This window comes from Bradyrhizobium sp. ARR65, from assembly GCF_000472385.1.
GTDB lineage: Bacteria > Pseudomonadota > Alphaproteobacteria > Rhizobiales > Xanthobacteraceae > Bradyrhizobium.
Map to the genome: position 1 here is coordinate 1 of NZ_AWZU01000053.1, position 57,463 is coordinate 57,463.

51 protein-coding genes, 1 tRNA gene and 2 pseudogenes (1 of these 54 cut by a window edge) are annotated in these 57,463 nt (G+C 63.8%); 31 read left to right on the forward strand and 23 right to left on the reverse strand.

Translation table 11 applies throughout. From position 1 onward, the window contains the following. On the reverse strand, positions 1-185 hold a 185-nt coding region (locus F758_RS48580), incomplete at its 3' end, for a transposase (RefSeq protein ID WP_245286695.1). Positions 186-337: 152 nt separating this feature from the next. Further along, on the reverse strand, positions 338-508 hold the full coding sequence (locus F758_RS50225; protein ID WP_157450328.1) for a hypothetical protein: 171 nt from the start codon (positions 506-508) through the stop codon (positions 338-340). Between the two features lie 400 nt (positions 509-908). Between F758_RS50225 and F758_RS51175 the strand changes: the two genes are divergently transcribed. Continuing rightward, positions 909-1,073: a hypothetical protein gene (locus F758_RS51175; protein ID WP_198026645.1), complete on the forward strand. Its 165-nt coding sequence runs from the start codon at positions 909-911 to the stop codon at positions 1,071-1,073. A 65-nt stretch (positions 1,074-1,138) separates the two neighbouring features. On the opposite strand, the gene F758_RS0135960 is transcribed toward F758_RS51175, so the two are convergent. Beyond that, positions 1,139-2,026 (reverse strand): aldo/keto reductase family oxidoreductase, encoded by an 888-nt coding sequence (locus F758_RS0135960; protein WP_024512392.1) that lies wholly within the window; start codon positions 2,024-2,026, stop codon positions 1,139-1,141. A 318-nt stretch (positions 2,027-2,344) separates the two neighbouring features. Beyond that, positions 2,345-3,265, reverse strand: a complete 921-nt coding sequence (locus tag F758_RS0135965) for a DMT family transporter (RefSeq protein ID WP_024512393.1) — start codon at positions 3,263-3,265, stop codon at positions 2,345-2,347. Positions 3,266-3,558: 293 nt separating this feature from the next. On the opposite strand from F758_RS0135965, the gene F758_RS0135970 reads away from it, so the two are divergent. The 3 genes from F758_RS0135970 (at position 3,559) to F758_RS45345 (ending at position 4,829) form a co-directional block, all read left to right on the forward strand. Continuing rightward, the gene (locus F758_RS0135970; RefSeq protein WP_024512394.1) at positions 3,559-4,029 is read left to right on the forward strand and encodes a VOC family protein; all 471 of its coding nucleotides are present in this window, start codon (positions 3,559-3,561) and stop codon (positions 4,027-4,029) included. Then, positions 4,026-4,355 (forward strand): ArsR/SmtB family transcription factor, encoded by a 330-nt coding sequence (locus tag F758_RS0135975; protein ID WP_024512395.1) that lies wholly within the window; start codon positions 4,026-4,028, stop codon positions 4,353-4,355. Before F758_RS0135970 ends, F758_RS0135975 begins: the two co-directional genes overlap by 4 nt. A 153-nt stretch (positions 4,356-4,508) precedes the next feature. Continuing rightward, the gene (locus F758_RS45345; RefSeq protein ID WP_084305931.1) at positions 4,509-4,829 is read left to right on the forward strand and encodes an SRPBCC domain-containing protein; all 321 of its coding nucleotides are present in this window, start codon (positions 4,509-4,511) and stop codon (positions 4,827-4,829) included. A 92-nt stretch (positions 4,830-4,921) separates the two neighbouring features. On the opposite strand, the gene F758_RS0135985 is transcribed toward F758_RS45345, so the two are convergent. Beyond that, the gene (locus tag F758_RS0135985) at positions 4,922-5,485 is read right to left on the reverse strand and encodes a TetR/AcrR family transcriptional regulator (RefSeq protein WP_035724297.1); all 564 of its coding nucleotides are present in this window, start codon (positions 5,483-5,485) and stop codon (positions 4,922-4,924) included. Positions 5,486-5,686: 201 nt separating this feature from the next. Here F758_RS0135985 and F758_RS0135990 point away from each other — a divergent pair, with 201 nt between their 5' ends. The 4 genes from F758_RS0135990 to F758_RS46840 all read left to right on the forward strand — a co-directional run bounded on the left by F758_RS0135990 (position 5,687) and on the right by F758_RS46840 (position 10,375). Further along, a complete protein-coding gene (locus F758_RS0135990) occupies positions 5,687-6,865 on the forward strand; it encodes an MFS transporter (protein ID WP_502689204.1) in 1,179 nt (392 codons plus the stop codon). A gap of 523 nt (positions 6,866-7,388) precedes the next feature. Continuing rightward, positions 7,389-8,777, forward strand: coding sequence for an ammonium transporter (locus tag F758_RS0135995; RefSeq protein ID WP_024512398.1), 1,389 nt, complete (start codon positions 7,389-7,391; stop codon positions 8,775-8,777). 142 nt (positions 8,778-8,919) lie between these two features. Further along, on the forward strand, positions 8,920-9,264 hold the full coding sequence (locus F758_RS0136000; RefSeq protein WP_051387139.1) for a DUF8820 family protein: 345 nt from the start codon (positions 8,920-8,922) through the stop codon (positions 9,262-9,264). Further along, positions 9,242-10,375: a DUF6745 domain-containing protein gene (locus tag F758_RS46840; RefSeq protein ID WP_024512400.1), complete on the forward strand. Its 1,134-nt coding sequence runs from the start codon at positions 9,242-9,244 to the stop codon at positions 10,373-10,375. Before F758_RS0136000 ends, F758_RS46840 begins: the two co-directional genes overlap by 23 nt. Before the next feature lie 61 nt (positions 10,376-10,436). Here the strand turns inward: F758_RS46840 and F758_RS0136010 are convergent, their stop codons facing one another. From F758_RS0136010 to topA, 7 genes are all read right to left on the reverse strand, one after another. Continuing rightward, positions 10,437-10,967, reverse strand: a complete 531-nt coding sequence (locus F758_RS0136010) for a hypothetical protein (protein WP_024512401.1) — start codon at positions 10,965-10,967, stop codon at positions 10,437-10,439. Positions 10,968-11,123: 156 nt separating this feature from the next. Beyond that, entirely contained in the window at positions 11,124-11,291 is a 168-nt protein-coding gene (rpmG, locus tag F758_RS0136020; protein ID WP_024512402.1) for a 50S ribosomal protein L33, read from the reverse strand. Between the two features lie 134 nt (positions 11,292-11,425). Continuing rightward, complete coding sequence (locus tag F758_RS0136025; protein WP_024512403.1) at positions 11,426-12,751, reverse strand: LLM class flavin-dependent oxidoreductase; 1,326 nt, start codon at positions 12,749-12,751, stop codon at positions 11,426-11,428. Positions 12,752-12,959: 208 nt separating this feature from the next. Beyond that, complete coding sequence (locus F758_RS0136030) at positions 12,960-13,709, reverse strand: NUDIX hydrolase (protein WP_024512404.1); 750 nt, start codon at positions 13,707-13,709, stop codon at positions 12,960-12,962. Between the two features lie 213 nt (positions 13,710-13,922). Beyond that, positions 13,923-14,375 carry a DUF983 domain-containing protein gene (locus tag F758_RS0136035; RefSeq protein WP_024512405.1) on the reverse strand — a complete coding sequence of 151 codons (453 nt, stop codon included), beginning with the start codon at positions 14,373-14,375 and terminating at the stop codon, positions 13,923-13,925. After that, complete coding sequence (gene rnr, locus F758_RS0136040; RefSeq protein WP_024512406.1) at positions 14,375-16,693, reverse strand: ribonuclease R; 2,319 nt, start codon at positions 16,691-16,693, stop codon at positions 14,375-14,377. The genes F758_RS0136035 and rnr overlap by 1 nt, the downstream gene beginning before the upstream one ends. Positions 16,694-16,698: 5 nt before the next feature. After that, entirely contained in the window at positions 16,699-19,446 is a 2,748-nt protein-coding gene (topA, locus tag F758_RS0136045; RefSeq protein ID WP_024512407.1) for a type I DNA topoisomerase, read from the reverse strand. A 227-nt stretch (positions 19,447-19,673) separates the two neighbouring features. On the opposite strand from topA, the gene F758_RS51460 reads away from it, so the two are divergent. Continuing rightward, a complete protein-coding gene (locus tag F758_RS51460) occupies positions 19,674-19,910 on the forward strand; it encodes a hypothetical protein (protein ID WP_024512408.1) in 237 nt (78 codons plus the stop codon). Between the two features lie 9 nt (positions 19,911-19,919). Here F758_RS51460 and F758_RS0136055 read toward each other — a convergent pair whose 3' ends face one another. Continuing rightward, entirely contained in the window at positions 19,920-20,393 is a 474-nt protein-coding gene (locus tag F758_RS0136055) for a winged helix-turn-helix transcriptional regulator (RefSeq protein ID WP_024512409.1), read from the reverse strand. A gap of 127 nt (positions 20,394-20,520) precedes the next feature. On the opposite strand from F758_RS0136055, the gene F758_RS0136060 reads away from it, so the two are divergent. Next, on the forward strand, positions 20,521-21,294 hold the full coding sequence (locus tag F758_RS0136060) for an SDR family NAD(P)-dependent oxidoreductase (protein ID WP_024512410.1): 774 nt from the start codon (positions 20,521-20,523) through the stop codon (positions 21,292-21,294). Positions 21,295-21,468: 174 nt separating this feature from the next. Then, complete coding sequence (locus tag F758_RS0136065; protein WP_024512411.1) at positions 21,469-21,690, forward strand: hypothetical protein; 222 nt, start codon at positions 21,469-21,471, stop codon at positions 21,688-21,690. Positions 21,691-21,753: 63 nt separating this feature from the next. Here F758_RS0136065 and F758_RS0136070 read toward each other — a convergent pair whose 3' ends face one another. Beyond that, positions 21,754-22,368: an FMN-dependent NADH-azoreductase gene (locus F758_RS0136070; protein ID WP_024512412.1), complete on the reverse strand. Its 615-nt coding sequence runs from the start codon at positions 22,366-22,368 to the stop codon at positions 21,754-21,756. A 97-nt stretch (positions 22,369-22,465) separates the two neighbouring features. On the opposite strand from F758_RS0136070, the gene F758_RS0136075 reads away from it, so the two are divergent. Further along, complete coding sequence (locus F758_RS0136075) at positions 22,466-22,867, forward strand: winged helix-turn-helix transcriptional regulator (protein WP_024512413.1); 402 nt, start codon at positions 22,466-22,468, stop codon at positions 22,865-22,867. On the opposite strand, the gene dprA is transcribed toward F758_RS0136075, so the two are convergent. After that, complete coding sequence (gene dprA, locus F758_RS0136080; protein ID WP_024512414.1) at positions 22,868-23,983, reverse strand: DNA-processing protein DprA; 1,116 nt, start codon at positions 23,981-23,983, stop codon at positions 22,868-22,870. Between the two features lie 199 nt (positions 23,984-24,182). Between dprA and F758_RS0136085 the strand changes: the two genes are divergently transcribed. Further along, positions 24,183-25,421: an amidase gene (locus F758_RS0136085; protein ID WP_024512415.1), complete on the forward strand. Its 1,239-nt coding sequence runs from the start codon at positions 24,183-24,185 to the stop codon at positions 25,419-25,421. Here the strand turns inward: F758_RS0136085 and F758_RS0136090 are convergent. The 4 genes from F758_RS0136090 to F758_RS0136105 all read right to left on the reverse strand — a co-directional run bounded on the left by F758_RS0136090 (position 25,418) and on the right by F758_RS0136105 (position 29,928). Continuing rightward, complete coding sequence (locus F758_RS0136090) at positions 25,418-26,779, reverse strand: patatin-like phospholipase family protein (RefSeq protein ID WP_084305935.1); 1,362 nt, start codon at positions 26,777-26,779, stop codon at positions 25,418-25,420. The two genes, F758_RS0136085 and F758_RS0136090, sit on opposite strands and share 4 nt — an antisense overlap. A gap of 236 nt (positions 26,780-27,015) precedes the next feature. Continuing rightward, positions 27,016-27,612, reverse strand: a complete 597-nt coding sequence (plsY, locus tag F758_RS0136095) for a glycerol-3-phosphate 1-O-acyltransferase PlsY (protein ID WP_024512417.1) — start codon at positions 27,610-27,612, stop codon at positions 27,016-27,018. A 32-nt stretch (positions 27,613-27,644) separates the two neighbouring features. Continuing rightward, the gene (locus F758_RS0136100) at positions 27,645-28,952 is read right to left on the reverse strand and encodes a dihydroorotase (RefSeq protein ID WP_157450331.1); all 1,308 of its coding nucleotides are present in this window, start codon (positions 28,950-28,952) and stop codon (positions 27,645-27,647) included. Positions 28,953-28,974: 22 nt separating this feature from the next. Further along, complete coding sequence (locus tag F758_RS0136105; protein WP_024512419.1) at positions 28,975-29,928, reverse strand: aspartate carbamoyltransferase catalytic subunit; 954 nt, start codon at positions 29,926-29,928, stop codon at positions 28,975-28,977. Between the two features lie 233 nt (positions 29,929-30,161). Here F758_RS0136105 and F758_RS50235 point away from each other — a divergent pair. The 3 genes and pseudogenes from F758_RS50235 to F758_RS0136115 form a co-directional block, all read left to right on the forward strand. Continuing rightward, positions 30,162-30,269: pseudogene (locus F758_RS50235) on the forward strand (M15 family metallopeptidase); the annotation flags it as partial. A 21-nt stretch (positions 30,270-30,290) separates the two neighbouring features. Next, the gene (locus tag F758_RS0136110) at positions 30,291-31,934 is read left to right on the forward strand and encodes an acyl-CoA dehydrogenase family protein (protein ID WP_024512420.1); all 1,644 of its coding nucleotides are present in this window, start codon (positions 30,291-30,293) and stop codon (positions 31,932-31,934) included. Positions 31,935-31,944: 10 nt separating this feature from the next. Beyond that, positions 31,945-32,721, forward strand: coding sequence for a CPBP family intramembrane glutamic endopeptidase (locus tag F758_RS0136115; protein WP_024512421.1), 777 nt, complete (start codon positions 31,945-31,947; stop codon positions 32,719-32,721). A gap of 58 nt (positions 32,722-32,779) precedes the next feature. On the opposite strand, the gene ruvX is transcribed toward F758_RS0136115, so the two are convergent. Further along, complete coding sequence (gene ruvX, locus F758_RS0136120; RefSeq protein WP_024512422.1) at positions 32,780-33,259, reverse strand: Holliday junction resolvase RuvX; 480 nt, start codon at positions 33,257-33,259, stop codon at positions 32,780-32,782. A 162-nt stretch (positions 33,260-33,421) separates the two neighbouring features. Here ruvX and F758_RS0136125 point away from each other — a divergent pair, with 162 nt between their 5' ends. The 11 genes and pseudogenes from F758_RS0136125 to F758_RS48585 all read left to right on the forward strand — a co-directional run. Continuing rightward, positions 33,422-34,498: an NAD(P)H-dependent flavin oxidoreductase gene (locus tag F758_RS0136125; protein WP_024512423.1), complete on the forward strand. Its 1,077-nt coding sequence runs from the start codon at positions 33,422-33,424 to the stop codon at positions 34,496-34,498. 448 nt (positions 34,499-34,946) lie between these two features. Continuing rightward, a complete protein-coding gene (locus F758_RS0136135) occupies positions 34,947-35,180 on the forward strand; it encodes a hypothetical protein (protein ID WP_502689205.1) in 234 nt (77 codons plus the stop codon). 128 nt (positions 35,181-35,308) lie between these two features. Further along, entirely contained in the window at positions 35,309-35,596 is a 288-nt protein-coding gene (gatC, locus tag F758_RS0136140; protein ID WP_024512425.1) for an Asp-tRNA(Asn)/Glu-tRNA(Gln) amidotransferase subunit GatC, read from the forward strand. A gap of 53 nt (positions 35,597-35,649) precedes the next feature. Further along, entirely contained in the window at positions 35,650-35,868 is a 219-nt protein-coding gene (locus tag F758_RS0136145) for a hypothetical protein (RefSeq protein ID WP_024512426.1), read from the forward strand. Further along, positions 35,865-37,340, forward strand: a complete 1,476-nt coding sequence (gene gatA, locus F758_RS0136150) for an Asp-tRNA(Asn)/Glu-tRNA(Gln) amidotransferase subunit GatA (protein ID WP_024512427.1) — start codon at positions 35,865-35,867, stop codon at positions 37,338-37,340. The genes F758_RS0136145 and gatA overlap by 4 nt, the downstream gene beginning before the upstream one ends. Next, the gene (locus F758_RS0136155; RefSeq protein ID WP_024512428.1) at positions 37,331-37,636 is read left to right on the forward strand and encodes a hypothetical protein; all 306 of its coding nucleotides are present in this window, start codon (positions 37,331-37,333) and stop codon (positions 37,634-37,636) included. Before gatA ends, F758_RS0136155 begins: the two co-directional genes overlap by 10 nt. After that, entirely contained in the window at positions 37,633-39,111 is a 1,479-nt protein-coding gene (gatB, locus tag F758_RS0136160) for an Asp-tRNA(Asn)/Glu-tRNA(Gln) amidotransferase subunit GatB (protein WP_024512429.1), read from the forward strand. Before F758_RS0136155 ends, gatB begins: the two co-directional genes overlap by 4 nt. 1,781 nt (positions 39,112-40,892) lie before the next feature. Next, a complete protein-coding gene (locus tag F758_RS0136180) occupies positions 40,893-41,159 on the forward strand; it encodes a hypothetical protein (RefSeq protein ID WP_024512431.1) in 267 nt (88 codons plus the stop codon). 1,196 nt (positions 41,160-42,355) lie between these two features. Next, entirely contained in the window at positions 42,356-42,829 is a 474-nt protein-coding gene (locus tag F758_RS50240; protein WP_157450333.1) for an STN domain-containing protein, read from the forward strand. Between the two features lie 551 nt (positions 42,830-43,380). Further along, positions 43,381-49,584, forward strand: coding sequence for a filamentous hemagglutinin family protein (locus tag F758_RS0136190; RefSeq protein WP_024512433.1), 6,204 nt, complete (start codon positions 43,381-43,383; stop codon positions 49,582-49,584). A gap of 339 nt (positions 49,585-49,923) precedes the next feature. After that, positions 49,924-50,051: pseudogene (locus tag F758_RS48585) on the forward strand (IS5/IS1182 family transposase); the annotation flags it as partial. 266 nt (positions 50,052-50,317) lie between these two features. Here the strand turns inward: F758_RS48585 and F758_RS0136200 are convergent. Beyond that, positions 50,318-50,411, reverse strand: a tRNA-Ser gene (locus tag F758_RS0136200). A gap of 689 nt (positions 50,412-51,100) precedes the next feature. Between F758_RS0136200 and F758_RS0136205 the strand changes: the two genes are divergently transcribed. After that, a complete protein-coding gene (locus F758_RS0136205) occupies positions 51,101-52,687 on the forward strand; it encodes a porin (RefSeq protein ID WP_024512435.1) in 1,587 nt (528 codons plus the stop codon). A gap of 293 nt (positions 52,688-52,980) precedes the next feature. Here F758_RS0136205 and F758_RS45360 read toward each other — a convergent pair whose 3' ends face one another. Together F758_RS45360 and F758_RS0136215 are read right to left on the reverse strand one after the other, a co-directional pair. Then, the gene (locus F758_RS45360) at positions 52,981-53,328 is read right to left on the reverse strand and encodes a helix-turn-helix domain-containing protein (protein ID WP_024512436.1); all 348 of its coding nucleotides are present in this window, start codon (positions 53,326-53,328) and stop codon (positions 52,981-52,983) included. Between the two features lie 155 nt (positions 53,329-53,483). Then, the gene (locus tag F758_RS0136215; protein ID WP_084305939.1) at positions 53,484-55,673 is read right to left on the reverse strand and encodes a lytic transglycosylase domain-containing protein; all 2,190 of its coding nucleotides are present in this window, start codon (positions 55,671-55,673) and stop codon (positions 53,484-53,486) included. Positions 55,674-56,014: 341 nt separating this feature from the next. Between F758_RS0136215 and dapA the strand changes: the two genes are divergently transcribed. The 3 genes in view from dapA to smpB are tightly spaced (at most 40 nt apart) and all read left to right on the forward strand, a layout consistent with a single transcriptional unit that may run on beyond the window. Then, the gene (gene dapA, locus F758_RS0136220; protein WP_024512438.1) at positions 56,015-56,905 is read left to right on the forward strand and encodes a 4-hydroxy-tetrahydrodipicolinate synthase; all 891 of its coding nucleotides are present in this window, start codon (positions 56,015-56,017) and stop codon (positions 56,903-56,905) included. A 40-nt stretch (positions 56,906-56,945) separates the two neighbouring features. Further along, complete coding sequence (gene mscL / locus F758_RS0136225; protein WP_024512439.1) at positions 56,946-57,362, forward strand: large conductance mechanosensitive channel protein MscL; 417 nt, start codon at positions 56,946-56,948, stop codon at positions 57,360-57,362. Between the two features lies 1 nt (position 57,363). Then, on the forward strand, positions 57,364-57,463 hold the 5' portion of the coding sequence (smpB, locus tag F758_RS0136230; protein ID WP_024512440.1) for an SsrA-binding protein SmpB. 374 nt of this gene lie beyond the right edge of the window; 100 of the gene's 474 nt are visible here — the first part of the coding sequence; its start codon is at positions 57,364-57,366; the stop codon falls past the right edge of the window.

Below are 57,463 nucleotides of genomic sequence, written 5' to 3' on the forward strand. Positions count from 1 at the left end.
CGATCCGGCGCAACGGAGACTGCCGCAAAACGGACTTCGTCATCCTGCCCCGGCTTCGGCTCAAGCCCGCAAGCGAGCACGCCTGTGCGCGCCTGCCGCCGCCAAACCGTAACCAGATTGCGGTGAACATCATGGCGTCGCGCAACCTCGACAACACTGGCCCCAGGCGCCCGACTCTCCTCCACGATCCGAAGCTTCTCGGCAGNGGTCCACCGCCGACGCCGCTCCGGACCGGANAGAACCGTAACCGTCGTCACGTTTGCTCATTTGCTTGCAAATTAATCAGCAAACCATCTCACGCCAAAACGCGATCCGGAAGGCGGTGCTCGGCGGAAGCTTACAGAGCACCACCGGCCGCGTACAGCGCAGCGATGCCTGCGCCGTCCTGCTTGTTGAAGTTTTCCGCGACTGCAGAGCCGATCTTTTCCACCTCCTGCTTGAGATCGGTAGCCGCCGCAGGCGCTGAAAACGCTGCGAGCAAGAAGCACAAAACGTAGGACATTCGCATTGTGTGTCCTCCCCGAATAAATTTGCTGTATCGAAAAGATGCTGCCCACATCGTGGGAGCAGTGATGAACTATAGCACGCAATCGTACATTGATTAGAAATGCCAGCTAGGTACGCTGATGCCGCCAAGGCGTAAGAACTCCACTCGGTGCGCTCGTGCACCAATCAGTTCAGCAATGAAACTTTTGCGCTAGTCGGATTGCACCCTCGCGCTAAGGAAACGTGCCGGTCGTTTCCCGTCGCAGAATTTAACTGGCCCTTTCCACTCGACGCCACGGTATTCAATTTCCCAAGGGTTCCTTCACCTTGATCTAGGAATACACCCGAATTGGCTATAGCCGGGGATCGTTTCGCGTTGAACAGTCAGACCGCCGCTGCTGGGGGCCAAACGGAGATGTCCGATGGGTGTGGCAGGCTGGCGCTTCGCGCATATGAAAAGAACACTCCGCGTCCGGGCGGTGGTTGTCGGCGTGCTGGAAGAGTTGCCGTTTATCTGCCCGGTGGCGGTCGCAATCGGCGCGCTGATCATGATCGGAATCACGCTCTGCAAGGATTGGCCGCAGTAAGGAAGATCGCTCAGTCTTGAAGCCTCTCGCAGCGCGCCGCGCTGATCGATATTCCGAGCTTGCCGCTAACCAGACATCGGACCAGCACGCGCTGCGACCTCGTCGAGCGCCTTGATTGCATCATCCGGCAAATCGAGTTCGGCCGCGGCGAGATTCTCGCGCAGGTGCGCGATAGAGGAGGTGCCGGGGATCAGGAGAATGTTGGGCGCGCGACGAAGCAACCAGGCGAGCGCGACCTGCATGGGCGTGGCACCAAGGCGGGCTGCGACATTAGACAAGCTGGACGACTGCAGCCGGTTGAACCCGCCGAGCGGAAAGTATGGCACATAGGCGATGCCATCGCGGGTGAGATCGTCGATCAAGCCGTCGTCGGCCCGATGAGCCAGATTATAGTGGTTCTGCACGCAGACGATCCGGCAGATTCGGCGGCCTTCGGCGATTTGGGCGGGCGTCACGTTGCTCAGCCCGATGTGATGCACCAGACCCTGACGCTGGAGCTCGGCGAGGACGGTGAGCGGCGCCTCGATCGAGCCCTCGGCTGGGCCATGCGCGTCGAACATGGCGCGGAGATTGACCACATCAAGCACATCGAGGCCGAGATTGCGGAGATTGTCGTGCACCGCCTGGGTGAGTTCCTCGCGCGAAAAGGCGGGATTCCACGATCCATCCGCACCGCGCCGGGCGCCGAGCTTGGTGGCAATGACGAGATGGTCCGGATAAGGATGCAGCGCCTCGCGGATGAGTTGGTTGGTGATGTGCGGGCCGTAGAAGTCACTTGTATCGATATGATTGACGCCGGAGGTGACGGCCTCGCGCAGCACGGCCAGTGCCGCATCACGATCCCTGGGCGGGCCGAATACACCGGGCCCAGCGAGCTGCATCGCGCCGTAGCCAAGCCGCTTCACGCTACGGTCGCCGAGGATGAACGTGCCGGACCGGTCGATGCTGGACATGATTGATCTCCCTTCAAGACGGCGCATGGATAGCCGTTGCCCACTTGCTCGATAATAGGGTGAAAACTGAACGGCTTGTTCGGCGGATCGAACAGTGAAGGCCGGCTTGGGTGAGCACGCCGATTTCACGACTTCGGCGGCATATCCCGCGAAAGCGGGGTATCCAGTAAGCCGAGCTCTCTCGATTTGATCGCTGACGTCGCTGGAATACTGGATCATCTGCTTTTCGCGGATGTTGACAAGTGAGAGCGTGGACAGACATAGCTCTGCATTTTCGCGACGCCATTCGCCCGCGTCTTGCCGACGCGTTTCGCCAAATCAAGCAGCTCTGGGCTCTGCGGCTTTGCGCGGCGGAATAGTCATCGCGCCGACCCCCAGCACCACGCAGGCAAGGCCAACCCAGGCCGTCGCGGTAAGCTTTTCGCCGAGCAGGAGCGCACCGATCGCGACCCCGACCGGTACCCGCAGATAGGCCTGTGCCGTCGTGCCGACGGATCCCAGGGTCTGGATCAGGCGGAAATAGATCACAAAGGCGAGCGCGGTGGAAAAGATGGCGAGCGCGAGCAGAGCCAGCAGAGATGCTGTGGACGGGTTCAGCCTCCAGGGCTGCTCGGTCACGAGACCTAACGGAAGAAGGATCGCCGCGCCCGCGATCAGCGATCCGGCCGCCGGGGCAAGCGGATCGAGGCCCGCAAAGTTACGGCCGAAGATCGCCGCGCAGGCATAGCAGACGGTCGCCGCAACAATCGCGAGCTCGGCGACCAGCGCGCGGCCGAGGTCCTGAAATGCTTGCACGCCGACGATCAGGCAAATCCCGGCCATGCCGGCCGCGATGCCGAACAGCTTGCGGGGAGTTGCGGCCTCGTGCCGGGTGATTGCCATGGTGAGCAGGAACGCGAAAATCGGTGAAGCCGAGTTGAGGATGGTGGCAAGGCCCGCATCGACAAACCGTTCGCTCCAGGCGATCAGCGTCCAGGGGATCACACTGTTAAGGAAAGCCTGGAAGACAAAGCGCCGCCAGCTCTCGACATCCGATGGCAGCGACATGCGGCGCGAGCGCATGACGCCGAGTAGCACCAGTGCCGCAATCGAGGTGCGCGCCGCGATCAGCGTGATCGGTGGAATCGTCTCGACGCCGATCTTGATGAAGGAATAGGAAGCACCCCAAAGCGTGGCGAGCACGACCAGCAGGGCGAGCTCGAGCACGATGTTTGGGGTTTGGAAGGCGTGTCGTTCCATGGCAGAGCGTTGCTCTCGGGCACCGATCGAAAGATGCAAGCTACCTCGAATGGCAGCGCAAATATTTCGATGAAGGACGAATTGTATTAGTCGCGCTCGCCGATCTCGAGTCCTGGCGGCCCTTTCGGTCTCGCACGCTTGCGCAGCTCGCCGCCGCCGGCGCGGCACCTTCACCCAAGCGCATCACAGCAAGCGGCGCAGCAATGCTGCAACGGCCCACATAATTTCAATATTTGACAAATATTTCATGTTTGGCTAACTAACAGCATCGCTGCTGCTTGAGGAGGCCTCACATGACTGACCCGTACCGGCCCAAGGGACTTTCAAGCGCCGTCTGCTACCAGGATGCGAAGTCCGCCTATCGCTGGCTCGAAGAGGCTTTCGGGTTCGAGCCGCTCTTTGTCATTCTCGACGCCAAGGGCAATCTCGGTCATTCAGAGATGACCTTCGGAAATTCCGTCGTCATGGTCGGCAATGAGTGGAGCGCCGATCACAAGAGCCCAAAATCCATCGGCGGCAAAAACACGCAGACTGTCCACGTCCAGCTCGCAGAAGGCGAGGACATCGACGCGCATTGCGAGCGCGCGCGTGGAGCGGGCGCGGAGATCGTCCAGGAGCCTGCGAGTCAGTTCTATGGCGACCGCACCTATCGCGCTCGCGACCCGGAAGGCCATATCTGGACCTTCGGCGTCACCGAGAGAAGGATGACGCCGGACGAGTGGGACCGGGCAAGCGGCCTCACCACGAAGAAGCGGCTCGATTGAGCTCCCGTATCGACAAGACTTTCGCGGCGCTCGCCGACCCCCATCGCCGCCGCGCGGTGGAGCTGGTTGGCGAGCGGCCGCGCCGGGCGGGCGAGCTTGCGGACGCGCTGGGCCTGCCGGCGCCGGCGATGAGCCGGCATTTGCGTCAATTGAAGCAGAGTGGGCTGGTCGCGGAGACCCATCCAGAATTTGACGCGCGCGTTCGCATCTATGCGCTGAAAGATGGCGCCATGGCGGAGCTGAAGCGCTGGCTCGCCGACACCGAAGCGATGTGGGCCGCGCAGCTTTCGGGCTTCAAGGCGCATGTCGAGAAGAAGCGAAAATGACCGCGGCAGTCATCGTTTCGATCCGGGTTAGCGCCAGTCCGCTGCGGGCGTTTGAAGCCTTCACCGAAGAAATCGGGGAGTGGTGGCGGCCCAACGTCCTGTTCGCCCTGACGCCGCGCGGCGACGGCCGTCTTCGCTTCGAGCAGGGCGAGGGTGGGCGGCTCGTCGCAACACTGGCGAACGGGAAAGAGTTCGAGGTCGGCCATCACCATTTGGAAGCCCGGCGAACGGCTTGCACTCACATGGCGTCAGGCGACATTCGCGCCGGGCCAGTCGACACAGCTTGACGTGCGCTTCGAGGCGATAGGCGATCAGACCCGGGTGACGGTCGAGCATCGCGGCTGGGACGACATCCCGCAGGAACATGTCGCGCGTCATGGCTTTGAGCTCATGCTGTTCCAGCGGCGGCTGGCTGAACACTGGCGCGTGCTGCTCGCCTCTCTTGACGCGAAGGCGTGTCGCGATGATGCATGACGGGAGGGCGCTGACGCCAATGGAACGCCGGATCATCCGCTCTCGCGAATGATGACAGCTCGAAATGTGGAAGCTGGCTGCTGCGAAACGCTTCACGGTGCTTCCGCGGCACCGCCGATCTCGCCCACATCCACCCCCGCGTTCTTTAGCAACACCTTCGCCGCCGCCTTCGCCGCCCGCGCCATTGCGGGGTCGTCGCGTACGAGATCCTGAGCGATCGAGCCATCGACCAGGAGCACAAGCTGCGTCGCCAAGCCTTCCGCATCGGCGACGCCAAGCTGCGCCAGAAGATCACGAAACCAGACCCTGCGGCTTTCCTTGAAGGCGATCGCGATCTTTTTCACGGCGCGGTCCTCTGGGCCGAGCTCGGCGACTGCGTTGACGAAGGGACAGCCGCGGAAATCCTTAGCTGAGAAGCGGCGCTCGAGCGCATCGAAATAGCCGAGGATCTGCGAGAGCGGAGATTTCTCGGATGGCTTTGCCACTACGAAGCGCCGCTTGAGATAGGCCGAGATCAGCTCGTCCTTCGATGGAAAGTGGTTGTAGAGCGTGCGCTTGCTGATGCCGATCTCGGCGGCGATGGTGTCGACGCCGATAGCGCGAATGCCTTTCAGATAGAACAACCGGTCCGCGGTCTGCAGGATCCGCTCTTTCATGTCTGGTTTGGCGGCGGCGGGCATGTACACAGATCTGTTTACTTTTTGCCTTGACAAGCGGCAGCGCTTCGCATGTTAATTACACAGACCTGTGTAATCAAGCCGCGCTTAAGACAGCGGCCGGAAGAAGGGGAGAAGACAACCGTGACCCTCGCCAAGACCCTGCGTCCCGCGCTTCCGATCCTGATCGGCACCTCGGCGATGTTGAGCTTAAGCATGGGGCTGCGCCAGTCGCTCGGGATCTTTCTGCAACCGCTGACGCACGACATCGGCATTTCGGTCTCGGAGTTCACGCTCGCGATTGCGGTGCAAAATCTCGCCTGGGGATTTTTGCAGCCGCTCGCCGGCGCGCTGACCGTGCGCCACGGTTTTCGGCCCATCATGATCGCGGGCGCGCTGTTCTATATCGCGGGGCTGGTGCTGATGGCGAGCGCGCATGGCTTTGTTGCTGTCATGATCGGTGCGGGCGTCCTGATCGGGATGTCGCTGGCCTGCACGGCGGCGGCGATTGCGATGTCGGTTGCGACGCGCGCGGTGCCTGAAAGCGTGCGCAGCGCCGTGCTGGGTATCGTTTCGGGGGCGGGCTCGCTGGGAGCGCTGTTATCGGCGCCGATCGGGCAGGTGCTCAATGAGAGCTATGGCTGGCGCTTCGGCCTTGGCGGCTTTGTCGTGCTCGCGCTGTTCCTGCTTCCCGCCGCCTGGTTTGCCGGCCGCGCCGACAAGCTACCGCTGCCCGAGCGGTCGTCCGGCCAGATCGGCGGCAACATCTCCGCCGGCGCCGCGGCGAGCATGGCCTTTGCCAACGCGTCCTTCGTGGTGATGACGTTGGCCTATTTCGTCTGCGGCATGCAGCTCGTCTTCATCACCACGCATTTGCCGTCTTATCTCTTGATCTGCGGCATGGACCCGATGCTGAGCGCACAGACGCTTGGTGTGATCGGCGGCTTCAACGTGCTCGGCAGCCTGTTCTTCGGCTGGGCTGGTGGGCGCTGGAACAAGCTCGCGCTGCTCGGCGGCATCTATGTTTGCCGCTCGCTGGTGCTCGCCTGGTACTTCATGCTGCCACCGACGCCGACCACGACGCTGGTGTTCGGGGCGCTGATGGGATTTTTGTGGCTCGGCGTCGGGCCGCTGGTTGCCGGCGCGGTCGCGGAAATGTTCGGACTGCAATGGCAGGCGATGATCCAGGGCCTTGCCTTTATGAGCCATCAGATCGGCAGCTTTGTCGGCGCGTATGGCGGCGGGCTGATCTACGACGCGCTTGGCTCGTACGGCCTGGCCTGGCGGATCGCAGTAGCCGTGGGACTGGCGGCCGGTATTATCCAGGTTGCGTTCGCGCTGCTGCGGCCAACGGCTCCGCCGATGCTGCGTCCCGCCTGAACTGCCGCCTATTCTTTGGGCTGATATTTGCCGAGTAAAGCGGCAGGAGAAAACTGTTCTCCGCCGCAAAGGCGCAAAATCCGCAGGAAGTCAGGTGGTTGCGCCGTTATCGTGAATGGCACGAATCTTGACTGAGGCTGGCTAAGAATTGGAGTCGGGAAACGTCGCTGACGTTTTCCCGACCTTGGGCTTGCCAAGGACAAGGCCGGTCAGCCATGAGGCTCGTCGCCGCCAATCTCCAGCCGGTACGGCTCGACGGCCCCACAGCGGCGCCGGGCAAGGTTTCTGCGCCCGACATTCGGATCGATCCGCCTGCAGCCTCTGCAGGTCGCCCGTCGGGCGATCGCACTTCATTCCAAGCAACGCCAGGACGGCGAAAAGGCGTGCGCAGCACTTCGCGTCGCCTGCCGTTCACCTGCGCCCAGACACCAGGAGCTCCAAGAAGCCTGCACTGCAACACGCCGACAACACTTGCGACAAGCAACACTTGGGACAAGCAACACTTGGGACAAGGAGGACGACAATGGAATCGGGGAAATTCGCGCGCCGGAGGCTCGCGACATTCTTAGTGGCGCTGGCGGGGGTTGCGCTCCTCTGGCTCGCGCTGGGTGACCTTGCGTTTGCCGACGACGCGCCGCCGGCCTGCGGCGGGAAGATATTGGAGAAGTGCACACCGAACTCCGGCGACACCGCCTGGATGCTGACCTCGGTGGCGCTGGTCCTGATGATGACCATTCCGGGCCTGGGCCTGTTCTATGGCGGCATGGTGCGCAAGAAGAACGTCGGCGACACTGTCATGACCAGCTTCGCGGTCACCTGCCTCGTCACCATCCTGTTCGCGATCCTGACCTACAGCATGGCGTTCCGGGCCGGCTCGCCGTTCGTGGGCGGGCTCGACCGCATGTTTCTGAAGGACATCCTGAGCGATATCGGCGCCGGCGGCATCGGCAATCCCAATCCGCTGGCCCCAACGATCCCTGAGAGCGTCTACATCTGCTTCCAGATGACGTTCGCGATCATCACGCCCGCGCTGATCGCCGGCGCGTTTGCCGAGCGCATGAAATTCTCGGCGATGCTCTGGTTCATCGGCCTGTGGGCGATCTTCGTCTACGCACCGATCGCGCACTGGGTCTGGGGTCCCGACGGGATCTTCGCCGCAGGCAACGACGATGCCTGGGTCAAGGTGCTCGACTTCGCCGGCGGGACGGTGGTGCATATCAATGCGGGCGTCGCGGGGCTGATGTGTGCCATCATGCTCGGCAAGCGCGTCGAGACCGGACCGGCGCACAACATGGTGCTCACCTTTATCGGCGCCTCGCTCTTGTGGGTCGGCTGGTTCGGTTTCAACGCTGGCTCCGCGGTGACCGCAGGCATGCAGGCCGGCATGGCCATGCTGGTGACGCAGATCGCGACCGCGGTGGCTGCTTTCACCTGGATGCTGGTGGAATGGGCGCTGAAGGGCAAGCCGACCGTGGTCGGCATCTGCTCCGGTGCGGTGGCGGGCCTCGTCGCCATCACGCCGGCCTCCGGCTTTGTCGGCCCGGTCGGCGCCTTTGCCATCGGCATCGCCGCCGGCGTCGTCTGCTATTGGGGCTGCACCGGGCTGAAACGGATGTTTGCCTATGACGACGCGCTGGATTGTTTCGGCGTCCACGCGCTGGGCGGCATCGTGGGTGCCCTGCTGACGGGCGTCTTCGCGGTGAAGCAATATGGCGGTACCGCCGGCGTGTTGGAAGGCAACCCCGGCCAGTTCGTCAACCAGTGCATCGGCGTGGCGACGGTGTTCATCTATGACGCCGTTGTCAGCCTGATCATCCTGTTCGTCGTCAAGATGTTCGTGGGCTTGCGGGTCTCCGAGGATGCGGAGCGCGATGGGCTCGATCTCGCACTGCACGGAGAAGTCGTGCACTGATCGTGCTATACTGGCCAACATAAAAGATCCTCATGCGGCGCGAACCTCCGCGCCGGATGAGGCTTAAAGACATTAAGACATCGGGTGGAACGAAAGAGCACCCAGCACGCCGCCGGGTGCTCGAAAGCACAAGGAGACGGCGATGAGGGAGATCTTTGCGCAAGGAGACCTGCTGCTTGAGCGCGTTGCCGATACGGCTCCGTCGGGCACGGTGACCGAAAATCTCGACGGCGTGGCCATGGTGCTGGCGGAAGGCGAGGAGAGCGGCCATCGCCACGCGATCGCCGAGCGCGTGACGTTATTCCGGGACGAGAAGCTCGCGGCCGATATCCCCCCAGGCCTCTATCTCGGCCATGTCCAGGTCACGTCCCCTTACGCGCGGGTGACGCATGAGGAACATGCGCCGATCACGCTGCTGCGCGGAACTTACCGCGTCCGCCGGCAGCGCGAGCTCGGGCCCAGGGATGCGCGCGTCCTCGCCGATTGAGGCGCTGACGGCTGAGCAGACGGCCGCGCTCGATCGCTATCGGGTGCGCTGGCTGGCGATCCGCCGCTCGACCGCTCCATGCGATCGCGTGGCGGCTGAACAGGGCGTTCGGCTTGCCTACCAGACCGCGGAGCTGAATCCGCCGAGCCGCATGATCTGGTGCGACAGTCCGGTCGACCTGTCCGATCGCGCGCGCCGGGCATCGCGCACCGAGGGTCCGAACGTGAAATCGGCCGTTATCGACCGGCCGCGCCGGCAGGCCGCAGCGCGCGTGCGGGCACGCCTGCGCGCGCGGATCCGGGCGCAGGTCGAGCGGGCGGTCAATCCCGCCGATGCGCTGATCGCCTCTGTCGTGGACGCCGTCGTGCAGGGGACGGGAGCGGCGCATGACGGCAGATCCTTGCTCGGTCGCCTCCAGGGCTCGCGTCCGCTCTCGTGGCGGGGCACGCTCAATGTGCTGCTGGGGCGCGACGGCTTTCGCTACAGCGCTGCGGGGCCAGCCGAACTGTCCTGGCTCGGGCCTTACGAATATGTCCGCGATGTCCTCGACCTGAGGGAGGAGACCGAGCCGCTGCTCGGGCTTTGGCAGGTGGCGATGAATGTGGGCTGGCTGCAGCCGCACGAGCACACCTGCTGGCTTTCGGAGCGGCCGAACGTGCTGCGCGGCGACGCGGAGGCGCGTCTGCATCATGCGAGCGGCCCGGCGCTGCGCTTTGCCGATGGCTGGTCGGTCTTCGCCTGGAAGGGCGTGGAGGTGCCGCGCTGGATGATCGAACATCCGGGAACGATCACGCTCGCCGCGATCGACGCCGAGACCAACGTCCAGCTCCGCCGCTGCATGATCGAGATCATGACGCCGCAGCGTTTTGTGGCGCTTGGCGGTGCGAGAAAAATAGCCGCGGACGAAACGGGCGTGCTCTGGCGCAGGATCTGGTTCAACTATGACATCTGGTCCGCCGTCGAGGTGATCAACGCGACGCCGGAGCCGGACGGCACGCATAAGCACTTCTTCCTGCAGGTGCCCGCAAATATCCAGACCGCGCGCGAGGCGGTTGCCTGGACCTACGGGATGCGGGCGGATGAGTACGCGAACGTCGTGGTGAGGACGTGAGGAGAGGTCATACTCTCGAGCCGTGATCCTTCGAGACGCCTGCTTGGCAGCCTCTCAGGAACTAACTCCGATAATAGCGCCACATGCGCAGGAACGTGCGGTGGATCGCGTCCGGCGGCTGGTCGAACGGCTCGATATCGATCCGCACCATGTTGCTGTGATTCATCCGCCAGGGCAGGCGCATGAAGCGGCGGTGGAATGGCTGCTTGCGCCAATCGGCGACAAGGGCACTCGAGAGCGGGACGTTGAGCACGATCTGCAATTCATGGACCGTCATGGCGCGCTCGGCGATCTCGACGAGGTCGATGCGTTCGATGGCGCGCCAGCGGATCAGCCCGAAGGCCTGGATGAAGATGCCGTATTGATTGGCGCCGATCGTGGGGCGGCCGGTCTCCAGCAGCGGCATGTTGTAGTAGGTGAAGGCGGCGGCCGCCGCGGCAGGCAGCAACCAATAGAGCGCGCCGGTGATCCAGGTGGCGGTGAGAAAGATCGCCGCGAGCGCAGCCGTGATGTAGACTGGAAAGTAGCTCTCGTCGCGTTCGTAGGTGACCGAATAGCCGCCAACATTGCCTTCGTCCAAGGTTGCGATCATGGCGAACCTTTTGTCCGGACCGGATGAGAGCATGATCCGGCGACAGCGCGAGGCAAGGATCATGCCCGAAGGCTTGAACGGCGAAAGCGTGGCCTTCCGCCGCAAATAAAAACGGGGCCCAAGGCCCCGTCGGAAGTCAGCAGCATTCCCGCGATGTTACTTGATTTTTGCTTCGCGGAACTCGACGTGCTTGCGCGCGACCGGGTCATACTTCTTCTTGACCAGCTTCTCGGTCATGGTGCGCGAGTTTTTCTTGGCGACGTAGTAGTAGCCGGTGTCCGCCGAGGACACGAGCTTGACCTTTATGGTGACCGCTTTGGCCATGTCTTGAAACCTTCGATTCTGGGAGCCTGGGCAGGGCGCCGGCCAAAACCGGACCGCTTGAATTGCCGGCAACCTAGCGAGATACGGCCCAAAGTCAAGGATTTCGGGCCGAAAAAGGCGCCGATTCCGCGCGATTAACCCTCAAAGAACCGGTTTTTCGGCCGCGGCAGGCCCAGATTCTCGCGCAGCGTCTTGCCCTCATATTCCGTGCGGAAGATGCCCCGCCGCTGCAGTTCCGGAATGACCTTGTCGACGAAGTCGGTCAGCCCCTGCGGCAGGTAGGGAAACATGATGTTGAAGCCGTCGCTGCCGCGGCTCTCCAGCCATTCCTGCATCTGATCGGCGATGGTCTGGGGCGTGCCCACGAAGGACAGCCCGCCATAACCGCCGACGCGCTGCGCCAACTGGCGCACGGTCAGCTTTTCGCGGGCGGCGAGGTCGATCAGCCGCTGCCGCCCGCTCTTGGAGGCATTGGTCTCGGGGATTTCCGGCAGCGGCCCGTCGGGATCGAAGCCGGAGGCGTCGGTGCCCAGGATCACCGAGAGCGAGGCGATGGCGCTGTCGTAATGCACCCTGCTGTCGAGCAGTGCGCGCTTCTCCTTGGCTTCTTCCACGCTGTCGCCGACCACGACAAAGGCGCCCGGCAGGATCTTCAGATGCTCTGGATTGCGCCCGATCTTTTCCATGCGGCCCTTGATGTCGGCATAGAGCTTCTGCCCGTCGGGAAGACTCCCGCCGCCGGTGAACACCGCTTCCGCGGTTTCCGCCGCAAGCTGCCTGCCGTCTTCGGATGCGCCGGCCTGCACGATCACCGGCCAGCCCTGCACAGGCCGGGCGATGTTGAGCGGACCGCGTACTTTCAGATATTTGCCCTTGTGGTCGAGCACATGCATTTTTGCGGGATCGAAGTAGAGGCCTTGCTCGACATCGCGGACGAAGGCGTCGTCGGCGAAGGAGTCCCACAATCCCGTCACCACGTCGTAGAACTCGCGCGCGCGGCGATAGCGCTCGGCGTGCTCCATGTGATCGTCGAGGCCGAAGTTCAGGGCGGCATCGGGATTGGAGGTGGTGACGATATTCCATCCGGCACGGCCGCCGGAGATGTGATCGAGCGAGGCGAAACGGCGGGCGATGTGATAGGGCTCGTCAAACGTGGTCGAGCCGGTCGCGATCAGGCCGATATTTTCGGTGACGCTCGAGAGCGCCGAGAGCAGCGTGAACGGCTCGAACGAGGTCACGGTGTGGCTGCGCTTCAAGGCATTGATCGGCATGTTCAGCACGGCCAGGTGATCGGCCATGAAGAAGGCGTCGAATTTGCCCGCCTCCAATTTCCGGATCAGGTCCTTCAGGTGCGGGAAATTGAAGTTGGCGTCAGGCCAGGCGCCGGGATAGCGCCACGCGCCGGTGTGGATTGAGACCGGGCGCATGAAAGCGCCGAGCTTGAGTTGACGTTGTGTCATCGCCCGCTTTCCGCTGATGGGATCGTTGAAAAGAGATAGGGAGGGCGCGGGACGGCGCCAGCGCCGGACGACGGAAGATTATTTTGTTTTTGGATTGCCTTATGGCACGCCCGTCATTCCGGGGTTCGCGAAGCGCGAACCCGTCCCCGATGCGCAATTGCGCATGTGAGATTCGCGACTTCGTTGCGCCCGGAACGACGTCAAGGGGCTACGCCCCCAACACATCCTTCTGCATCTTGCCGCCGTAGAAATGGAAAAACGGCACTGGCGCGTCGTGTCGGAGCGGTCCGGCGGCAAGCCGTCTCTCCAGTTCGCCGAGGACGTTCTTGGTCATCGGGTGCAGGTCGGCCAGCGGCTTCGAGCCGAGCTCGACCCAGACGAGTTCGACCAATTCGGCGTCCGCATGCACCACGCCCTCCACGCGATGAGTGATGGCGGAGGCGTCCGCGGTGAAGAAGCGCGTATCAAAACGGCGCACGCGGCCGGGCGGCGTGATGGCGCGGGCAATCAGGAACAGCCCGGACGGATCCGGCAGCAGGCCTGCTTGCGCGAATGGCGCCCAGGGACCGTCGAGACCTGCGGAGCGATCGGTCTTGCGTCCCAGGCAGAGGCCGGTCTCCTCGCAGGCTTCGCGGATCGCGGCGATCGCAAGCGATTTGGCACGGGAGGCAGTGATCTTCGGCCTGCCTTTCAGGAGATTGGCTTCGAGCTCTTTCGGAATGGGCGCCGCGACCGGCACGCGATGATCCGTCTTATCGACACGGCCGCCCGGGAAGACGAATTTGCCGGGCATGAACACGACCTTGTCGTGGCGCCGGCCGACCAGAACCTTTGGAATGGGACCGGCGCGATCGACCAGGATCAGGGTCGCGGCATCCTTCGGCCGGTAATAGGGATGGTGGTCGGCCTCTTTTTCTTCCCGCTTTTCTTCTTTGGCCGCTGTCGCTGCTTCCGTCATCTCCACCCCGGCGATCTCGTTGTTCCTTTTTCCAAGACTTATCCACCGTCATTGCGAGGAGCGCAAGCGACGACCCACCGTCGCTCGCTGCGCGAGCTATGGCGAGGCGTGAAGTCCCGCCGAAGCGCCTTTGCGCGTAGGCGGAAACAATCCAGGCTGCATCCGCTGAGGATTGCTCCGCTTTGCTGGCGATGACGGCGGTCGAGGATCGGTCTACAGCGGCGGGTCGTCGCTATAGCCGTTTTCGTCGTCAAAGCCATGCATGCGCAGCGCCCATTGCAGGCCGACCACGGTGCCTTTCACCGGCTGCAGCAGGAGCAACGACAGGATCAACGTCAAAGGAAGATAGATCGCAAGCTGCAATGCGATCGGCGGCGCATATTCGGTTTCGATCATCAGCGCGAGCGGCACGACGACATGCCCGACAATGACGATGACAAGGTAGGCCGGCAGGTCGTCGGCGCGATGCGGCGTGAAGTCCAGGCCGCAGACCGAGCAGTTGTTGTCCACCTTCAGGAAGGCGCGAAAGAGCTTGCCTTCGCCGCAGCGCGGGCATCTGCCGCGAAAGCCGCGCTTCATCGCAAGCCAGAGATCGCGCTTTTCACGCGCGGTGGTGTCGCCCGTCTCGCGGGTCCACACCTTGGTGACCGGATTTGCACTGTCCATCACTTGCCTCGCTTGGTCTTGCCCGCCTTTGCCTTGCGGGCCTTTGTCCGGTCCTGCTTGCGGCCCTTCTCACGTGTGGCGCGCCGCAATTGCGCAGCGCGCATCCTGGCGCCGTCCCGCCGGCGCATCGTGGGCGCGAATTCGCCCTCGCTCAAAAGCTCGAACCGCAGCGCACCCGCGACCGGCTGCGCCTCCACCAGCCGCACATCTACCACATCGCCGAGCCGATGGGTGGCTCCGGAGCGTGAACCGACCAGAGCATGGCGGGTTTCGTCGTAATTGTAATACTCGCTCCCCAGCGAGCGCATCGGAATGAAGCCGTCGGCGCCAGTATCGTCGAGCTTGACGAACAGGCCGGCGCGGGTAACCCCGGAAATACGGCCCTGAAACGTCGCACCGATGCGGTCGGCGAGATGGTGCGCGATCAGACGATCGGCGGTCTCGCGCTCCGCCTTCATGGCTCTGCGTTCGGTTGCGGAAATCTGCGCGGCGATCTCGCTCAACGTTTCCAGCGACTCGCCATCCGGCAGAGCTCCCTCGCCAAGCCCCAGCCCGCGGATCAGGGCGCGGTGCACGATCAGATCGGCATAGCGCCGGATCGGCGAGGTGAAATGCGCGTAGCGGCGTAAGTTCAAGCCGAAATGGCCGTAATTCTCGGCCGAATACTCGGCCTGCGCCTGCGAGCGCAGCACCACCTCGTTGACCAGGTGTTCGTAGTCCTGCCCCTGAACCTGCGCCAGCACGCGGTTGAACAAGGAAGGCCGTAGCGGTCCGCCCTTCGCAAACGGCAGGTCGAGCGTGCGCAAGAATTCCTGCAGCGCCTGCAGCTTCTCGAAGCTCGGCTCGTCGTGCACGCGATAGACCAGCGGCAGCGCCTTTTTCTCCAGCATTTCGGCCGCGGCGACATTGGCGAGGATCATGAACTCCTCGATCAATTTATGCGCATCGAGCCTTTGCGGCACGATGACGCGATCGACGGTGCCGTCGGGCTTAAGCAGGATCTTGCGCTCGGGAATGTCGAGATCGAGCGGGTCGCGCTCCTTGCGCGCGTGCTTGATCGCCTCATGCGCCGCATAAAGCGGCTTGAGGATCGGATCGAGCAGAGGGCCAGTGGTGTCGTCGGGATGCCCATCGATCGCCGCCTGCACTTGCGCGTAATGAAGTTTTGCGGCCGAGCGGATCAGCACGCGATGGAAGCTGTGCGAGCGCTTGCGGCCGTCGGCGCCGATCACCATGCGCACGGCGAGCGCGCCGCGCGGCTCACCCGGCACCAGCGAGCAGAGATTGTTGGAGATGCGCTCGGGCAGCATCGGCACCACGCGGTCGGGGAAATAGACCGAGTTGCCGCGCATCAAGGCGTCGTGGTCGAGCGCGGAGTCGGGGCGCACATAGAAGGCGACGTCGGCAATCGCGACGTGGAGGATGAAGCCGCCCTTGTTCCTCGGATCGGGATCGGCTTCCGCATGCACCGCGTCGTCATGGTCCTTGGCGTCCGGCGGATCGATGGTGACGAGCGGCACCTCGCGCCAGTCCTCACGGCCCCGGAGCGTTGCAGGTTGCGCTTCCTCGGCCTCGCGCAGCGCGGCCTTGGAGAACTCCATTGGGATATCGTGGGCGTGGATCGCGATCAGGCTGATCGCCTTTTCCGACGCGATCGTGCCGAGCCGCTCCTTGACCCGCCCGGAGGCGAGGCCGAAGGCGCGGGTGCGGATGAGGTCGACGCTGACGAGGTCGCCGTCCTGCGCGCCCTGGCTGTCGGCTTGCCCGATGTTGAGCTCGCGTCCGGCCTGCTTGCGGTCGACGGGGACCAGCCGTCCGCCGCCGTCGGGAAGCTTGCGGAAGATGCCAAGAATGCGGCTCTTGGCGCGATCGATGATCTTGATGATGCGTCCGCGATAGGCCGCACCGTCGCCCTCGTCGGAGGGCTCGACATGCAGCAGCGCGCGGTCGCCGACACCGGCCGTGGCGGAGGGACGTCCGCGGCGCGGCATATGGATGCGGATCTTTGGCGGCTCGCCGCTTTCGACCTCGTCCCATTCGGTCGGCGCCGCGATCAATTCGCCGTCGCGGTCGCGGCCGGTAATGTCGGCGACGACAGTCGGCGGCAGGGCCTCGGTTTGCTGCAGCTTCCTGCCGCGCTTCTTGATGGTACCTTCGTCGGCGAGCTCGCGCAGGATCCGCTTGAGCTCGGCGCGGTCGGCGTTTTTTAACCCGAACTCGCGGGCGATCTCGCGTGTCCCGACCTTGCCAGGATTTTGGCGGATGAAGGCAACAATGGCCTTACGGTCGGGAAAGCCATTGTCCTTCTGCTTTTTCACCGTCGTCAGCGAGCCTTTCCGGCGCTCTTCTTCGCCGCCGGTTTTGAAGCCGGCGCGGGTTTTGCGGCAGATGTCTTGGCCGCCTTTGCCACCGGTGCACGCGCCTTGCTGGTGGCCTCCGGCTTCGGCTTGACCGCCGCTTTCTTCGCCGCGACTTTTTTCGCGGGCTTCGCGGCTTCGGTCTCATCCCTGGCGGGTTTGGCCGTCCTGGTCTTTGCGGCCTTGGTCTTGGCCTTGCTGCCGCCCTTGGCCGCGCGTTCGTCGATCAGTGCGATCGCCTGTTCGAGCGTGACGCTATCCTTCTCGAACTCGCTCGGGATGGTGGCGTTGACGCCGCCCGCGGTGACATAGGCGCCGTAGCGTCCGCTCTTCACCGCGACGGGCCCGAGGCTTGGATGATCGCCCAACACCTTGCCGGGATCGGCGCCAAAGCGGCGGCTTGGACCTTTGGCCGCCTTTTCCGCGATCAAGGTGACGGCGCGGTTCAAGCCGATGTCAAAGACCTCGTCACCGGCTTCCAGGCTCGCATAGGTCTTGTCATGGCGCACGAACGGTCCGAACCGGCCGATGCCGGCCGTGATCGGAAGGCCCGTCTCCGGGTGCTTGCCGATCTCACGCGGCAGCGACAGCAGCTTTAGCGCGAGCTCGAGGTCGACGTCCGCAGCATTGGTGCCCTTGGGGATCCCGGCGCGTTTGGGTTTTTCGCCCTCATCATAATCCTTCTGCTCGCCGAGCTGGATGTAGGGACCAAAGCGACCGGCCTTGACGGTGACGTCGAGGCCGGTCTCGGGATCCTGGCCGAGCACGCGGTCGGCGTTGGCTGCCTCGCTGTCGGCGGCGAGCGGACGGGTGTAACGGCACTCCGGATAGTTCGAGCAGCCGACGAAGGCGCCGAACTTGCCGGCCTTCAGATGCAGCTTGCCGGTCCCGCAGGTCGGGCACTGCCTGGGATCGCCGCCATCGGCGCGCGGCGGATAGATGTGTGGGCCGAGCATCTCATCGAGCGCGGACAGGACCTCGGCAACGCGCAGATCCTTGATATCATCGACCGCGCCGATGAAGTCGCGCCAGAAATCCTTCAGCACCTGCTGCCAGGAGATCTCATTGTTGGAGATGCGGTCGAGCTGCTCTTCGAGGTCGGCCGTGAAGTCATATTCGACATAGCGGCGGAAGAAGTTTTCCAGGAACGCGATGACGACGCGGCCCTTGTCGGCGCCATAGAGCCGCTTCTTCTCCAGCCGCACATAACCGCGGTCCTTGAGGACCTGCAGGATCGAGGCATAGGTCGAGGGACGGCCGATGCCGAGCTCTTCCATCCGCTTGACCAGCGAAGCTTCGGAGAAGCGCGGCGGCGGCTCGGTGAAGTGCTGGGTGACGGCAAGGTTTTGCCGCTTCAAGTTTTCGCCTTGGCTCATGGCGGGCAGGCGACGGCCGTCCTCCTCGTCGCCATCGTCGTCGTGGCCTTCCTGATAGAGCGCGAGGAAGCCGTCGAACTTGATGACCTGCCCGGTGGCGCGGAGCTCGAGCACGCGTCCACCCGCCTTCGCCGATATATCGACGGTCGTGCGCTCGAGCTCGGCCGATTCCATCTGGCTGGCGATGGTGCGTTTCCAGATCAGCTCATAAAGCTTGGCTTGATCGGCATCGAGCTTGCGACGCATGGCGTCAGGCCGGCGCGACAAGTCGGTCGGACGGATCGCTTCGTGCGCTTCCTGCGCGTTCTTGGCGCGGGTCTGGTACTGGCGCGGGCTGTCGGGGACATAGGCATTCCCGTAGTCCTCGCCGATCACCTTGCGCGCCTGCGTGATCGCCTCGCCTGCGATCTGCACGCCGTCGGTACGCATATAGGTGATGAGGCCGGTGGTCTCGCCGCCGATATCGATACCTTCATAAAGGCGCTGGGCGATGCGCATGGTGTGCGCCGGGGCAAAGCCGAGCTTGCGGCTCGCTTCCTGCTGCAAGGTCGAGGTGGTGAAGGGCGCCTGCGGATTGCGCCGCGCCGGTTTGGCATCGACCGTTGTGACGGTGAAGGCGGCCGCTTCCAGCGCCTTCTTGAAAGCCTCGGCCTCCGCGCCGGAGCCGATGTCGAGCCTTTGAATTTTCTTGCCGTCGGCGCCGACCAGGCGGGCCTCGAAGGCCTCACCGCGCGGCGTGAGCAGGGTCGCGACCAGCGACCAATATTCCTTCGGCACGAACTTTTCGATCTCGAGCTCGCGATCGCAGACCAGCCGCAGCGCGACCGACTGCACCCGGCCCGCCGAGCGGGCGCCAGGCAGCTTGCGCCAAAGCACAGGGGAGAGGGTGAAGCCGACCAGATAGTCCAGCGCGCGGCGCGCCATATAGGCGTCAACCAACGCGCCGTCGATCTCGCGCGGGTTCTTCATGGCCTCGGAGATCGCCTGCTTGGTGATGGCATTGAAGACCACGCGCTCGATCTTCTGGTCCTTGAGTGCGCGCTTCTCCTTCAACACCTCCAGCACGTGCCAGGAGATGGCCTCGCCCTCGCGATCAGGGTCGGTTGCCAGGATCAGGCGGTCGGCGCCTTTCAAGGATTTGGCAATGTCGTTGAGCCGGCCTGCCGCCTTGGGGTCGACCTCCCAAATCATTCTGAAATTATGGTCCGGATCGACCGATCCGTTCTTCGCCGGGAGGTCGCGGACATGGCCGAAGGAGGCCAGAACCTCGTAGGACGAGCCTAGATATTTGTTGATCGTCTTGGCTTTCGCCGGCGACTCCACAATGACGATATTCATGTAATTCCAGTGACTTACGGGAGAATCTAGGGCGGTTCCGTTAAGACTCGAACCGTCCCCTTTGGGTCCGAACATGGGTGGTGCCAGCCCCTCTGTCAAATCGCCCGGTGTTGAAAGTGGAACGAAGGAAGGGAACTTCACCTCGGAATGGTTGCAAAATACCGCCCTAGGGTTGCGCACCATTTGGGTGTATTTTGATGCAAATACACCGAGCGGGATGCAATTGCGTGGCCGGCACTGGACGCAAGCGGAAGCGGGCGGCGTCGCGCAGAAACCGCCAGTCGGAAAATGATGACCCGCCCGGGGAGGGCGGAGCGGACGAGGCTGCCATTTTTATTGCCGAGACGGTGTCCGAACTCGCCGAACTCGCCCGGCGCCACGAGCTCCATCTGCTCAATCATCTGCTGGCGATGGCGCAGCTTGAAGCCGAAGATCATTTGCGCCGCCGGCGGAAGCTGTCTTGAGCGCGCGGCTTACGCGCTCGCCCGGCGACGCTTTGCCGCGGGGCGAGGCTTTAGCGCGATATCGGCCGGCGTGAGCAAGCGGCCATCTTGGGCGCGCAGCTCGAGCCTTTTCACCGGCCGGCCTTTTTCGCGATCGACCATGATGGTTGCGATGCTTTCGGGGCAGTGGTCGAACTCTTCGCTCCATTGCCGCAACGCGACCAGGATCGGGAACACGCCACGCCCTTTTTCGGTCAGCACATATTCTTGATAGGCGCTGCCGTCGGAGGCGGGCGCCATCCTGAGAATGCCTTCCTCGACCAGCATGCGCAGCCGCGCCGTGAGGATGTTCTTGGCCAGCCCCAGGCTCTTTTGAAACTCGCCGAAGCGACGGCGACCCAAAAAGGCGTCGCGGATGATGAGCAGCGACCACCAGTCGCCGATCACGTCCAGCGATCGCGCGATCGGGCATCCATCTCCTTCCAGGCTCGTGCGTTTCACCATGGCCGCTCGTCCAGATCTTCGTTCGATGACGCATGCATCACCGCTTTGTGTAGTTGCATTATAAAACCAGATGGCCTAGATCGCAAGGATAGTTTAATTATGCAACCAAGCTGGAATGGAGGCACTCGTGAGACTCGCGAACAAGACGGCGTTGATTACCGGCGGAAACAGCGGCATCGGCCTTGCGACCGCAAGGCTGTTCGTGGCCGAAGGCGCCAAAGTGACCATTACCGGCCGCAACAAGGAGACCCTCGACGCGGCGGCCAACCAACTGGGCGCGAGCGCGCTGGCAGTGGCGGCGGATGCGACCGATAACGCAGCCACCGAGGCGGCGATCAGGCGGGCGGTCGAGACATTCGGCAAGCTCGACATCCTCTTTGCCAATGCCGGCATTCCCGGCAGCACGCCACTCGGTTCGACGACCCTGGAAACATTTGAGACGGTGATCAGGACCAACATCACCTCGGTGTTCTTCACCGTGCAATCGGCGCTGCCATATTTGAACGACGGCGCCTCAATCATTCTCAATGGTTCGGTGATCTCCGTGCTTGGCAATCCCGGCTATTCGGCCTACGCCGCGAGCAAGGCGGGTGTGCGCGCGATGGCGCGGGTGATGGCATCAGAACTGTCGCCGCGTGGCATCAGGGTCAACGTAGTGGCACCGGGCGGTGCGCGGACGCCGATCTGGAATGGCGCGGCCCCGACGCCCGAGGCCTTTGCGGCGCTGGAGCAGCGCATTGCGCGCACGACCCCGCTCGGCAGAATGGCCGAAGCCGATCACATCGCCAAAACCGTGCTGTTCCTGGCCTCCGACGATGCCGCACATGTGCAGAGTGCGGAAATCTTTGTCGACGGCGGCGCGACGGGTTCGCCTGCGGGGGCGCCGATCTTCCGCGGTTAAAGGCGGGGTCCGTCCTCCCAAACAAAGCGGCCGGCGCGTTCTCTTAAGGGAAGGCGTTGGCCGCTCGCTTTTTCTTGAACAGTTATTTTAGGCAGCGTTGAACCTTGCGCGCCGCTGCCGATACCTTTGTTGCGAGGCAGGTCATTTCTCAAAAAATAATATTGGAGCGATATTATGCCGAAAGCACTTCGTTTATCGATTCCCGCAGCGCGCGTTTCGGACAAATCCGATAGCTGGCAATCCCAACTCAGCCGTGACGATCTGCGAAAGTCCGTGCAGTCCGCGCGCAAGCCGTCCTGGAGCAGCGAACTCATCGCGATCGCGCTTTTCTCCGGCATCGGCGTATTGGTTTCGCTGGTAGCCCTGCTGTTTGGGCAACAGGGCTACTGGTATTGACGCTCCCTTGCTTTGCGCGCGAGTTGCCGCCGCGTGGCGGCGGCTCGGCCGACAGGCGTTCGCTTACGCGGCGTGAAGCTGGGTCGCCGCCTGCAGCGCGCCTGCCAGCGCCTTTTCGCGATGCTCGGGGCCGACCTGAATGCCATCGGCGGATATGAACTCGGGCTTCGTCACGCCGATGAAGCCGAACACGCCGCGCAAATAGGATTCCAAATGTTCCAATGCCTCGGCCGGTGAGCCCGGACCGTAAAATCCGCCGCGCGAGATGGCGACGATCACGCGCTTGTTGCCTGCCAGTCCTTCCGGCCCCTGCGCGCCATATTTGAAGGTTTTGCCCGCGACCACGATGCGATCGATCCAGGCCTTGAGCTGGCTTGGGATGGTGAAATTGTACATGGGCGCGCCGAGCACGACGATGTCGGCCGCGAGGAACTCCGCCAGCACGGCTGAACTCGTGGCGAGTTCCTGCTGCACGGTCGGATCGGAATTGGGGGCGCCCTGGGCCGCCGCGAGCTGCGCTCCGGACAGGTGGGCAAGCGGCGAGGCGGAGAGATCTCGATAGACAATCTCGACGCCAGGTGTCGCCTGGCGCAGCCGATCGACAATCGCCGCGGTCACTTGGCGGCTGACCGAGTGGGGGCCGAGCACGCTGGAATCGATGTGCAGAAGTTTTGTCATGGAAGTCACCCTTTGGTATAGGTTTGTAACCGGCGCTATATGAGTGACCGTCCACAAACGCCGCAAGAACGCACTTTTTTGAAACCCGGGCACATCTTTGAAACCTGAGCACACCAGAGTTCCTGTTCTCCCGCCCCAACCCGATGCTCACGCCGACTGCCGCGCCGTTGCGCCGATTCTGGCGCGCGTCGGCGACAAATGGAGCGTTCTGGTCATTATGATGCTGCGCGACGGACCAAGGCGCTTCAACGAGATCAAACGCCTGATCGACGGCATTTCGCAGCGGATGCTGACCTTGACTTTGCGTGGACTGGAGCGTGACGGGCTGGTCACCCGTACTGTCTTCCCGAGCATTCCGCCGCGCGTCGACTATGAATTGACCGATCTCGGGCGCGGCTTGAGCAAGCCGGTGATCGCGCTTGGCCAATGGGCGATAGAGCACCGGCGCGAGATCGAAGCGGCCCGCGCGCGTTTCGATGGTCGCAACGACACGGCTTGACTAAAGCAGCGACACCAGCCCGCCGCCGTGACGCTCGAGCTTGCCGGCGAGTTCGAGTTCGAGCAGCACCGTGCGCACCATCGACGCGGGCATGTCGGCCATCCGGATCAGATCGTCGATCGAGACCGGCGTCGGCCCGAGCAGAGTGACGATGCGGTCGCGCTCCGGGCTTGGCAGGTCGCTTTCAAGCGGATCGCTGTCCGGTTCATTCGCCGGCAACACGATCGGCCGCTCCATGATCGGCGCGACGGCCTGGATGACGTCGGCCGCTTCCGTGACCAGCGTTGCGCCTTGCTTGATCAGATCATTGGTGCCGGCGGCGCGCGGGTCGAGCGGGGAGCCTGGTACGGCGAAGACCTCGCGGCCCTGTTCGGCCGCCATGCGTGCGGTGATCAGCGAGCCCGAGCGCTGCGCGGCCTCGACCACGACCACGCCGAGCGCAGCCCCTGAGATCAGCCGGTTGCGGCGAGGAAAGTCCCGCGCCCGCGGCTCGTGTCCGAGCGGCATTTCGGAGATCGCCGCGCCTTCTGATGCGAGAATGGCGGCAAGCAGATCCTCGTGCTCGGCCGGATAGATGCGGTCATGCCCTCCCGCCAGCACCGCCACGGTGCCGCTGGCAATGCTGGCGCGATGCGCGGCCTGGTCGACGCCGCGCGCAAGCCCGGAGATGACGACAAAACCGGCGTCGCCGAGCTCGCGCGCCAGCACCTGCGCGAATTTCAATCCCGCAGCGGAGGCGTTGCGGGAGCCAACAATCGCGATCATCGGCCGCATCAGGCTGCTGCTCGCACCGCGCACAGCCAGGAGCGGCGGCGCATCATCGATCGTCGCAAGCCGCGGCGGATAGCCGGATTCCTCCGGCGCCAGCAGGTCGATGCCGAACTTTCGGCAAGCACCAAGCTCGGCGCGCGCTTCCTCTTCGCCGCAGATCCGCAACCGACCCGCGCCGCCACGGCGTGCAAGCTCCGGCAGCCGCCGCAGCGCCTCGCGCGCATTGCCGCAATGGGCAAGCAGCGAGCGAAACGTGCGCGGCCCGACATTTTCGGAGCGGATCAGCCGCAGGCGGTCAATCCGCTCGGCGTCGGTGAGCTGTAACTGTGAGGTGATGGCGTCCACGCGAAGGTCCCCTGCGTCGCTAACATGAAGCAACCTGCGCGCGTAGGGAAGGGGGCACTTGGTCATTCCGGGGCGCCTCGAAGAGGCGAACCCGAAATCTCGGGATTCCCCGGTGCGCAATTGCGCACCTGAGGTTCGATGCTTCGCATCGCCGCTGAATGACGGTATACGACGCAGAGCACTGCAAGGAACGCCGCCCATGATCTCCCTTTCCGACCTCAAACGCCGCATTGAGAATGGTGAGCTGTCGCCCGATGCCGCGCTGACGCAATCGTTGGAAGCCATCGACGCGCAGGAAAAAGCGATCGGCGCCTTCGTTCACCGCGCCAAGTCCCCGCGCGCCGCGGGCGCGGGACCGCTGCGCGGCATCGCTGTCGGCATCAAGGACATCATCGACACCTCCGATCTGCCGACCGAGATGGGCTCATCCATCTACAAGGGATGGCAGCCGCGTGCCGATGCATCTGTCGTGATGATGCTCAAGCGGGCAGGGGCAACGATCGTCGGCAAGACGACGACCACCACGTTCGCCGCACTCGATCCGACCGCGACCCTCAATCCGCGCAATCACGGCCACACGCCGGGCGGATCGTCCGCGGGCTCGGCGGCGGCGGTGGCGGCAGGCATGATTCCTCTGGCGCTGGGCACGCAGACCGCGGGCTCGGTGATCCGGCCCGCCTCGTTCTGCGGCATCGCCGCGATCAAGCCATCTTATCGGCTGCTGCCGACGGTCGGCGTCAAATGCTACTCTTGGACGCTGGACACGGTCGGGCTGTTCGCGGCCGGCGTTGAGGATCTGGCCGTTGCGTTGTCGGCGATGACCGGCCGCCCGGACCTTGCGAGCGAGCCCCCGGCGAAGCCGCCGCGGATCGGCGTGGTCACCCAGGATTTTGCGGGCAGCGTGGAAGCGGCGAGCGATGCCGCGTTGCGGATCGCGGCTGCCGCCGCCGAGCGCGCGGGTGCGGCCGTTCGCACGCTCAAGCTCGCGGATGTCGTGGCCGAAGCCTGGCAGATCCAGCCGATCATCCAGGATTTCGAGGCGCATCGCGCGCTCGCCTGGGAATACGCCGCGCATCGCGACGAGATCGCGCCGAAGCTGCGGGCCAAGATGGACGAGACCGCCGGGCTCTCGCCAGCCGCCCATGCCGAGGCGCTGGAGATCGGCAATCGCGCACGCGCTGCATTCGCCGACGCACTCTCCGACGTCGATGTCGTGCTGACCTATTCCGCGCCAGGTGCCGCGCCCAAGGGCCTCTCCTCAACCGGCGAGCCGCGCTTCAACCGGCTCTGGACCTTGCTGGGCACGCCTTGCGTGAACGTCCCCGCCGATGTTGCCGACGCTGGTTTGCCCGTGGGCGTGCAGATCGTGGCGCGCGTCGGCGAGGATGCAAAGGCGCTCGCGGCAGCGCGTTTTCTCGAGGACGCGCTGCGGATTTAGACCAGCGCCGGCTCGCGCGAGGGCTGCACCGGAGCCGACTCCGGCTTCGCTGGGACCGGCTTTGTTGCCCCCCGCAGCCAGCGGTCAGCGGCGGTTCGTCCGCTCCGGTGCAAGGCCATCACGAAGGCGCGGCCGAGATCGACCGCACTGCGCTGGGCGAGCCCGTCGATCTCGTCCTCCGCTGCGATCCGCGAGATCCGAGGTGCGCTCGCGCCTGCGCCGCGCGCCCATTCGAGCGCGGCGACTTCCGCGTTCAAACTTGCATTCGCGGTGATTTGGTCGAGGCGGCGATCGATTGCGGCACCCGTGATCGGCACGTAACTGTCGCGCGACGGCGTGACTTGAACGATCAAGAGCTCGGCCGCGGTTGACTCCTGCACCAGGTCGACCAGCGGCGGATTGGTTGCAAAGCCGCCGTCCCAATGCGCATCACCATCGATCTCGACGGCGCAGTGGACGAGCGGAGGACAGGTCGAGGCCAGCACTACATCCGCGGTGATCTCGGAATTGCGGAAAATGCGCGCCGCGCCATCGCGAACGCGCGTTGCTCCCAACAGGAGCTTGGGGCAGGACGGCGCGCGCAGCGCTTCGAAATTGACGTGCCTGGCGAGCACCCTGCGCAGCGGGTCGATGTCGAGCGGATCGAATTGGCCCGAGCGCAATGCTGCGCCAAAAGCGACAGAGCTTCCGGCCGGCGAAAATCCGCCGAGCAGCATCAGCGAGCGGAACGATGCCTCATCCACCATCCGATTCCAGAATTGCGCTAGCCGCGTCCGTGCGCGCTCCCGCCCGCCCTCGACCAGTCCGGACGCCAGCAGCACGGCATTGACGCTGCCTGCGCTGGCGCCGCTGATGGCATCGAAGGCGCAAGCTGGCTCTTCGAGCAGCCGCTCCAGCACGCCCCAGGTGAAGGCCGCAAACGAGCCGCCCCCTTGCAGGGCGAGCGACAGTTTTCGCGGCGGCCAGGCCGCAACGTCGGCCAAGCCCGGCATGGCCTCTGGTGTCGACGGCGCCACGCCGACCATGGCGCTGGCTTGGGATGCAAGTTGAGCTTGTCGCGCCCGCTTTCCGATCGAATTGAAGAAGAAACGCGCTTCCGCCGCAAGCTCGGATGGCCGCGGCCCGCGCACGGTCGCGGGTTTCGCGGTGCCTTGAACGGCCTCAGGCGTTTGGGCCGGCGCAGCTTCCGGCGTTACCGCGACGGCTTCCGTCGGCGCCGTCGGCGCGCTGTTCGTCGACCAGATGTCTGCGGCAGCCAGCAGCGCGCTGGCGCCGCTCCGGAACTCGCGCGCCTCAGATGGCGTAGTGCTCTGCAAAGTCAGCCCCCGCTGTGCGCCTGATGAATCGTTCTCGTTCATCTTCGGCAACCGTTTGACGCGAACTACCCCGCAGCAAAGATGGCAGGCGAAAGAGAGTCTTGCCAGCGTTGCAAACGCGTTGCGAACAGGATTTGCGCGATGTGTTGTAACTTTGCAGCGATGTGGGGTGCGCGATCGTCTTGCTCCGTCATCCCGGGGCGATGCGTAAGCATCGAACGCGGAATCTCGAGATTCCGGGCTCGCGCTACGCGCCCCGGAATGACGAAGGAGAGATTTTACCGCTTCTCTCCGATTCGTCCCTCGGTGCCGGACTGCAACCGCTTGATGTTCTCGCGATGCATGTAGAACAGCAGCAGCGTCAGCACGGCGAACAACGAGGCCAGCGCCGGATGGCCGAACCACCACAGAAACAGCGGCGTGACAACGCTTGCAACCAGCGCAGAGAGCGAGGAGTAGCGGGTGACGAAGGCCGTCGTGAGCCAGATCACGCAGAATACTACCGCCGCCGGCCAGAACAGCGCCAGCACTACGCCGATATAAACGGCGACGCCCTTGCCGCCGCGAAATTTCAGCCAGACCGGAAACAGATGGCCCAGAAATGCGCCGAGCGCCGCCAGCATGGCCGCGTTCGGTCCGCCCAGCGAGCCCGCGATCATGACCGCGGCCGTGCCCTTCAGCGCGTCGAGCAGCAGCGTGGCGGCCGCCAAGCCCTTGCGGCCGGTGCGCAGGACGTTGGTGGCGCCGATATTGCCGGAACCGATCGAGCGCAGGTCCGCCGTGCCCGCAAGCCTGGTCAGGATCAGCCCGAACGGGATCGAGCCGAAGAGATAGCCGATGACAAAGGCGACCGGCAGGAAAGCGTCAGGTCCCATTGGAGCGGCTCCCAGCGGGCCTATGCCGCGCTTTAGACATGCTCATATACGGTGCGGCCGCCGACGATGGTGCGTACCACGCGGCCCGAGAATCGGGCTTCATCGAACGGCGTGTTCTTGCATTGCGACTTCAGGTCGGCGGGATCGAGCACCCAGGGCGTGTCGGGATCGATCACGATCACGTCGGCGGGCGCGCCCGCGCGCAGGGAGCCGCCCGGCAGGCCGAGCAGCTCGGCGGGGCGGGTCGACATGGCGCGGATCAGCGTTTTCCAGTCCATGTCGCCATTGTGGATCAGTCGCAGGGCCGCCGGCAACATGGTCTGCAGGCCGACGGCGCCAAAAGCGGCTTCCGCGAAGGGCAGGCGCTTGACCTCGACATCCTGCGGATTGTGGTCGGACATGATGACGTCAATCAGGCCCGACGATACCGCCTGGACCAGGGCCCGCCGGTCGTCTTCGGTCCGCAGCGGCGGGCACAGCTTGAGGAAGGTGCGGTAGGGGCCGATGTCGTTCTCGTTCAGCGTGACGTGATTGATCGAGACGGAGGCGCTGACCGAGAGCCCAGCATCGCGGGCGCGCTTCAAGATCTCGAGCGAAGCAATGCAGGAGAGCGATGCGGCGTGATAGCGCCCGCCGGTAAGCGCTACCAGCCGCATGTCGCGCTCCAGCATCACGGCCTCGGCCGCGTCGGGAATGCCCATTAAGCCCAGCCTTGCCGCGAACTCGCCTTCGTTCATCACGCCTTCACCGACGAGATCGGGATCCTCGGTGTGATGCACGATCAGCGCGTCGAAATCACGGGCGTAGGTGAGCGCCCGTCGCATCACCTGCGCGTTGGTGACGCTCTTGGCGCCGTCGCTGAAGGCGACCGCGCCGGCCGCTTTCAACAACCCGATCTCGGTCATCTCCTCGCCGTGCAGACCCTTGGTCAGCGCCGCCATCGGCTGGATGTTGACGATGGCGGTGTCGCGGGCGCGGCGCAGCACGAAATCGACCGTCGCCGAATTGTCTATCACCGGTTCGGTGTCGGGCTGGCAGATGATCGTCGTGATGCCACCGCTTGCCGCCGCCTGGCTCGCGGAGGCGAAGGTCTCGCGATGACTGAAGCCGGGCTCGCCGACGAAGGCACGCATATCGATCAGGCCGGGGGCGACGATCTTGCCGGTGCAGTTGATAATGTCGGTGCCCTCGGGCACGCCGGCCGCGCCGATGCCGCGCCGCATCTCGCGAACGACGCCGTCGGCGATCAACACATCGGCAAGCCCATCGAAGTCGCGCGACGGATCGACCACGCGCGCATTGGCGAGCAGGATCGGGCGGCGGTCGGTCAGGATCGGCATTCTCCAGTGTCCCAGTTCTGAACTAGGCGTTCGGCAAGTTGCGGGCGAGCGCTTCCAACACCGCCATGCGCACTGCCACGCCCATTTCGACCTGCTCGCGGATCAACGACTGCGCGCCGTCGGCCACGATGGAGTCGATCTCGACGCCGCGGTTCATCGGCCCCGGATGCATCACCAGAGCGTCGGGCTTGGCGTAGGCGAGCTTCTTCTGGTCGAGCCCGAAATAGTGGAAATATTCGCTCGAGGACGGCACGAAGGAGCCGTTCATGCGCTCGCGCTGCAGGCGCAGCATCATGACGATGTCAGCGCCTTCCAGGCCTGCGCGCATATCGCGCGCGACCTCGACGCCCATCCGCTCGATGCCGACCGGCAGCAGCGTGGAGGGCGCGACCACGCGCACCCGCGCGCCCATGGTGTTGAGCAGCAGGATGTTGGAACGCGCGACGCGCGAGTGCAGGACATCGCCGCAGATCGCGACCACCAGTCCCTCGATCCGGCCCTTGTTGCGGCGGATCGTGAGCGCATCGAGCAGCGCCTGGGTGGGGTGCTCATGCGCGCCGTCGCCGGCATTGACCACGGAGCCGTCGACCTTGCGCGCCAGAAGTTCCACCGCGCCCGAGGCGTGATGCCGCACCACCAGGATGTCGGGGTGCATGGCATTCAGCGTCGCCGCGGTGTCGATCAGGGTTTCGCCTTTGCGCATGGAGGAGGAGGACACCGACATGTTCATCACGTCGGCGCCCAGCCGTTTCCCCGCGATCTCGAAGGAGGATTGGGTGCGGGTCGAGGCCTCGAAGAACAGGTTGATCTGCGTGCGCCCGCGCAAAGATGTGCGCTTCTTGTCGATCTGGCGATTGAGCTCGACATACTCTTCGGAAAGGTCGAGCAGGCCGGTAATATCGGCAGCGGAAAGTCCCTCGATTCCCAGCAAATGCCGGTGGCCGAGGACGAAGGTCGATTTCGATGGCGATGTCATTAAAGCCAGAGCTATAGGCGCGGATGCTTGTGGCCGCAAGTGTGAAAGGTGGCGAGGGGAGTTATCCCCGGGTGAGTCCAGGTCCACTTTCCCGGTCATTCTGGGGCGTCGCGCAGGCGACGAACCCGGAATCTCGGGATTCCGGGGTCTGGTCCTTCGGACCATGCCGGAATGACGGTGCCGCATGAAGGACCAGCCCAAGCCCGGCCATGACGACGTCGAGCCGTGGTGACATGGCGCGGCAAGGCTTTGTGAACTATGCCAGGGAGTGGCGGCACTTTTCGCTGCCGGGCGCGGGCGGGGCGGCCTATGATTTCCCGGTTTCGCCGCGCCGGCCATGATTCCTTGCGGAGGTATCGGCCATGACCAAGCCCTCGTTCGCGACCCACGAGGTTTTCAACCAGTCGCCGCCGTTCGAGAACGTTGATCTTTTCACGGTGGACAAGCCGCTGGTCGACGCGGTTGCGGCCAATGGCGCTGCGGATGCGGCAAAGGAACTGTCCGATTTCGGCCGGCACTGGGGTTCGGCGGCGATGGCCGCGCGCGGCCGGCTTGCCAATGAAAACACGCCCAAGCTCAAGACCTTCGATTCCCGCGGCAACCGCCGCGACGAGGTCGAGTTTCATCCCTCCTATCACGAGTTGATGGCGCATTCGGCCCATGCGGGCCTGCATAATTCGACCTGGACGGCCGACGGCAAGCCGGCGGGCGCGCCCAGCGAGGTCGTGCGCGCCGCGAAATTCTACATGGCTGCGCAAGTGGAGACCGGCCATCTCTGTCCCATCACCATGACGCGCGCCTCGGTCGCCGCGCTCGCCAGCCAGGCGGATCTGCTCGCCAAGACCATGCCTCTCATCGCGCAGCGCGCCTATGATCCGACGTTCGCCCCCTGGTGGACCAAGCGCGGCATGACGCTCGGCATGGGCATGACCGAAAAGCAGGGCGGCACCGACGTGCGCGCCAATATGACGCGCGCGGAGCGTACCGCCGAGGGCTACCGTCTCACCGGGCATAAATGGTTCATGTCGGCGCCGATGTGCGATGCGTTTCTGGTGCTGGCGCAGGCGGGAGGCAGGCTGACCTGCTTCTTCATGCCGCGCTTTGCGCCCGATGGTTCGGTCAACGCAGTGCAGTTCCAGCGGCTGAAGGACAAGCTTGGCAACCGCTCCAACGCCTCGAGCGAGGTCGAGTTCGTCGGTGCCTACGCCCTGCCGGTCGGCGAGGAGGGCAAGGGTATCCGCACCATCATCCAGATGGTGCAGCTCACGCGGCAGGATTGCGCCATCGCCTCCGCAGGCCTGATGCGTTCCGGGCTTGCGCATGCGCTGCATCATGCACGCCATCGCAGCGTGTTCCAAAAGCACCTCGCCGATCAGCCGCTGATGCAGGCGGTGCTGGCGGATATGGCATTGCATGTGGAAGCATCGGTTGCACTGGTGATGCGGCTCTGCCGCGCCTTCGACCGCGCGCCGCAGGAGCCGAGCGAGGCCGCCTACATGCGGCTGCTTACGCCCGCCATCAAATACTGGGTCTGCAAGGGCGCGCCGCCCTTCCTTTACGAGGCGATGGAGTGCCTCGGCGGCAATGGTTATGTCGAGGAAGGGATCCTGGCGCGGCATTACCGGGAGTCGCCGGTCAACGCGATCTGGGAAGGTTCCGGCAATGTGATGTGCCTCGACGTGCTGCGGGCGCTATCGCGGGAGGCCGAGGCCGCGCTCGCCGTGTTGCGTGCACTGTCAGAGGAGACGCAGGGACTATCTGGCGCGGGTGAGGCGGTTGCCTTCATCGGCAAGGCGTTCCGTCGGCCTGACAGTGAGCGCGTCGCGCGGACCGCCGTGGAAAAACTGGCGCTGCTGGCGGCTGCTGCGGCGTTGAACAGAGTGGCCCCGCGTCAGGCCGAGCTGTTCGCGGCAACCCGGCTTGCGGCCAATCACACCGGCATGTATGGCTCGGTGGAGTTCACAAATGATGATATCCGCGCGCTCCTCGAGCGGGCGCTGCCGTGAAAGTGACTTGATGGACTCTCTCAATCCCGAAAACCCGTCCCTCATCGTCGAAGCGCCAAAGAGGCGCCGTGTCTGGCATTTCTGGGGCACCACGTTATGGGGCGTATTCGCCTTCGCCGCATTGTTCGTCGGTCAGATCGCGGTCGTGGGTTATGTGGTCCTGAAAAAGGGTGACGGGATCTCCATTGAGGAGGCGATCCGGGATGCTGCAGGCAGCGGCACGACGATTTCGCTCTCGGTGATCATGGGGCTGCCGGCGGTGGTCGCGGCGCTCTGGCTTGCGATCCGCTTCACGACGAGGCCATTTGCCGACTACCTCGCGCTGCGCTGGACGCCCTGGAAAAACCTCCTGATCGGTGCGATCGGCCTCGTTGCCATACTTGGCCTTTGGGAGCTCTTGTCTCGCCTGGTCGGCCACGAGAGCTCGCCGGACTTCATGGTCAATGTCTTGAAATCGGCGCGCAGCGACGGTGCGCTCTGGCTGTTGATCGTCGCCTTCTGCGTCGCTGCACCGGTCTCGGAAGAACTTTTCGCGCGCGGTTTTCTCTATCGCGGCTGGTCGGAGACGGTTCTTGGCCCGATTGGCGCGATCGTTCTGTCGTCGCTGGTGTGGACGAGCCTGCACCTGCAATATGATTGGTACTTCTTCGCCGAAGTGTTCATGCTGGGTCTCTGGTTCGGATACTTGCGCTACCGCAGTGGCTCGACCTGGCTGACGATCGTCCTGCATGGGCTGAACAATCTCGGAGCTGTGATCCAGACGATCTGGCTGGCGGGGCAGTCGTAGGCACCGTCTTTCCTCTCCGTCACAGCTATGACGAACGGCTGCGGGCTCCTTCCTAGCCTCAGCCCGTCCGCAAATTCGCCAGCCGGTCGAGTGCGCCCTGCAGGATGAAGATCGCGGCGTGCTCGTCGATCACCTCGGCGCGCTTGGCGCGGCTCACGTCCATGCCGATCAATTCGCGCTCGACCGCCGCCGTCGACAATCGCTCGTCCCACAGCGCAATCGGAAGCTCGGTGAGCTGCGACAGGTTGCGGGCAAAGGCGCGGGTCGATTGCGCGCGCGGGCCCTCGCTGCCGTCCATGTTGATGGGCAATCCCAGCACGAAGCCGGCCGCCTTGCGTTCCATGGCGATCGCGAGCAGCCGCGCCGCATCCGCCTTGAACGCTTTGCGCTTGATGGTCTGGACGCCGGTGGCGAGCCTGCGGTCCGGATCGGACACCGCGACGCCGATCGTCTTGGTGCCGAGATCAAGCCCGACCAGCGCGCCGCGCGCCGGCCAATGCGCGGCCGCGTCGATGAGGGGGAGGATAGGGGCAGGCATGCTGCGGCATAACACGCAGGCCGGCGTTCAGGCAAAGCCGATCGCAGGCTCACATTCTGTTTTACGATCGAGACCGACATGTTCTCGATTATTGAATTCTCGCCGCGATCGGAGCGGACTAATGTGCCACGAAAGTCGCCTTCTCAATCGAAAGACCAAACCATGTGGCCGGACCGCCGTTTGCTCAATCTCATCAAGACCGAATTTCCGATCGTGCTGGCGCCGATGGCGGGCGTCATGGATGCCGACCTCGTGATCGCGGTGGCGCAAGGAGGAGGGCTGGGGTCGCTGCCATGCGCGATGCTCTCGGCTGAGAAGGCGCGCGAGCAGGTCAACATCATCCGCCAGCGGGTCACAGCGCCCATCAACATGAACTTTTTCTGCCACCAACCCGTCGCCGCGGACGCCAAGCGCGAATCGGGTTGGCGAGAGCGGCTTGCATCCTATTACGGAGAGTTTGGGTTGGACCCTGCGGCGCCCGTCAACGCCGCCAACCGTGCGCCGTTCGATGCGGCGATGTGCGCGGTTGTCGAGGAGCTGAAGCCCGAGATCGTCAGCTTCCATTTCGGCCTGCCGGAGCCGGCGCTGCTCAAGCGCGTGAAGGCGGCCGGTTGTCTCGTGATGTCGTCGGCGACGATCGTCAAGGAAGCGATCTGGCTGGAGCAGAACGGCGCAGACATCATCATCGCACAAGGTGCCGAGGCCGGCGGCCATCGCGGCATGTTTCTCACCGACAACATCGCCGAACAGCCGGGTACGTTTGCGCTGGTACCGCAGGTGGTGGATGCGGTGAAGGTGCCGGTGATTGCCACCGGCGGCATCGCCGACGGGCGCGGCATCGCGGCGGCGTTCGCGCTCGGTGCTAGCGGGGTGCAGATCGGCAGCGCCTATTTGCGCTGTCCGGAGTCCAAGGTGATCGCGCCTGCGCGGGCGGCGCTCGCCGATGCGCGCGACGATTCCACCGTGATCACCAATGTCATGACCGGGCGTCCCGCGCGCGGCGTCGCCAACCGGGTCATGCGCGAGGTTGGCCCGATTTCGCCTGATGCGCCGTCCTTTCCCCATGCCGCGACCGCGCTGGCGCCGCTGCGCCAGGCCGCGGAGAAGCAGGGGCGGATCGATTTCACCAATCTCTGGGCGGGGCAGGCGGTACGGATGGGACGCGATGTGCCGGCGACCGAACTGACCCGCGCGCTGGCGGGCGAAGCGCTTTCGCGCATGCGTGCGCTTTCTGCGTAGCGTAATACCGAAGCGGGGTCGATGGGTCTCCGGCGCGCTGTCGCCCTCCAGCGCGAAGGCGGCGACAGAATAGCTGATTATTAGGGAGGATCCCTCTCCAGCCCGCCGCGCGGTGCGAGCAAACGCTTTCCACACCGTTGGAGCGATAGGCTTTCCGTCCAACATGCTCACTCGTCTGCGCAAGTCCACGTCGCTGCCTTGCAAGACAGGTCCAAGGTTAGACGATGCGCCCACGATTTGTCTGCGGCCGAAACCCCGGAACTGCCGCTCGCCGCGCTCGAGCGGGCAAACGACGCCATTGTGTTCGTCGATGGCGATTTCCGCGTGAGTTAGTTCGGCGTCGCGATCGAGACGATGAATGCGATCCGCGAGTTGAAGATCGACCGCAGCTTCATGCAGGACGTCGAGAAGGACGGCTGCCAAGGCCATCGTGACCACGGTGGCGCGCGTGGGCCAGAGTTTGCACCTCACCGTCGTCGCGGAAGGTGGTGAGATCGGGGAACAGCCCAATCTGCTCAGCGAACTCGGATGCGACGCCGTTCAGGGTTTTCTCTATGCGCGAGCGCTCTCGCCCTCCGCCTTCGGGCGATGGCTTGAGATGCTCAAGCGCATCGGTCACGGCCTATCTCCGCAGGCCGGCGTTGTTTCGGCGGGGCTCTCCGCGGCAAAACGAGCCGGTTAGCCCCCATCGTCGGCTCCCCCCGACGCCGATCCAGCGAGGAAAAGCGGGCTGACAGGCGTCTGCGGTTGCGGTGCAAAACCGGGCTCTGCTATACGGCAGGGTGAATCTGCCGTTTGAGGCCTTATATAATGTCTGTCGACGCCGATACCGTTCGCCGCATCGCGCATTTGGCGCGGATCAAGGTGACCGCTTCAGAGGTTCCGCACCTGCAGGGCGAGCTGAACGCGATTCTGTCCTTCGTCGAGCAATTGTCGGAGGTCGATGTCGCCGGCGTGGAGCCGATGACATCGGTGATGCCGATGGAGATGAAGAAACGGGTCGACGTGGTCAATGATGGCGAGATCCCCGATGATATCGTCAAGAATGCGCCGGCGACGGACAACCATTTCTTCCTGGTGCCGAAGGTCGTCGAATAGTCTAGTCGCGCCTTCGGATTCGAAGTGCGCAATTACCCGAGACAGGAAGTCCGATGTGTCTGCTCTGCGACGATGAAAAGGCCTATCAGGCCTACATGAATTATCTCGACGCGATGGAGCGGCAGGGCAAGGCCGCCGATCCGGAAACTGCGGTCAATGCCGTGCTCGATCAACTCGAGGCGCAGGCGCAAGCCAACGCGCGTGCCAAGCAAGACGATCCCAAAAACGACAAGACCCTGTCTCCGTTCTTCTGCAGCCCGATCAATAAATGACCGCTCTCACATCGCTGACGCTCGCCGAGGCCCGCGAGGGCCTTGCGAAAAAATCGTTCACGTCGCTGGAACTGACCGACGCCCATCTGAAGGCGATGGAGGAGGCGCGTGCGCTCAACGCCTTCGTGCTGGAGACGCCGGACCAGGCGCGCGCCATGGCGCGCGAGGCGGATAGCCGGATCATCAAGGGCGACGGCGGGCCGCTCGCGGGCATTCCGCTTGGCATCAAGGATCTGTTCGCGACCAAGGGCGTGCGCACCACCGCCTGCTCGAAGATTCTCGGAGACTTCGTGCCGACATATGAGTCCACTGTCACGGCGCAGCTCTGGCGCGACGGCGCGGTCATGCTGGGCAAGCTCAACAATGACGAGTTCGCCATGGGCTCGTCGAACGAGACCTCCTGCTTCGGCCCGGTGGCAAACCCCTGGCGGCGCGAGGGCTCCACTACGACGCTGGTGCCGGGCGGCTCCTCAGGCGGCTCGGCGTCGGCGGTCGCCGCGCTGCTCTGCATGGGCGCCACCGCAACCGATACCGGCGGCTCGATCCGCCAACCTGCGGCCTTCACCGCGACCGTCGGCATCAAGCCGACCTATGGCCGCTGTTCGCGCTGGGGCATTGTCGCCTTTGCATCCTCGCTCGATCAGGCGGGTCCGATCGCGCGCAGCGTGCGCGATGCCGCGCTGCTGTTGCGTTCGATGGCCGGCCACGATCCGAAGGACACGACCTCGGTGGATGCGCCCGTGCCCGACTATGAGGCTGCGGTTGGAAGATCGGTGAAGGGCATGAAGATCGGCATCCCCAAGGAGTATCGCCTCGACGGCATGCCGGCCGAGATCGAAAAGCTCTGGAGCGAGGGCGCTGCCTGGCTGAAGGCGGCCGGCGCCGAGCTGGTCGAAGTGTCGCTGCCGCACACCAAATATGCGCTGCCGGCCTATTACATCGTCGCGCCGGCGGAAGCCTCCTCGAACCTCGCGCGCTATGACGGCGTGCGTTACGGGCTGCGCGTGCCGGGCGGCAGCATCAGCGACATGTATGAGAACACCCGCGCCGCCGGTTTCGGCGCCGAGGTGCGCCGCCGTGTCATGATCGGCACTTATGTGCTCTCAGCCGGTTATTACGACGCCTATTATCTGCGTGCGCAAAAGGTACGTACCCTGATCAAGAAGGACTTTGAGGAGTTGTTTGCGAAGGGCATCAACGCGATCCTCACGCCCGCGACGCCGTCGGCGGCCTTCGGTCTCGGCGAGAAGGGTGGCGGCGATCCGGTCGAGATGTATCTGAACGACATCTTCACGGTGACCGTGAACATGGCGGGCCTGCCCGGCATCGCGGTGCCCGCCGGCAAGGATGCACAGGGTTTGCCGCTGGCGCTGCAGTTGATCGGAAAACCCTTTGACGAGGAGACGCTCTTCTCCCTGGGCGAGGTGATCGAGCAGGCGGCGGGGCGCTTTACGCCCGAGAGGTGGTGGTGAGCACCGCGGCGTTCAAGGCGAGCCTGTCGGGCGCATCGCCCGCGCCTGCGCTGGCGCCGCCGCTCGCGGCGCTCTGGTGGGCGGCTAAGGGCGACTGGGACAAGGCCCACAAGATCGTCCAGGACGAGACGACGCGCGAGGCGGCCTGGGTGCATGCCTATCTGCACCGCGTCGAAGGCGATCTTGGCAACGCCGGCTACTGGTACCGGCAGGCGGGCCAGCCGGTGGCGAAGGATTCTCTGGAGACCGAATGGGAGCGGATCGCTTCCGCCCTCATCGAGGATGGCAAGGCATGACGGCAGCAAGCGGCAAGCTGATCAAGGGCGCAACCGGCGACTGGGAGATCGTAATCGGCATGGAGGTGCATGCCCAAGTCACCTCCAAGTCAAAACTGTTCTCCGGCGCCTCCACCGCCTTTGGCGGCGAGCCGAACAGCCATGTCTCGCTGGTGGATGCCGCGATGCCCGGCATGCTGCCTGTCATCAACGAGGAATGCGTCAAGCAGGCGGTGCGCACGGGGCTGGGTCTGAACGCCAAGATCAACCTGCGTTCGGTGTTCGACCGCAAGAACTATTTCTATCCCGACCTGCCGCAGGGGTACCAGATCAGCCAATACAAATCGCCTATTGTCGGCGAGGGCGAGGTGACGGTCGAACTCGACGGCGGCAAGACCGCGACCATCGGCATCGAGCGGCTGCATCTGGAACAGGACGCCGGCAAGTCGCTGCACGACCAGTCGCCGAGCCTATCCTATGTCGATCTCAACCGCTCGGGCGTCGCGCTGATGGAGATCGTCTCCAAGCCCGATATCCGCGACGCCGAGCAGGCCAAGGCCTATGTGACCAAGCTGCGCTCGATCCTGCGCTATCTCGGTACCTGCGACGGCGACATGGAGAAGGGAAACTTGCGCGCCGACGTCAACGTCTCGGTGCGCAAGGTCGGTGGACCGCTCGGCACCCGCTGCGAAATCAAGAACATGAACTCGATCAACTTCATCGGACAGGCGATCGAGTATGAGGCGCGCCGGCAAGTGGAGATCCTCGAAGATGGCGGCGCGATCGAGCAGGAGACGCGCCTGTTCGACCCCAACAAGGGCGAAACGCGTTCGATGCGCACCAAGGAAGAGGCGCACGACTACCGCTATTTCCCTGATCCCGACCTGCTGCCGCTTGAGTTCAGCCAAGCCTTCGTCGACGAGCTGAAAGCGAAGCTTCCGGAGCTGCCGGACCAGAAGAAGGCGCGCTTCATCGCCGATCTCGGGCTGTCGCCCTATGACGCCGGCGTCCTGGTCGCCGAGCGCGAGAGCGCCGACTTCTACGAAGCGGTGCTCGCCAAGCTCGCCGACGCCAAGCGCGACGGCAAGGTTGCCGCCAACTGGGTGATCAACGAGCTGTTCGGCCGCCTCAACAAGGAGGGGAAGGACATCGCGTCCTCGCCGGTTTCGGCCGCGCAATTGGCTGCCATCATCGATCTGATCGGGGAGGGCACCATCTCCGGCAAGATCGCCAAGGACCTGTTCGAGATCGTCTGGCTGGAGGGCGGTGATCCCAAGCGCCTCGTCGAGGAGCGCGGCATGAAGCAGGTGACCGACGTCGGCGCGATCGAGAGGGTGGTCGACGGTATCATTGCCGCCAACCCCGACAAGGTCGAGCAGGCGCGCGCAAAGCCCGCGGCGATCCAATGGTTCGTCGGCCAGGTCATGAAATCGACCGGCGGCAAGGCCGATCCCAAGGCCGTCAATGCGCTGCTGAAGGAAAAGCTCGGCGTGTAAGTCGTCGGGTTTCGGACGGACTTTCCACACGTCATGCCCCGCGAATGCGGGGCATCCAGCAACCCGTGACGCCCGTTGCGAATTCACGATGCGCGCCGCGGCGTACTGCATCGCCCCGGTCCCGTCTACGCCAAGGCTTCGACGAGGCTCACGAGTCCGGGGCGCGCCGGAGCTTCAGCACAGGCGGCAAGCCGGGCGATCACAGCTTGACGAGCGGCTCGAGGCCATTGCTGCACGCCACTTCGGCGGACGTACCAAGTCGCGCTTCGCCGTCAATCGGCACTCCGCCGATCACGAATCGACCGCCTCGATTCGCCCGTGACGGTGCTCTCTCGCCCCCCGCGAGGCGGCTTTGCAGGGTTACTCCCAAAATTTTTTTCATTGCCGAAAATCGCGACTCGGACTTCGAACAAGCGTCGTCCGCGGGGCTTTCGCTGATCGCAGCAACATCATCGTCGCAAGAAGCGCATCATCGATGAATGCAAAAAACCGCTGCGGCACAGGCACTTCTTGAATTCTCGACAAATGGAAGCGTCGATCTTTGCCGCACTTCTTGCATCGCTGCTCGCAATCTTCGCGTTGTGTTGAGTCGATGCGCACTGCACGCACACGGATCGACGCGTCAACACTTCCTTAAGCGGGACGCTGTTTTTTTCGCCGTGTTGGTGTATTCGGGATGTCGTGCATCTCGATTCCCGGGTGCACGCAGCGAATGATAGCCATCTCACTTAGATCGGAGGGCACTATGGCTAAGAAAGCGAAGAAGGCGAAGAAGGCGAAGAGCGCAGTGAAGAAGACTGCGAAGAAGACCCGCAAGGTCGCCAAGAAGAAGAAGTAAGCCTCGCCTGGCTTACGAATGCCGGCAGGCTTGTTGCCGGCACGTCATTGGAGCCGATGGGAGATCCTGGTAGCTCCGATTGACGAAAGAGGGTGTCGGCGAGACATCAGGTCGAGCGGCCGGACCATCACTTTCGAAGGCTTCGCCTCGCAAAGCCGGTCCGGCAGAAGAAACAAGGTTTCTTCGTTCGATGCGGATCCTCGATTAGAGGACCGCAGTTTCACCGGGGCTCATCTCCGGATGAGATCTGGTCCTGACGTGTTCGCCGACGCCCTCGTTCCCCCGAAGGCGAAAAAACGTCAGCGAGCCTTCCCTTTCTTTCCCCGACATTGATAGCAAGCATTCAAGCGTGGTGGGCGTTTCGTCTTGCCGCCGATATCGCCCGTTGTCCCAGCCAAGCGAACTTCCGGCAACACTCAACGGGTCGCTGCGTCCGATGGCAGGCTACGCGCAGAGCCGGGAGCCATCACAGGCCGGCGTCATTGCGAAGACAGTCAAACGTTGCTCGCCGTGCCCGGGCTTGTCCTGGGTATCCACGTCTTTCTTCGTCGCAACAAAATCGTGGACGGCCAGGACGAGCCCGGACATGACGCGGGCGGCTGGGTGTTGCCTAATGGGTCCCTGCTTTCCGCAAGCTTTCGCGCCGACGAGAAGGGAAGCTCGCGATTGATGCCGCAATGGTTATCGCGAACCGAACCGGCACGGTAAACCGAATCTCTCGAAGCGGCAGGAAGCCTTGCAATTCCGGCACTTCTAGAACTCAGCGGGTAGGCAGGGGCACGCCGCGTTTACGTCCGGTTCATCGCACCTCTTAAACTGCCTTTCAAATTTGATCGGTCATGATCTGCCTCAACAAGCCCGCAGCGGCTTGGGGGATAGTGACAGAAGTGGACAGGGGCCGCGGCTCGCACGAGCTGCGGCAAGAAGAAAAAGGGGAGTGCGTATGTTTCAGGGTTTGATCGATCAGGATGCGGCGACGCCGGTTGCGGCGACTGCGATCCCGGACCTGTTGTTCGAGCGCGGCTTGTACTGGGCGAGCGGCCGCTCTGGCCTCGTCGATCTCGTAGCCGCCCACAAATGGTTCAACCTGGCGGCGCTCAAGGGTCGCGGCGATGGGATCGCGCTTCGCCGCGAGGTCGCCGAGCAGATGTCCGACGAAGAGATTGCTCGCGCCCAGCGCGAAGCCCGCGCCTGGATCAGCGCGCATTGAGCCGCGCGGCTGTAGCGGCTGAGTACGAGAGCGGCGCCTTGCGCCGCGCGTACCGTTACGAGCGTGCTTTCGTTTAAGCTTGGGCCGTCGGGATGAAAGGCCGGACAGCAACGAGAATGAACGCGGCGATCGTTGCATCGATCTCGGGATGACGGCTTTACAATAGAACCGGCGCGCGGCGCGAGGCAGCGCCTCGTTAGCGGTCGGTGCTTGTATGAATGATATTTTCAAACAGCCGTTTCTTGGCAATGCCTTTCCGGAGCCTGACTTGAAATAGCGCTCGAGTTTGCGAGCGGCAACCTCGTCAGCAACTGCGATGTATGAGCGAACGTGTCGGCCGCAACCCCCTCCGCGACGAGCACTAGGCCAAGGCCGTGGCTTCCAGCAAACCTTGAAGGGCGTCGGTGGAGGAGGACATGCCGAGCGTGGACCGGCGGTAGCGGTGACTCGGAGTGTCTCATCCGACTCGCCCGCGTCTAGCGAGCGTGAGATACTCTTCACACTGGCCGGGGAAGCTATGGGCCCGATCTCCCTGGAAAGGCTCGCCGGCTCCATCCCGGCGCCGGTATAGGACTGGCCGCCGCTTTCAAACCCGAAGAGCCAATGGGCGCGCCGATCCAGCCGGCAGCACAGAGTCCAAATGGTCGGTCAGAAGCTCTCGCCTCGCCACCACCGGCCACCTCCGAACCGAGCGGCGTCTCTATGGCCTGCTCAACCACGTTGCAGCGGGTGTCTCACTGTCTCATCTGACTCGCCTGACTCGGCGTCGGTTTGGTACAGCCTCTAATCTAGAACATCAGCATCGGGTTGGTGCAGCGCTTGCCCTCGAAGGGCTGATCTCGTCGCCCCGTTCTCTGGTGTCTCACTGTCTCACTCACTGACTCGCTGTGCCACTTAATCGGTGAGACGCGAGAGGATTAATCACTCCAGTGCCATGTAGCGGCCTGACCGTCCTAACGCCCTATCTAGCAAAAATGTCACAGGCTGCGCCTATAATCTAAAATCGTGTGCGTCGTTCCGAGAAGTACATATGACGCTTTTGCAAGCTGGTACTGACGGCACGGACTGTGGGACGAGGTAATTTCATGAGGGGCTTAGGGACTTGCCCTGATCTTGGCGACCGCGGATCATATGGGGTCCTTGTCATAGCCTATTTGGCTTGTGTGCTTCTCGTGGCCTGTTCTGCAGCGGGGATATTGGCACTGCCGGCCTCTGCGTCGGAACAGGAACGCGTTGAGGGTCGGGCCGACGCGATCACGCTCAACATTCCCGGCCAGCCGTTGGCAAAGGCGCTTGCCGCTTTTGGTGCAGCGACCGGTTTTGAAGTCATCGTCGATGGACGTCAGACGCAAAATCTTGTCTCCTCACCGGTTGCAGGCAACATGTCTCCGGACGAAGCGCTACGAGTGCTGCTCGAAGGAACGGGATTGACGGTGCGCGATTACACGCCGGGTAACGTAAGGCTAGTGGCCGCGCCCGCCTTGACGGGCGACACTGAGTTCTCCCCGGCCAGGTCTCCTCACGCTTCTTATTTTTTATTTTGCGGCAATACAGCAAATGGTTCTGCAAACGATCTGCGGCATCGACGCCGACCTGCCGGATGCTCAGCGGCTCGCGATCACGCTATGGATCACAACTTCGGGCGGGGTTGCTCGCGTCAAGCTGCTTGACAGCTTTGGTGAGCGTCGGCGCGACGCGGCGCTCAGCGCCGCTTTTGAGCGCGGCGATGTCGGTTCGCCTCCGCCGGCGGGCTTGAAGCAGCCAATCACGCTGGTGGTCCGGCCGCTGCCGTCTCGGAACGGCAGTGACTGCAGCAGTGCCGGCTCCGAAACACGCCGCGCGTCGAACTAGCATGGTGGGATGTATCTGATCATGGACGACGATCGTCGCCTGCCGCTGCGCCAACTGCTCACGATCAGGTACGAAGAATTGAGACGCAAGCTGACGCGACGGCTGGGCTCGGCCGAGACCGCGGCCGAAGTGTTGCACGAGACCTATTTGCGTCTGGGCGGTGTGGCTGAACTCGGGCGCGTGCGCAATCCCGGCGGCTTGCTGTATCGCATCGCGCTTAACGTCGCGATGGACGGCTACCGTTCCGATGCCCGCTGGCTGCGGCGCGCGGAACTCGAAGCGCTGACGCATGTGGAGGAAGACCAATTGACGCCGGAGCGGATCGTCCTGACGCGACTTCCTGATCGCAAATGCGGCGCTGTTCGGCGGCGTGCGGCCGCTGCTGCCGGCGGACGGCAAGACGCTGGCGCTGAAGTTCGAGACGCCTTCCGCTTCCACGGCGCAGCTCGGCCAGCCACTGTCCTTCGACGGGACGGCGCTGTTCCAGGCCGCCCAAGGCGGATTTGCCGGCCAGTTGATCATGCAGGGCGTCGGCGAGATCTATGCCGATGCGCCGACCGCGGGCTTCGCCGGCGTGTCGATCCGTGCAGCTGAGATCGATGCCATCGCCGCACCGCGGCTGATGATCAACGGCTACGAAGGCATCATAAACGGCGTGCTGAGCTTCGAGGGCGGCAGCGACCTCTTCATCCGCGACGGCGTGACGCTCAGCGCGAGCGAACTCTTCCTGGTGGGCGGCAACATCACCATCGGCAACAACGTCACGCTCAGCACGGTCGGGCAGGGGCCTGCGCCGTTCGATTCCACCTCCCTTGGCACGAGTTATACCACCGCCTTCGGCACGACAGTGCTGGCGCTGTCCAACGGCGATCTCGAATTCCTCGGCTCGAACGGGGGCTCCGGCTCGATCACCATCGGGGCCGGCTCACAGCTCTTCTCCGAGGGCACGCTGGCCTTCGCCACCAATGGTGCGTCGAGCATCGATCCGACAGCGCATTTCGGGTCGCGCAACATCACCCTTGCGGTCGGCAGCATCAATGTCGGCGACAGCGCCGCGGTTGCGGCGGCCGGCGCGCCGGCCGGCTTCCTGTTCAATCAGGCCCTGTTCATCCTCGTCAACGGCGATCCCAGCCATGCCGCGCCCGCGCTGCAAAAGATCACGCTGAGCGCCGCGAGCTCGATCAACCTGTTCGGCTCGACCGGCCTCGACGCCACCGGCACCGGCATCGACCTCGTGCTGAACACGCCCGCCATTTACGGCTACGGCGCCGCCGGCGACACCGCGACCATTGCCGCCGGCACGATCACCTGGAACGGCATCGCCGGGGCGACGCCGCCGGCGCTCGGGGGCGGCGGTCTCGGGAGCGGCCTGGGTACGCTCGATCTCGTCGCCAGCGAGATCGAGTTCGGCAAGTTCGTCTCGTTGGATACCACCAACCCGAGCCGGGTCATCTACGGCTTCGGCAATGTCGATATCAGCGCCAGCTCGCAAATCGTCTCCGCCGGCAACAGCTCGCTCTATGTTTATCAGGCGCCGAGCGCGGCGGCCGGCGCGGTGTTCGGCCAGAGCGGCAGCGGCGGTGATCTGACGTTATCGACGCCGCTCCTGACCGGCGTGCAAAAATCGATCATGGCCTATGCGGCCGGTGGCGCGCTCAGCGTCACCGTGCCTGCGGGGCTTGCGCCGAGTGCGGCGACCTCGACCGTCTCCGGCGCCGAGATCGACCTGACCGGGGACAGCGTCGCCATCGCGAGCACTATCCTGCTGCCGAGCGGCAAGCTGGTGGTGAACGCGACCAACGACATCACGCTCGGCGGCAGCGGCCGTATCGATCTCTCCGGCCATCCCTCGATGATCCAGAAGGCGACGGTCTATGGCTTCGGCGGCACGGTGATCTTCACCAGCGCGCGGGGAAACGTGACGCAGGCTTCCGGCGCGGTGATCGATGTCTCCGCTACCGATGCCAATGCCGGCTCGATCACCGTCGCCGCGGGCAAGGGCAATGTCTCGCTCGGAGGCAGCCTCGTGGGCAGCGCGACCGGCAACAACACCAGTGGCGACTTCAGCGTCACCGCCGGCGCGCTTGCCGACTTTGCCGGCCTCAACACCATTTTGAGCAACGGCGGCTTCTTCGACGCCCGCAGTTTCGATATCAAGAGCGGGGATCTGACCATCGGCGACGGCGTCAAGGCGCATAGCGTCACCGTCTCCATGGACGGTGGAAGCTTGACGGTCAGCGGCACCATCGATGCCTCGGGCGCGGCGCCGGGCACGATCCGGCTGTCCGCCCTCAACGACCTGATCCTGGATCCCGCCGCCGTGCTCGATGCTCATGGCACGGTGCTGCAGGCCGACTCTTACGGCCAGCCGATCGAGGCCAAGAACCGCGGTCATGTCGAACTCACCACGACGGCGGGAACGCTGACGTTCGGGCCCAACGCGACAATCGATCTGTTGACGCCCGACGGCGTTGCCTATGGCGACATCGTGCTCAACGCGCCGCGGCTCGTCGGCTCGGCGGGAGGGGCCAGCGCCACCGGGGCGGGGGCGCCGGTCAACGCCACCGGCAACGACATCGCGATAGGGGCAGCGGGGCCGCTGACTATTGTCGGCGCGCGAAGCATCGCGCTCAATGGCTTCGCCCGCTATGCCGATGCGCCGTCCGATCCCAACGACCCCAACGGCCAGGTCATCACGCAAGCGTGGCTCGATCTGGTCGACCAGGACAGCACGGGGTTCGTGAACGGCGCGCTCGCCAACAGCAATCTCATGGGACGGCTGGCGGGCTTGACGGCCTTTGGCAGCGCGTTCCATTTGCGCCCGGGCGTCGAGATCGACAGCGCGACCGTGAACGGCAATCTCACCGTGTCGGGCGATATCGACCTTGCTGGCTATCGCTACGGCCCCAATGCCGACCGTACCCTTAATTCGCCCAGCTACGGTGCGGGCGAACCGATCAGCCTTGTGATCCGGGCGGGCGGCAATCTGACGATTCAGGGGAGCATATCGGACGGCTTTCAGACGGCTTTGGCTGCTCCCGCCCTCTATTCGCCGATCGCCAACATCACCTTGAATCCTGTCTTTACTGTTATTGGCGCGACCTATGCGCTGAGCCCTGGTCAGACCGTGCAAACGAGCACCGCCTGGACTGTTCCAACGACCTGGGGGCTGGTCCTCCCCTTGTATCCGAGGGATCCGAGTGGCCATCGCTATGCCCTCGGGCAGACCATTCCGGCCGGAACCATTTTGAGCTTCCTGCGCATTCCGGCTGCCGTGGCATCATCCGTCAACGGCATATTTGCCGCACCGTCAGCTTCCGCCATCCCGGCCGCAACCAGCGGTACGTTGCCCTGGGCCGCCATGTTGGCAAGCGGCTCGCAATCGGCGTCGCTACGACTGACGGCAGGCGCCGATCTTTCCGCCGCAGATCAGCGCGCGATGCAGCCAGTTGGCGCGCTCAATGGCGGTGGAAATCTGAGCCTCAACGATCCCGCCTACAATGCGTCCGTGAATGGCACCTTCTTCAGCGTGGTTCGCACCGGCACCGGCAGCCTCGAACTCCTTGCTGGCGGCAGCTTCAGCGAGGCGACCCCGTACGGCGTCTATACTGCCGGCACGCAATCCGCCCCGGCTCTGGTCAACGGCAGCAATCCCTACGACCTGGTCGGTACGATAAGAAGCGGCCTCACGCATGCTTGGTATCCGGAACATGGCGGCGATTTGCTGCTCGTAGCGCAGCAGGATGTCACGGGCTATATCGCAACTGCGGACAACACTTACCGTTATGTCGACACGGATCGAATCGCCAACTGGCTCCAACGCCAGGGTGGCGGCGGTCTGTCCTCGGATCCCACGGCGTGGTGGATCAATTTCGGCACCTTTGCCAGGGCCAATCCAAATGCGTCGGGCAGTTCGCTCGTTGGCTTCCAGGGGATCGGCACTCTCGGTGGCGGCAATCTGACGGTGATCGCGGGCCGCAACGCGGGCGCATCCGATGGCAGCGACGCAAACACCTCGACCGGGCTCGATATTGCGGTCGCTTCGACCGGGCGCTTGTTGCCGAATGGAGCGCTACTTCAGACCGGCGGCGGCGACCTGACGCTCAGCGTCGGAGGCGTTCTCAATTCCATGAGTCCATTGAGCGCGTCGAGCTTGCCTTCCGATTCCTTCGGTTCAATCGCCGATCTGCGGGGGGATATAACCGTTGCGGCCGGAGCGCTCGGAGTTGTAGCGCAAAATCAGAGGGCCGCGAATTTCAGTTCGCTTGATCCGCGCACGCTTGATCCATCGACGTTCAAGGACTCGATGAAAACGCCCGGTCCGACGTTCGCGCTGGGCGACGGCATCGTCGACATCACGACGCGCGGCGACCTGGTGTTTGGCGGCGCCAGCGATCCCGGCATGGCGGCGCCGGTAAACGTGAACGGCATACCCTACGCACAGCCCAATGCGGACGGACTGCCCATGACCATCACCGGAGGTGGAGTTACCAATTTCACTCTTTGGACTCCATCCACTGCGATCAGCCTGTACGCGGCGGGCGGCGACGTGGCGCCGCTGGCTGGGGATACCACGGGCCAACAGAACGCAAACGGCTTCTACCCGGGGACGCTGATTGCAGCAGCCGCCAACGGCGATATCCGTTTCGGCGGATTCGCCATGGAGATGATACCATCACCGTTCGGCCAGCTCGAGTTGCTGGCGGCAGGGTCGATCTACGGGTCGGGTCAGGTGGTGGCGATGTCGGGTGCGGACATGAGCACGCTCGCGACGCCGTTCCGTCCGGTGTTCTCTCCCAGCGTACAGACCATGAACGCCTCGCCGAACGCCGCCTATCGCGTCAACCCTTTCAATCCGATCGCCTTCGGGGAAGACACGCCCAGCTCCAACCTACATGAAGCGGACACTCAGCCCGCGCTGGTCTATGCCGGCATCGATATCGACGATCTCACGCTCGGGACGACGCAGCTCATGAATCGTAGTGCGTCGAAAGGCTTTGTTCCGACCCACACCAACTGGTACCTCGCAGCGAAGCCGTTCGAGGTGATCGCCGGCCGCGACATCGTCGGCACGGGCGCGGTGCCGGACGTGTTCCTGAACACCAGCGCCAGCGGCATTTCGTTCATGCAAGCCGGCCGCGACATCATCTACCAGTCGGTCGACATCCTCGGTCCGGGCCTGCTTCAGATGCAGGCTGGCCGCAACCTGTACCAGGGCTATTACGGCTCGCTCACCAGCGTGGGTGACGTGGTGAACCCCGGTAACACCGCGGGTGGCGCCGGCATCACCGTGCTGACCGGCGTCGGTGCGAACGGTCCCGACTACACCGATTTCGCCAAGCTGTATTTCGATCCCGCCAATCAGTTGGCGAGCAACGGCACGCCGCTCGCGGGCAGCGGCAAGGTGGCCAAAACCTATGATCAGGAGCTGCGGAACTGGCTGAAGCAGCGCTTCGGCTATGCCGCAACCTCTGCGGCCGATGCGCTCGCCTACTTCCTCGCGCTGCCGAGCGAGCAGCAGGGCGTGTTCGTGCGCGACATCTTCTACAAAGAACTCACCCTCGGCGGCCGCGAGTACAACGATCCCACGAGTTCGCGTTACCGAAGCTATCTGCGCGGCCGCGACGCGATCGCGACGCTGTTCCCGGATCAGGACGCTCAGGGCAAGCCGATCACCTATTCGGGCGGGCTCACGATGTTCAGCGGCTTCGTCAAGAGCAGTTCGGGCGCGACCTATTTGGCTGATGCGGGCATCCATGCCCAGGGAGGCGGCGCGATCCAGATCCTCGATCCGGGCGGGCAGACCATCCTCAGCGTGGAAGGCGTCGCGCCCGGCGCGGCTGCCGGCCTGATCACGCAGCGACAGAACAGCGATATCGACATCTATTCGCTCGGCAGCATCCTGCTCGGCCAAAGCCGCATCATGACCACCTTCGGCGGCAATATTCTCGCTTGGTCTGCGACCGGCGACATCAACGCCGGCAACGGTTCGAAGACGACGACGATCTTCACCCCGCCGCTGCTCAGCTACGACAATTACGGTAATGTCACGCTCTCGCCGCCCACGCCGGCGAGCGGCGCGGGCATCGCCGCGCTCGCGACCATCCCGGGCACACCGTCGAGCAACGTGGACCTGATCGCGCCGCTCGGCACCATCGATGCAGGCGAGGCCGGCATCCGCGTCTCCGGCAACCTCAACCTCGCCGCGCTGCAAGTCGTCAATGCCGCCAACATCCAGGTGCAGGGGACATCGACCGGTCTTCCGACCGTGGCGGCGCCGACCGGCCAGCTGTCGCTCTCCGCCAACACCACTGTGGCAACCCAGCAGGCAACCGCGCCCACGCAGCCGAGCAACAACGGCCAACCTTCAGTCATCATCGTCGAGGTGCTGGGCTATGGCGGGGGTGACACGGGTAACGAGGGCCAACAGCCATCGGATCAAAGACGCAAGGGTGATGGTAGGCAGACCTACAATCTGAACAGCCCGGTGCAGGTTATCGGCAGCGGCGAGCTCACCGTGGGCCAGAAGCGCCAACTCACGCTGCCAGAACAGCAGAAGTATGACGCGCCTTGAGAGCCGCCGGAACGTGCTGGTGCCTGAATTCTCCTGCTGTTTGTCGTAGCATGGCTGCCGTCGGCAATGGCACAGGAGCGAACGGCCGCGCCGAAAGATCGCGAGGCCTATCGGAATCCAGCCGATCTGAGGCTCTTGCCATCTGCTATCGGATTGTGGAGCCGATGCTTCCACCGCCGACGATACAACTGCGCCACGACTGCCACTTGCAGCTCTTGCCATATTTCACCGCGCCACCGCGAAGGATGGCGCGGGGCGAGGCGCGGCTGGCGGTGAAGCATGGTGCGACGGCCGGCTCAGCGCGATTCTGATTCTGAACTGATTTGTCGCGATCGCAACTTCCGCCGCTTCAGTCGCTGGAGCGCCAAAGGGGTTGGTGGCGGGTGTTCGAAGCGCTGTCGGACGATCCCGACTTTGGACACCTGATCGTCGACTCGACCATCGTTCGCGCCCACCAGCACGCGGCTCCTAGGGCGCCGCTTTACCTATAGCAGCCAGTGCACGACTGCGGCGCCGGCGCCAATGACCAGAGGCAATTGCGGCCACCACGATCAGCAGCGCGTAAGCGGGCGCGCTGTCGGACATGCGGAAACGGTCGCTCATACAAGCGTCTCCGCAATTTGATGCCGGTCGTGTTTTTCAGCGCCCTGGACCGCAGCGAGTCGTGTGTCAGTGGGTTCAGGTGTGGGTAGAAAATCGAAAACCTCGATTCTCCGGGGATTTCCGCGAATTTTGGCGGAGACGGAGGGATTCGAACCCTCGATAGGGCTTTACAACCCTATAACGGTTTAGCAAACCGCCGCCTTCAGCCACTCGGCCACGTCTCCGGCAGGGTCGGTATGCCTGACGCTGCTCTGCGCCGCAAGCGGCAGATTGGCATGTCCCGCTTGTAATGTGCAGGGCCCGCCCGGATCGTGAATTCGGTCCATTGCTCCGGCCGGTGGAAACCGATTCTCGCCTCTCGGCCGCGGCTCCGGCGGAGCCGACGAACCGCCCGCGCGCGATCTGTCGGTCAGCGGCAACTCGTCGGCAGTCGGCCTGATCGGCGATGTCATTGCGCTCATTATGACGGAGATCGCAGGGCGCCCTTCGATTCGCCGCTGATGCAATTGCGCCACGGGAGACGGCGCGAATGGCCGTTTGCACGGCGAACCGGCACCGACAAGGGCCGCTTTAAAATCCTTCGAAAAAACAAAGGCTTGCGAAGAGGGCGCGATCACGATTGCGTGTTATTTGTGCAACACCCTTCGGAAAACGCGCTGCAGCACCGCGTTGGACGCGGTTCCTTTGTTGCTTGTGCATGGCCCTTCGGTAATTCTGAGATCGCGACGGAGGGGGGCATCCCGAAGTCGTCCCGTGTTTTCAGCTTGTCGCTTTACGTCCCTCGCGTTTCGCGGGTGTGTCCGAAGGCGCGATGAGACGCATGCGCGGGTCACGGGGACTAAGGGACCTGACTTGGGGTGTTTCACCCAGTGGATCCGGAACCTTCCCTGATAGAGCAACTTGGAGGTTTAACATGAAGTTGGTTAAGAGCCTTATGCTCGGCTCAGCGGCGGGTCTCATCGCCATGAGCGGGGCACAGGCTGCTGATCTTCCCGTCAAGGCCAAAGCGGTCGAGTACGTGAGGATCTGCTCCCTGTATGGTGCCGGATTCTGGTACATCCCTGGCACCGACACCTGCATGAAGATCGGCGGCTATCTGCGCGTCGACACTACGTTCAACGGCGGCATTTACAATCAGCCGGCATGGTCGGGCGACCTTGGTCAGGGTAACCGGTTCGTCGACATGATCCAGAGCCGCTCCCGTATGGCTCTGACTGTCGATACCCGTACGGCCACCGAATACGGCGTCGTCCGCACCTTCATGCAGGGCGACTTCCAGTTCAACAACTTCGGCACCACCAACCCGACGTCGCTTGCGACGTCAGGCACGCCGACGGCACTTGGCGGCATCAGCGGCACCTTGCTGAACAATGACGGCGGCGGTTACGTCGCGGTTGAGTATGTCTTCATCCAGTTCGCCGGCTTCACCTTCGGTAAGTCGTCCTCGGCCTATGCGACGCCCTGGAATGGCTATCCCGGCAACAACAGCTCGTTCTTGCTCGGCGGCCACGATACAGTCACGGGCGTGAACAACATCCAGTACCAGGCGCAGTTCGGCAACGGCGTGTCGGCCACCATCGGCCTCGATGATCCGACGATCTTCAACCGCACCGCCTTGTACAACCTGTCGACGCCGGTCAGTGCGACCGTTCCGACGCCCGTCGGCCCGAATGGTCTCGGCGTCAACGCCTACGGCGGCTTCGTCGTGCCGGATCTGGTCGGCAACGTCCGCATCGATCAGGCCTGGGGTCTGTTCCAGGTGTCGGGTGCCTTGCATGACGTGAGCGCGAGCTACAACACGCTCACCTTTGGCGGCGCGCCGACGACCGCCTCGATCCTGTCGGGTCACCCTGACTCGAAGGTGGGTGGTTCGGTGATGGCTGCGTTGCAGATCAAGAACATCCCGACCGGACCTGGCGACGACATCAAGTTCGATGCGAGCTGGGCGAAGGGTGACACGAAGAATGTCATCGAGACGAGCTCGACTTCGCCGAACTTCCTGATGATCGGCGGCGTTCCGGGTCAGTTCGGATCCAGTGGCACCATCGCCTGGGGCCCGACCACCGATGGTGTCTTCCTGCCGGTCGCTGCCGGTGGCGATGGCCGCATCCACCTGACGGAATCCTTCGGCTTCCGTGGCGCGTTCAACCACAACTGGGATCCTTACTGGTCGACCAGCTTGTTCGGTGCAATGGCGTGGGTACGGTACGACGACACTGCGCGGGCCGAATACTGCGCCGCGATTGCGGGGGCGGTGCCCGGTCAGGGCGTGTCGTATAGCTGCAACCCGAACTACAACGTGTCGCAGCTCGGCGTGGTCACCCGTTGGACCCCCGTCAAGAACCTGACGTTCTCGGCTGAAGCGATGTGGTTCCACCTGCACACCGGCTTCTCAGGGTTCTCGACCTTCTCGCCGGGCGCCCCGCAGCCAGTCCAGGCCTGGACCTTCAAGAACCAGGACACGCTGTCGCTCAACGTTCGCGTTCAGCGCAACTTCTGATCTCATCGTCCTCACGGACGACCTTCAAGGACCCCGGCAGGAAACTGCCGGGGTTTTTGCTTGGGATGACGTCGATCAATGCGAAATGTGAGCATCCATGCTCTCGAAAAGAGCACACGCTCCTGCGGAGTTCTTGTGGAGGATGAGCGCCTTCAACCAAGCCGTCGTTGCGAGGAGCCAACAGGTCCGCGCAAAGCGCGGCCCAATGACAGGCTCCAGCGACGAGGCAATCCAGACTTTCTCCGCGGATGCAGACTGGATTGCTTCGCTCGCGCTCGCAATGACGTTGCTCTCTAGATTTGTCGCGAAGTCAGCTCAGCCAAATGCTTGCGGGCCTTGTCCGTGAGTGAGAGGAAGACAATTTCGTCATCTTCGATTTGCCGAACAAAGCCTCTCCTGCAGAGGAGTCTCGATTGCGTCGTCACGAACGCAGCATCGACGTGAAGCATTTCGGCGACCGCCGCGACCGGAACGGCCTTGCCCCGCTCGAGCTCGTGCAAGGCCATGATGATCATCCATTGCGGCCCTCGCACGCCGAGAGCTCTCGCCCAGAAGTTCTGAACGTCCTCTAACTCCACCCGATCCTCCTCAGACAGCCAGAGTGGTCCCTGGTCTTTTTCTAGGTTATTGGCTTCATGCAAAAGCTGCGCCGATCCAATCCTCCACGCGCAAGTTGACGGTTCCATACTAGGCTAATTTGCTTCGCGTGTCGCGCTGACATTCGTCTAAAGCAATTGGGCAGTTCTGTGAGTGGCCGCTGTGACACGCGCACGCGCCGGTTATCCAGCCGGCCGCGCTATTCGATCGCACCGCGATGCAGGTCGGCCTCGATCTGCAGGTGCGTGCCGCCGCCGAAGCGGGCGCGGTAGACCTGCAGGTTCTCCATCACGCGCTGCACATAATTGCGAGTCTCGGAGAAGGGAATTAGCTCGACCCAGTCGACCGCGTCCACCTTGGGATCGCGCGGATCGCCGTAGCGCTCGATCCATTTCTTCAGGCTGCCGCGGCCGGCGTTGTACGCCGCGAAGGTCATGATGTAGGAGCCGCGATAATCTTCCAGCAGGCCGCCGAGCTCGGCGGCGCCGAGCGCCGTGTTGTAGACCGGATCGCTCTTCATCCGCCTGAGGTCGAAGGCGACGCCGGCGCGCTTGCAGACGTATTGGCCGGCATCTGGCGTCACCTGCATCAGGCCATAGGCCTGCGCCGGCGACACCACGGCCTGATTGAAAGCGCTTTCCTGCCGCGCGATCGCGAAGACGACGCTCTGCTCGACCTCCGGACCGATCGCCCGGTACTGCGGAATGCCGTTGAGGGGATAGGCATAGAAGTCGAACGGCAGCCCGCGATTGAGCGCGGCCTTGCCGACCAGGAGCATGCCGCGCGCATCGCCGTAGCGATGCGCGAGCTCGCCGAGTCCGACCAGTGCTTCGGGATCGCCGTTCTCGCCCGTATCCGCGAAGATCGGCACCGCGATTTCGCGCTCGTCCATCTCGTAGAGCAACTGCACGGCGCGGACGATCTCGAGCCGTTCGGCGCTGCGGCTGCGTGGCGCCGACCGCAAGCCGAGCTGCGGCAGGCCGAGCTTGGCGCGGGCCAATTGCCCATAATAGCTCGTCGATTGCTCGGCGGCGGAGGCGTAGGCTGCGCGCGCCTCCTGCATCCGGCCGGCCGCTTCCGCCGCGCGGCCCTGCCAATATCCGGCGCGGGCGAGCGTGGTCGGGTTGACGCTGCCGACGCCGATTCGTGCGAAATGCTGGGCGGCGGTCGTGGGATCGTTGAGGAAGCGCAGCGCGATCCAGCCCGCGGTGAATTCCTGCTCGGTCTTGTAGATATCGCGGGTCGGCAGCGCAGCATCGCGCGCGATCACATAGGCGGTGCGATATTCGCCGGCGTCGATCATCTTGCGCGCCAGCAGGCGCCGTTCGACCCACCATTCGTCGAGATTATTAAGCCGGGCCGGATCGCGCGGCGCGTTCAGCATGAGCTGCGCGGCTTCCGCGAATTTTTCCTCACGCCGCAGCAATTGGATCTTGGCGAAGAGATAGCCGGTGTCGCTGTGCAGTTCATACGGAACGGCTTCCAGCAGGGCGCGGAGGTTGGGCGCCTTGCGGTAGGCGGCGATCCGCGCTCTGGCCAATGCGACATAGCCGGAGCCGAGACGCTTGGCTGCGCGCATCGCGGCCTCATGCTCGCTGCCATAGAGCAGCGTGTCCATGCGCGCCTTGTGGTCGGATGGCGTGAGCAGCGCGCCGAACAGGTCGAGCGCGGTGCTCTCGGTTTCATCACCCATCGAGTCGTTGCGCCATGCCTCGCGCACCAGCCGCTCGGCATTGGCGCGGTCGCCGCGCGCCAGCAGCACCTTGGCGAGCGCAAAGCGGCCTTTGGCCGACAGTGGTGATTCGTTCTCGAACCACGACCACACTGCGGAGTCTTCGCGCTTGTCGTCCCACAGCGTGGCCTCCAGCCGCCGGCGCAGGAATGTTTGCGATGGCCAGCTCGGATTGGCCTCGATGAAGGCGCGATAGCGTTCGGCGCTCGCGCCATTGTCGTCGCTGCGCAGGATGATCCATTCGGCGAGCTTTTTGGCTACGGGATCGGAGATCGATGCCTCGACCTGGGTCGCCTCGGTCGGGTTGTGCTTGCGGATGAGTTCGATGACGTTTTCCAGCGCGTCGCGATCGCCTTGCGAGGTCGAGGCGGTCGCCGCGACCGCGGCGGGGATGATCGGCTTGCGCGGCAGCGCAGGCATTGCGGCACGCTGTCGCGTCGGCGGTGCGGCGAGCGGTGCCTGGCTGGAAATGCTTGCGGTCACCTTCGGCGCGGTCGCGGGAACGGATACGGAGGCGTGCGCCGAGACCGGGATGGCCTTGGGCACGGCGTTGCGTGCCGTGGGTACCGCATTGCGTGCGATCGGGCGAGGCTTCGGCAGAGGAACCTTGGGACCGATCAGCTCGTTTGCCGCATAGGCGGTCAGCCCGACCGACATGGTCAGGCTGATCGCCAGCACCGAGGATAAGGCAAGCAGGCCCGTCGATCGCAAAACGGCGGCGAGAGGAGAGGGGATCACGGCATTCCTTCGCGGCGAATCATTTGGTCGCCCAAGGGTTAGCGGTATTTGTCTGAATATTTCGAAAAAAACTGGAAAAACGCGCCCCGAAGGCCCGGTTTGTGCGCCTGCACCGCGGCAAAATCGCGGCCAAAGGCCCCCGCGAGGTTACGGTGGACCTCAGAGAGGCAAGCAGCCCTTTCGCCCAGTCGCCGGACCCGATAAGAAGGAGTGTTCAGCCAGATGCTAGCGGCCGCAGCCCGCGTTTTGGGAGAAGTTCCATGGCAGCCAAGACAAAATTCCGGGGTTCCTTCACCGCGCTCCTGACCCCGTTCAAAAATGGCTCAGTGGACGAGGCGGCGTTCCGCTCGCTGGTGAATTGGCAGATCTCCGAGGGCACTCACGGGCTGGTGCCGGTCGGCACAACCGGCGAGAGCCCGACGCTGAGCCATGACGAGCACAAGCGCGTTGTGGAGTGGTGCATCGCGGAAGCGAAGGGCCGCGTGCCGGTCATCGCCGGCGCCGGTTCCAATTCGACCAGGGAAGCCATCGAACTCTGCGAACACGCCGAACAAGCGGGCGCGGACGCCGTGCTTGTGGTGACACCTTATTATAACAAGCCGACGCAGGAGGGCCTTTACCAGCACTTCAAGGCCATCAACGACGCGATCGGGATTCCGATCATCATCTACAACATTCCGCCGCGCTCGGTGATCGACATGTCGGTCGATACCATGAAGAGGCTGTTCGAGCTCAGGAACATCGCGGGCGTCAAGGATGCGACCGCGAGCATGGTGCGGGTGTCGCAGCAGCGTGCAGCCATGGGCGAGGATTTCAACCAGCTCTCGGGCGAAGACGCGACCGTGCTCGGCTATATGGCGCATGGCGGTCACGGCTGCATCTCCGTGACGTCGAATGTGGCGCCAAGGCTCTGCTCGGAGTTTCACGTCGCCTGGCAGCGCGGCGATCACGCCACCGCGCTCAAGCTCCACGACAAGTTGATGCCGCTACACATGAACTTGTTCATCGAAAGCAATCCGGCGCCCGTGAAATATGCGCTCTCGCTGCTCGGCAAGATCGAGGAGAAGCTGCGCCTGCCGATGGTGCCGGTGTCCGAACCCACCCGGATCGCCGTGCGCAACGCCATGGTGCATGCCGGCCTGATCAACTGAGTGGGCCTGCGCTCTTCATGCGTGAAGCGAGGGGACCGATATGCTGAAAGAGTTCCGCGAGTTCGCGATGAAGGGCAACGTCGTCGACCTCGCGGTCGGGATCATCATCGGCGCTGCTTTCGGAGCGATCGTGAACTCGCTGGTTGCCGACGTCATCATGCCGATTGTCGGCGCGGTCACCGGCGGGCTCGACTTCTCGAATTATTTCCTCGCGCTGTCGAAGTCGGTCACTGCAGGCGACCTCGCGGAGGCGAAAAAGCAAGGCGCGGTGCTGGCTTGGGGACACTTCCTGACGCTCACGATCAACTTCTTCATCATCGCCTTTGCAATGTTCCTCGTCGTCCGCGCCATGAACAAGTTGAGGCGCCGTGAAGAGGCCGCACCCGCGGCGCCGGCAAAGCCGACGCCGGAGGTAGAGCTCCTGACCGAAATCCGGGATCTGTTGAAGAAGACTTGAAGTGGCCGAGAAAAACGAACGTGCGATCAAGGTGGTCGCGGAAAACCGGAAAGCGCGGTTCAACTACGCGATCGAGGATACGGTGGAAGCCGGGATTGCGC

What these genes read in the sequence shown, in the direction of transcription:
- mscL (WP_024512439.1), top strand. Translation starts at nt 56,946, where the DNA reads ATGCTGAAAGAGTTCCGCGAGTTCGCGATGAAGGGCAACGTCGTCGAC.
- F758_RS0136055 (WP_024512409.1), bottom strand. Translation starts at nt 20,393, where the DNA reads ATGGTGAAACGCACGAGCCTGGAAGGAGATGGATGCCCGATCGCGCGA.
- gatC (WP_024512425.1), top strand. Translation starts at nt 35,309, where the DNA reads ATGTCTGTCGACGCCGATACCGTTCGCCGCATCGCGCATTTGGCGCGG.
- F758_RS51175 (WP_198026645.1), top strand. Translation starts at nt 909, where the DNA reads ATGGGTGTGGCAGGCTGGCGCTTCGCGCATATGAAAAGAACACTCCGC.
- F758_RS0136070 (WP_024512412.1), bottom strand. Translation starts at nt 22,368, where the DNA reads ATGACAAAACTTCTGCACATCGATTCCAGCGTGCTCGGCCCCCACTCG.
- rpmG (WP_024512402.1), bottom strand. Translation starts at nt 11,291, where the DNA reads ATGGCCAAAGCGGTCACCATAAAGGTCAAGCTCGTGTCCTCGGCGGAC.
- F758_RS0136145 (WP_024512426.1), top strand. Translation starts at nt 35,650, where the DNA reads ATGTGTCTGCTCTGCGACGATGAAAAGGCCTATCAGGCCTACATGAAT.
- F758_RS50225 (WP_157450328.1), bottom strand. Translation starts at nt 508, where the DNA reads ATGCGAATGTCCTACGTTTTGTGCTTCTTGCTCGCAGCGTTTTCAGCG.
- F758_RS0136010 (WP_024512401.1), bottom strand. Translation starts at nt 10,967, where the DNA reads ATGATCGCAACCTTGGACGAAGGCAATGTTGGCGGCTATTCGGTCACC.
- plsY (WP_024512417.1), bottom strand. Translation starts at nt 27,612, where the DNA reads ATGGGACCTGACGCTTTCCTGCCGGTCGCCTTTGTCATCGGCTATCTC.
- F758_RS0136035 (WP_024512405.1), bottom strand. Translation starts at nt 14,375, where the DNA reads ATGGACAGTGCAAATCCGGTCACCAAGGTGTGGACCCGCGAGACGGGC.
- F758_RS0135970 (WP_024512394.1), top strand. Translation starts at nt 3,559, where the DNA reads ATGACTGACCCGTACCGGCCCAAGGGACTTTCAAGCGCCGTCTGCTAC.
- F758_RS0135990 (WP_502689204.1), top strand. Translation starts at nt 5,687, where the DNA reads ATGTTGAGCTTAAGCATGGGGCTGCGCCAGTCGCTCGGGATCTTTCTG.
- ruvX (WP_024512422.1), bottom strand. Translation starts at nt 33,259, where the DNA reads ATGCCTGCCCCTATCCTCCCCCTCATCGACGCGGCCGCGCATTGGCCG.
- F758_RS0136090 (WP_084305935.1), bottom strand. Translation starts at nt 26,779, where the DNA reads ATGAACGAGAACGATTCATCAGGCGCACAGCGGGGGCTGACTTTGCAG.
- F758_RS0136065 (WP_024512411.1), top strand. Translation starts at nt 21,469, where the DNA reads ATGCCGAAAGCACTTCGTTTATCGATTCCCGCAGCGCGCGTTTCGGAC.
- F758_RS0136180 (WP_024512431.1), top strand. Translation starts at nt 40,893, where the DNA reads ATGTTTCAGGGTTTGATCGATCAGGATGCGGCGACGCCGGTTGCGGCG.
- gatB (WP_024512429.1), top strand. Translation starts at nt 37,633, where the DNA reads ATGACGGCAGCAAGCGGCAAGCTGATCAAGGGCGCAACCGGCGACTGG.
- F758_RS0136025 (WP_024512403.1), bottom strand. Translation starts at nt 12,751, where the DNA reads ATGACACAACGTCAACTCAAGCTCGGCGCTTTCATGCGCCCGGTCTCA.
- F758_RS0136000 (WP_051387139.1), top strand. Translation starts at nt 8,920, where the DNA reads ATGAGGGAGATCTTTGCGCAAGGAGACCTGCTGCTTGAGCGCGTTGCC.
- F758_RS0136215 (WP_084305939.1), bottom strand. Translation starts at nt 55,673, where the DNA reads ATGTCGGTCGGGCTGACCGCCTATGCGGCAAACGAGCTGATCGGTCCC.
- gatA (WP_024512427.1), top strand. Translation starts at nt 35,865, where the DNA reads ATGACCGCTCTCACATCGCTGACGCTCGCCGAGGCCCGCGAGGGCCTT.
- F758_RS0136110 (WP_024512420.1), top strand. Translation starts at nt 30,291, where the DNA reads ATGACCAAGCCCTCGTTCGCGACCCACGAGGTTTTCAACCAGTCGCCG.
- F758_RS0136085 (WP_024512415.1), top strand. Translation starts at nt 24,183, where the DNA reads ATGATCTCCCTTTCCGACCTCAAACGCCGCATTGAGAATGGTGAGCTG.
- F758_RS0136100 (WP_157450331.1), bottom strand. Translation starts at nt 28,952, where the DNA reads ATGCCGATCCTGACCGACCGCCGCCCGATCCTGCTCGCCAATGCGCGC.
- F758_RS0136205 (WP_024512435.1), top strand. Translation starts at nt 51,101, where the DNA reads ATGAAGTTGGTTAAGAGCCTTATGCTCGGCTCAGCGGCGGGTCTCATC.
- F758_RS0136125 (WP_024512423.1), top strand. Translation starts at nt 33,422, where the DNA reads ATGTGGCCGGACCGCCGTTTGCTCAATCTCATCAAGACCGAATTTCCG.
- dapA (WP_024512438.1), top strand. Translation starts at nt 56,015, where the DNA reads ATGGCAGCCAAGACAAAATTCCGGGGTTCCTTCACCGCGCTCCTGACC.
- F758_RS0135960 (WP_024512392.1), bottom strand. Translation starts at nt 2,026, where the DNA reads ATGTCCAGCATCGACCGGTCCGGCACGTTCATCCTCGGCGACCGTAGC.
- F758_RS0136105 (WP_024512419.1), bottom strand. Translation starts at nt 29,928, where the DNA reads ATGACATCGCCATCGAAATCGACCTTCGTCCTCGGCCACCGGCATTTG.
- F758_RS0136030 (WP_024512404.1), bottom strand. Translation starts at nt 13,709, where the DNA reads ATGACGGAAGCAGCGACAGCGGCCAAAGAAGAAAAGCGGGAAGAAAAA.
- F758_RS46840 (WP_024512400.1), top strand. Translation starts at nt 9,242, where the DNA reads ATGCGCGCGTCCTCGCCGATTGAGGCGCTGACGGCTGAGCAGACGGCC.
- F758_RS0135985 (WP_035724297.1), bottom strand. Translation starts at nt 5,485, where the DNA reads ATGAAAGAGCGGATCCTGCAGACCGCGGACCGGTTGTTCTATCTGAAA.
- F758_RS0135965 (WP_024512393.1), bottom strand. Translation starts at nt 3,265, where the DNA reads ATGGAACGACACGCCTTCCAAACCCCAAACATCGTGCTCGAGCTCGCC.
- F758_RS0135995 (WP_024512398.1), top strand. Translation starts at nt 7,389, where the DNA reads ATGGAATCGGGGAAATTCGCGCGCCGGAGGCTCGCGACATTCTTAGTG.
- topA (WP_024512407.1), bottom strand. Translation starts at nt 19,446, where the DNA reads ATGAATATCGTCATTGTGGAGTCGCCGGCGAAAGCCAAGACGATCAAC.
- F758_RS0136115 (WP_024512421.1), top strand. Translation starts at nt 31,945, where the DNA reads ATGGACTCTCTCAATCCCGAAAACCCGTCCCTCATCGTCGAAGCGCCA.